This is a genomic window from Pseudomonas sp. NPDC090233 (assembly GCF_044772285.1).
Taxonomy (GTDB): domain Bacteria; phylum Pseudomonadota; class Gammaproteobacteria; order Pseudomonadales; family Pseudomonadaceae; genus Aquipseudomonas.
The window spans coordinates 1-57,671 of record NZ_JBIVYQ010000011.1; the positions used below are offsets into that span (position 1 = coordinate 1).

General features: G+C 63.2%; 39 protein-coding genes and 1 pseudogene (1 of these 40 running past the window's edge). 26 read left to right on the forward strand and 14 right to left on the reverse strand.

The genetic code is table 11. The annotated features are described in order from the left end of the window. Positions 1-6,104 (reverse strand): amino acid adenylation domain-containing protein (locus tag ACIQUF_RS24655; RefSeq protein ID WP_403136288.1); only part of this gene is annotated, 6,104 nt, incomplete at its 3' end. Between the two features lie 154 nt (positions 6,105-6,258). Between ACIQUF_RS24655 and ACIQUF_RS24660 the strand changes: the two genes are divergently transcribed. Together ACIQUF_RS24660 and ACIQUF_RS24665 are read left to right on the forward strand one after the other, a co-directional pair. After that, a complete protein-coding gene (locus tag ACIQUF_RS24660) occupies positions 6,259-7,380 on the forward strand; it encodes a cupin-like domain-containing protein (RefSeq protein ID WP_403136290.1) in 1,122 nt (373 codons plus the stop codon). A 76-nt stretch (positions 7,381-7,456) separates the two neighbouring features. Next, on the forward strand, positions 7,457-8,416 hold the full coding sequence (locus ACIQUF_RS24665; RefSeq protein ID WP_403136291.1) for a siderophore-interacting protein: 960 nt from the start codon (positions 7,457-7,459) through the stop codon (positions 8,414-8,416). Positions 8,417-8,458: 42 nt separating this feature from the next. Here ACIQUF_RS24665 and ACIQUF_RS24670 read toward each other — a convergent pair whose 3' ends face one another. The 3 genes from ACIQUF_RS24670 to ACIQUF_RS24680 all read right to left on the reverse strand — a co-directional run bounded on the left by ACIQUF_RS24670 (position 8,459) and on the right by ACIQUF_RS24680 (position 12,009). Next, the gene (locus ACIQUF_RS24670; protein WP_403136292.1) at positions 8,459-9,850 is read right to left on the reverse strand and encodes an aspartate aminotransferase family protein; all 1,392 of its coding nucleotides are present in this window, start codon (positions 9,848-9,850) and stop codon (positions 8,459-8,461) included. A gap of 156 nt (positions 9,851-10,006) precedes the next feature. Beyond that, complete coding sequence (locus ACIQUF_RS24675) at positions 10,007-11,329, reverse strand: ATP-binding protein (RefSeq protein WP_403136294.1); 1,323 nt, start codon at positions 11,327-11,329, stop codon at positions 10,007-10,009. Next, a complete protein-coding gene (locus ACIQUF_RS24680; protein ID WP_400803529.1) occupies positions 11,326-12,009 on the reverse strand; it encodes a response regulator in 684 nt (227 codons plus the stop codon). The genes ACIQUF_RS24675 and ACIQUF_RS24680 overlap by 4 nt, the downstream gene beginning before the upstream one ends. Before the next feature lie 159 nt (positions 12,010-12,168). Between ACIQUF_RS24680 and ACIQUF_RS24685 the strand changes: the two genes are divergently transcribed. Continuing rightward, the gene (locus ACIQUF_RS24685) at positions 12,169-12,639 is read left to right on the forward strand and encodes an NUDIX hydrolase (protein WP_403136295.1); all 471 of its coding nucleotides are present in this window, start codon (positions 12,169-12,171) and stop codon (positions 12,637-12,639) included. Between the two features lie 14 nt (positions 12,640-12,653). Here ACIQUF_RS24685 and ACIQUF_RS24690 read toward each other — a convergent pair whose 3' ends face one another. The 5 genes from ACIQUF_RS24690 to ACIQUF_RS24710 are packed head-to-tail and all read right to left on the reverse strand — an operon-like array spanning position 12,654 to position 18,766. Next, positions 12,654-13,220, reverse strand: coding sequence for a nucleotidyltransferase family protein (locus ACIQUF_RS24690; protein WP_403136297.1), 567 nt, complete (start codon positions 13,218-13,220; stop codon positions 12,654-12,656). Then, positions 13,217-14,188, reverse strand: a complete 972-nt coding sequence (locus tag ACIQUF_RS24695) for an XdhC family protein (protein WP_403136299.1) — start codon at positions 14,186-14,188, stop codon at positions 13,217-13,219. The genes ACIQUF_RS24690 and ACIQUF_RS24695 overlap by 4 nt, the downstream gene beginning before the upstream one ends. A 3-nt stretch (positions 14,189-14,191) precedes the next feature. Then, positions 14,192-15,403, reverse strand: coding sequence for a cytochrome c (locus ACIQUF_RS24700; RefSeq protein WP_403136301.1), 1,212 nt, complete (start codon positions 15,401-15,403; stop codon positions 14,192-14,194). 2 nt (positions 15,404-15,405) lie between these two features. Beyond that, positions 15,406-15,942 (reverse strand): (2Fe-2S)-binding protein, encoded by a 537-nt coding sequence (locus ACIQUF_RS24705; protein ID WP_403136303.1) that lies wholly within the window; start codon positions 15,940-15,942, stop codon positions 15,406-15,408. Next, the gene (locus tag ACIQUF_RS24710; protein ID WP_403136305.1) at positions 15,935-18,766 is read right to left on the reverse strand and encodes a xanthine dehydrogenase family protein molybdopterin-binding subunit; all 2,832 of its coding nucleotides are present in this window, start codon (positions 18,764-18,766) and stop codon (positions 15,935-15,937) included. The genes ACIQUF_RS24705 and ACIQUF_RS24710 overlap by 8 nt, the downstream gene beginning before the upstream one ends. 270 nt (positions 18,767-19,036) lie before the next feature. Here ACIQUF_RS24710 and dsbD point away from each other — a divergent pair, with 270 nt between their 5' ends. The 3 genes from dsbD to dsbG are packed head-to-tail and all read left to right on the forward strand — an operon-like array spanning position 19,037 to position 22,345. Beyond that, positions 19,037-20,749, forward strand: a complete 1,713-nt coding sequence (gene dsbD / locus ACIQUF_RS24715; RefSeq protein ID WP_403136307.1) for a protein-disulfide reductase DsbD — start codon at positions 19,037-19,039, stop codon at positions 20,747-20,749. Continuing rightward, the gene (locus tag ACIQUF_RS24720; protein ID WP_403136309.1) at positions 20,749-21,585 is read left to right on the forward strand and encodes a prolipoprotein diacylglyceryl transferase family protein; all 837 of its coding nucleotides are present in this window, start codon (positions 20,749-20,751) and stop codon (positions 21,583-21,585) included. Before dsbD ends, ACIQUF_RS24720 begins: the two co-directional genes overlap by 1 nt. A 1-nt stretch (position 21,586) precedes the next feature. Then, complete coding sequence (gene dsbG / locus ACIQUF_RS24725) at positions 21,587-22,345, forward strand: thiol:disulfide interchange protein DsbG (RefSeq protein WP_403136310.1); 759 nt, start codon at positions 21,587-21,589, stop codon at positions 22,343-22,345. A 310-nt stretch (positions 22,346-22,655) separates the two neighbouring features. On the opposite strand, the pseudogene ACIQUF_RS24730 reads toward dsbG, so the two are convergent. Next, positions 22,656-22,847 (reverse strand): annotated as a pseudogene (locus ACIQUF_RS24730) (phosphopantetheine-binding protein); the annotation flags it as partial. Between the two features lie 658 nt (positions 22,848-23,505). On the opposite strand from ACIQUF_RS24730, the gene ACIQUF_RS24735 reads away from it, so the two are divergent. Genes ACIQUF_RS24735 through ACIQUF_RS24755 form a run of 5 tightly spaced genes read left to right on the forward strand, consistent with a single transcriptional unit; the run spans position 23,506 to position 27,808 of the window. Continuing rightward, on the forward strand, positions 23,506-24,372 hold the full coding sequence (locus ACIQUF_RS24735; protein ID WP_403136312.1) for an McbB family protein: 867 nt from the start codon (positions 23,506-23,508) through the stop codon (positions 24,370-24,372). Further along, positions 24,369-25,160 carry a SagB/ThcOx family dehydrogenase gene (locus tag ACIQUF_RS24740; RefSeq protein ID WP_403136313.1) on the forward strand — a complete coding sequence of 264 codons (792 nt, stop codon included), beginning with the start codon at positions 24,369-24,371 and terminating at the stop codon, positions 25,158-25,160. The genes ACIQUF_RS24735 and ACIQUF_RS24740 overlap by 4 nt, the downstream gene beginning before the upstream one ends. Positions 25,161-25,191: 31 nt before the next feature. Further along, entirely contained in the window at positions 25,192-26,364 is a 1,173-nt protein-coding gene (locus ACIQUF_RS24745) for a YcaO-like family protein (protein ID WP_403136314.1), read from the forward strand. Then, complete coding sequence (locus ACIQUF_RS24750; RefSeq protein ID WP_403136316.1) at positions 26,361-27,107, forward strand: hypothetical protein; 747 nt, start codon at positions 26,361-26,363, stop codon at positions 27,105-27,107. Before ACIQUF_RS24745 ends, ACIQUF_RS24750 begins: the two co-directional genes overlap by 4 nt. Continuing rightward, complete coding sequence (locus ACIQUF_RS24755) at positions 27,107-27,808, forward strand: ATP-binding cassette domain-containing protein (protein WP_403136318.1); 702 nt, start codon at positions 27,107-27,109, stop codon at positions 27,806-27,808. The genes ACIQUF_RS24750 and ACIQUF_RS24755 overlap by 1 nt, the downstream gene beginning before the upstream one ends. A gap of 42 nt (positions 27,809-27,850) precedes the next feature. On the opposite strand, the gene ACIQUF_RS24760 is transcribed toward ACIQUF_RS24755, so the two are convergent. After that, positions 27,851-40,798, reverse strand: coding sequence for a non-ribosomal peptide synthetase (locus ACIQUF_RS24760; RefSeq protein ID WP_403136320.1), 12,948 nt, complete (start codon positions 40,796-40,798; stop codon positions 27,851-27,853). 306 nt (positions 40,799-41,104) lie between these two features. Between ACIQUF_RS24760 and ACIQUF_RS24765 the strand changes: the two genes are divergently transcribed. Beyond that, on the forward strand, positions 41,105-41,635 hold the full coding sequence (locus ACIQUF_RS24765; RefSeq protein ID WP_403136321.1) for an RNA polymerase factor sigma-70: 531 nt from the start codon (positions 41,105-41,107) through the stop codon (positions 41,633-41,635). A gap of 118 nt (positions 41,636-41,753) precedes the next feature. Here ACIQUF_RS24765 and ACIQUF_RS24770 read toward each other — a convergent pair whose 3' ends face one another. Both ACIQUF_RS24770 and ACIQUF_RS24775 read right to left on the reverse strand, forming a co-directional pair. Then, the gene (locus ACIQUF_RS24770; RefSeq protein ID WP_403136323.1) at positions 41,754-42,767 is read right to left on the reverse strand and encodes a GNAT family N-acetyltransferase; all 1,014 of its coding nucleotides are present in this window, start codon (positions 42,765-42,767) and stop codon (positions 41,754-41,756) included. Between the two features lie 64 nt (positions 42,768-42,831). Continuing rightward, the gene (locus tag ACIQUF_RS24775; protein ID WP_403136325.1) at positions 42,832-43,629 is read right to left on the reverse strand and encodes a substrate-binding periplasmic protein; all 798 of its coding nucleotides are present in this window, start codon (positions 43,627-43,629) and stop codon (positions 42,832-42,834) included. Positions 43,630-43,793: 164 nt separating this feature from the next. Between ACIQUF_RS24775 and ACIQUF_RS24780 the strand changes: the two genes are divergently transcribed. Together ACIQUF_RS24780 and ACIQUF_RS24785 are read left to right on the forward strand one after the other, a co-directional pair. Then, positions 43,794-44,345, forward strand: a complete 552-nt coding sequence (locus tag ACIQUF_RS24780) for an exonuclease domain-containing protein (protein ID WP_403136327.1) — start codon at positions 43,794-43,796, stop codon at positions 44,343-44,345. Between the two features lie 75 nt (positions 44,346-44,420). Then, positions 44,421-44,705, forward strand: coding sequence for a pyrimidine/purine nucleoside phosphorylase (locus ACIQUF_RS24785; protein WP_403136329.1), 285 nt, complete (start codon positions 44,421-44,423; stop codon positions 44,703-44,705). Positions 44,706-44,793: 88 nt separating this feature from the next. Here ACIQUF_RS24785 and ACIQUF_RS24790 read toward each other — a convergent pair whose 3' ends face one another. Further along, positions 44,794-45,486 (reverse strand): alpha/beta family hydrolase, encoded by a 693-nt coding sequence (locus tag ACIQUF_RS24790; protein WP_403136330.1) that lies wholly within the window; start codon positions 45,484-45,486, stop codon positions 44,794-44,796. A gap of 51 nt (positions 45,487-45,537) precedes the next feature. Here ACIQUF_RS24790 and ccoN (ACIQUF_RS24795) point away from each other — a divergent pair, with 51 nt between their 5' ends. The 12 genes from ccoN (ACIQUF_RS24795) to ACIQUF_RS24850 form a co-directional block, all read left to right on the forward strand. After that, positions 45,538-46,962: a cytochrome-c oxidase, cbb3-type subunit I gene (ccoN, locus tag ACIQUF_RS24795; RefSeq protein WP_403136332.1), complete on the forward strand. Its 1,425-nt coding sequence runs from the start codon at positions 45,538-45,540 to the stop codon at positions 46,960-46,962. Between the two features lie 13 nt (positions 46,963-46,975). Continuing rightward, positions 46,976-47,584, forward strand: a complete 609-nt coding sequence (gene ccoO / locus ACIQUF_RS24800; RefSeq protein ID WP_400803580.1) for a cytochrome-c oxidase, cbb3-type subunit II — start codon at positions 46,976-46,978, stop codon at positions 47,582-47,584. A 5-nt stretch (positions 47,585-47,589) separates the two neighbouring features. After that, positions 47,590-47,784 carry a cbb3-type cytochrome oxidase subunit 3 gene (locus tag ACIQUF_RS24805; protein WP_403136358.1) on the forward strand — a complete coding sequence of 65 codons (195 nt, stop codon included), beginning with the start codon at positions 47,590-47,592 and terminating at the stop codon, positions 47,782-47,784. Next, the gene (ccoP, locus tag ACIQUF_RS24810; RefSeq protein WP_403136333.1) at positions 47,781-48,716 is read left to right on the forward strand and encodes a cytochrome-c oxidase, cbb3-type subunit III; all 936 of its coding nucleotides are present in this window, start codon (positions 47,781-47,783) and stop codon (positions 48,714-48,716) included. Before ACIQUF_RS24805 ends, ccoP (ACIQUF_RS24810) begins: the two co-directional genes overlap by 4 nt. A 447-nt stretch (positions 48,717-49,163) precedes the next feature. Further along, positions 49,164-50,606, forward strand: a complete 1,443-nt coding sequence (gene ccoN / locus ACIQUF_RS24815; RefSeq protein ID WP_194792513.1) for a cytochrome-c oxidase, cbb3-type subunit I — start codon at positions 49,164-49,166, stop codon at positions 50,604-50,606. Further along, positions 50,606-51,214, forward strand: a complete 609-nt coding sequence (gene ccoO / locus ACIQUF_RS24820) for a cytochrome-c oxidase, cbb3-type subunit II (protein WP_046785292.1) — start codon at positions 50,606-50,608, stop codon at positions 51,212-51,214. The genes ccoN (ACIQUF_RS24815) and ccoO (ACIQUF_RS24820) overlap by 1 nt, the downstream gene beginning before the upstream one ends. A 5-nt stretch (positions 51,215-51,219) precedes the next feature. After that, positions 51,220-51,411 (forward strand): cbb3-type cytochrome oxidase subunit 3, encoded by a 192-nt coding sequence (locus ACIQUF_RS24825; RefSeq protein WP_400803686.1) that lies wholly within the window; start codon positions 51,220-51,222, stop codon positions 51,409-51,411. Beyond that, a complete protein-coding gene (gene ccoP / locus ACIQUF_RS24830) occupies positions 51,408-52,388 on the forward strand; it encodes a cytochrome-c oxidase, cbb3-type subunit III (RefSeq protein ID WP_403136336.1) in 981 nt (326 codons plus the stop codon). The genes ACIQUF_RS24825 and ccoP (ACIQUF_RS24830) overlap by 4 nt, the downstream gene beginning before the upstream one ends. A 5-nt stretch (positions 52,389-52,393) precedes the next feature. After that, complete coding sequence (locus ACIQUF_RS24835; RefSeq protein ID WP_403136337.1) at positions 52,394-53,527, forward strand: metallophosphoesterase; 1,134 nt, start codon at positions 52,394-52,396, stop codon at positions 53,525-53,527. 225 nt (positions 53,528-53,752) lie between these two features. Next, on the forward strand, positions 53,753-55,168 hold the full coding sequence (gene ccoG, locus ACIQUF_RS24840) for a cytochrome c oxidase accessory protein CcoG (RefSeq protein ID WP_403136338.1): 1,416 nt from the start codon (positions 53,753-53,755) through the stop codon (positions 55,166-55,168). A 15-nt stretch (positions 55,169-55,183) separates the two neighbouring features. Next, entirely contained in the window at positions 55,184-55,714 is a 531-nt protein-coding gene (locus ACIQUF_RS24845) for a FixH family protein (RefSeq protein WP_403136340.1), read from the forward strand. Continuing rightward, on the forward strand, positions 55,711-57,671 hold the 5' portion of the coding sequence (locus ACIQUF_RS24850; protein WP_403136341.1) for a heavy metal translocating P-type ATPase. Its footprint extends 484 nt past the window's final position; 1,961 of the gene's 2,445 nt are visible here — the first part of the coding sequence; its start codon is at positions 55,711-55,713; its stop codon lies off the right edge, out of view. The genes ACIQUF_RS24845 and ACIQUF_RS24850 overlap by 4 nt, the downstream gene beginning before the upstream one ends.

Genomic DNA, 57,671 nt, shown 5'->3' on the forward strand with positions numbered 1-57,671 from the left:
ACACAGCTGTCGAGGGGGAATGCAGCGCTGGCCGTGGCGTTCCACTGCTCGACGACCTGATGCTGCTCGGCACTGTCGAGCATCGGCAGTTCGCCAACCGGGCGCAGCGGGTCTTGCGCCAGCGCACCTAGCAACTGGGCCATGTGCGAATTGATGCTGCGGATTCGCTCAAGGCTGAAGTGGGCCTGATCGAAGCTGTAGTGCAGCGCCAGGTTGCCACCCAGGGTCACGCCCAGGGTCAGCGGGTAACTGGTCAGGTCGCTGTGGCGCGCGGGGCCGAAACGCAGGCCTTGTGGCGCCTCACGCTCCAGCACCTGCGAGATCGGGAAGTTCTCGAACACCAGGATATTGTCGAACAGGGCCTCGCCGCTGTGGCCAGCCCAACCCTGAATCTCGAACAGCGCGCTGTGTTCGTGCTCGCGCATGGCCAGGCTCAGGTCCTGCAAGTTTTGCAGCCATTGCGCCACGGTCTGTTGCGGTTGCGGGCTGGCGACCAACGGCAGGGTATTGATGAACAGGCCCAGCTGGCTTTCCACGCCAGGCAGATCGGCCGGACGACCAGCGACGGTGGTGCCGACCGTGACACAGGACTGGCCGGTGTAGCGCTGCAACAGCAGCAGCCAGGCCGCCTGCACCAAGGTATTGAGGGTGACTTTCTGCTGCCGGGCGAAAGCGTTGAGCCGCTCGGTCGCAGCGCTGTCGAAAGCATGGTCCAGGAGGGCATAGCCGCTGCCTGCTGCTACCTGTGGGCCGGTACTGGCCAGCAAGGTCGGTGCCTGCAAATCGGCCAGGCGTGCTTTCCAGAAGTTTTCGCTACTTTCTGCCGTGCGTGCCTGCAACCACTGGATATAGTCGCGGTAACGCCCCACCGGGCGCTGCGGCTGTTCGCCGTGGTAACGCTGCATCACTTCGCCGAGCAACTGCGAACTGCTCCAGCCATCCATCAGGATATGGTGGTTGGTGAACATCAAGTGCTGGCGATGTTCGTCCGTACGGACCAAGGTCAGGCGCAACAGGCCGGGGTGTCGCAAATCGAAACCGCGCGCACGGTCCTGCTCGGCCAGCTCCAGCAAGGCCGTCGCCAGATCATCGCGGCCACGCCAGTCATGGCAGGTGACGTCCAGCTGCACCTGGCGATGGATGATCTGCAGCTGTTCGCCGCCGCCTTCCCAGGCAAACGCGCTGCGCAAGATATCGTGGCTGTCCACGGCCGCTTGCCACGCGTTGCATAAACGTTCGACATCCAGGCCCTCGACATCCACGCACAGTTGGTTGATGTACTCGCCGCTACCTTGCTGCAGCAGGCTGTGGAACAGCATGCCCTGCTGCATCGGCGACAGCGGATAGATGTCTTCGATCTGGTTGGCCGGCACCTGCAACCCATCGAGTTGCGCCTGGTCGATGCGCGCCAATGCAAAGTCGGACGGCGTCACGCCCATCGTCCCGGCCTGGCAGCAATGGTCAATGATTGCACGCAGGTGCTCGCTGAACTGTGCGGCGAGGCGGTCGATGCTGCTGTGCTCGAACTGCTCGCCGCTGTAGGTCCAGCGCATTTCCAGTTCGCCATCGTAGACCTGCCCTTCGATCTCCAGGCTGTTGCCCAGCGGCGCCGCTTCGTCCAGCTCGGCGCCGGCACCCTCGGCAGCTGGCAGCAACAAGGCATCGGCGTCGAAGCTGGCGTCGAACTGGCCCAGGTAGTTGAAGGTGACCTGGGGTTGCGGCAGGGCCGCCAGGGACTCACGGACAGCTGGCAGGCCCAGGTAACGCAGCACGCCAAAGCCCAGCCCCTTGGCCGGCACGGCGCGCAGTTGCTCCTTGACGCCCTTGATACTGGCGGCCAATTCGTCGCGGGCCGTCAGGCGCAAGGGGAACAGGCTGGTGAACCAGCCGACACTGCGGCTCAGGTCAATGTCGGCGAACACATCTTCGCGGCCATGGCCTTCCAGCTGGATGGCGTTGTCGGCTCGGCCGGTCCAGCCGTGAAGGGTACGGGCCAGCGCGGTGAGCAGCAGGTCGTTGACCTGGGTGCGGTAGGCGGCCGGCGCCTGCTGCAGCAACTGACGCGTGGTTTCACGGTCGAGACGGCCGCGCACCACCTGGCGGTGACGGCTCTGCAGGCTGCCTTGCGGGCGGTCACAGGGCAGTTGCACCTGAACACCGTGCAACTGGGCAACCCAATGGTCCATTTCGGCCACCACCGCCGACGATTGCGCATAGGCCTGCAGGCGTTCGCCCCAGGCCTTGACCGAGCTGGTCTTGGCCGGCAGTTGCAGGGGAAGCCCTTGGCACCGCTGGCGATAGGCCTGCTGCAGGTCTTCCAGCAGCACGCGCCAGGACACCCCATCCACCACCAGGTGGTGGATCGCCAGCAGCAGGCGCTGGCTGCCGTCTTCCAAGGTCGCCAGCACGGCTCGCAACAACGGCCCCTGGCCCAGGTTCAGGCTCGCTTGCGCCTGGTCGTTGAGTTCGGCCAGTTGCACCGGCGACAGGCCTTCACGCCGCCATAACAAGTCGGCCGGTTGTGGCGCCAGCGCGGCGATCGAGGCTTGCCAACCTTCAGCCTGCTCGACGAATCGCGAGCGGAGCACGTCATGATGGATGACCAGATGAGCCAATGCCTCGCTCAACGCCTGCGCATCCAGTGGCTGCTGCGCGCGCAGCAGCAAGGCCTGATTCCAATGCTGGCGCTGCGGGATGTCCTGGGCGAAGAAATCGCACTGGATCGGCAGCAGCTGCAACGGCCCGCTGACCGGCCCCTGGTCGATCAGCAAAGGCGCATCACCTTGCCGCGCCACACTCGCCAGGCCTTGCACGGTCTGGTGCTGGAACAGGTCCTTGGGGCTGAACAGCAGCCCGGCCTGACGCGCACGGCTGACCACCTGGATCGACATGATCGAGTCGCCGCCCAACTCGAAGAAGTTGTCGGTCACGCCGATCTCTTCGCACTTGAGCACGTCCTGCCAGATGGCGACGATACGCGCTTCCAGCGCATTGCGCGGGGCCACGTGGTCATGCCGCAGCTGATTGAGGTCAGGTTTTGGCAATGCCTTGCGGTCGAGCTTGCCATTGGGGCTGAGGGGGAAAGCCTCAAGCAACAGCAGGTGCGTCGGCACCATGTAGTCGGGCAGGCAGTCCTGCAACCCGCTGCGGATCGCTTCACGCAGTGCGGCCTGTGCGGCCGGCTCGGCATCGACCAACGCGCGGGTGGCCGGCACTACATAGCCGACCAATTGCAGGCCATTGGCGCCAGGCACGGCCAGCACCAGGGCGTCTGCTACCTCATCGCGTTCCAGCAGGCGAGCTTCGATCTCGCCCAACTCGATGCGGAAGCCGCGAATCTTCACTTGATGGTCAATACGGCCGACGTATTCGATCACGCCTTCGGCATTGAAGCGTGCCAGGTCACCGGTGCGGTACAGACGCGCCCCGACACCATTGTAGGGGTCGGGCAGGAAGCGCTCGGCACTCAGCCCGGGGCGCTGGAAGTAACCGCGGGCCAGCAGCTCACCGCCGATCACCAGCTCACCCACCACCCCCACCGGAGCCGGCAGGCCATTGTCATCCAGCACCAGGATGTTGCGCCCCGGCAGCACCTGGCCGATCGGCAACGTCAGCGGAATGGGCCGGCGCCCCTGCACATAGTCGTCGCAATCGAGGGTGGTGGCCGTCACGGTCGCCTCGGTCGGGCCATAGGTGTTGAGCAGGCGCACATGCCCCAGCCCTGCCTGACGCCAGGCCAGCAGGCCTTCGGGTGGCATCGCTTCGCCGCCGCCGTGCACCTGGCGCAGCACGCCATAGTCGCGCGGCCCGACCACCGCAAACTCCTTGGCCAGCATGTGCCAGTAGGCAGTGGTCAGGTCCATCACGCTAATGCGCTGCTCGATCACGTGCCGGTAGAGCGTTTCGCTGTCCCAGATCTCGTTGCCGCGGATGACCACCGAGGCACCGCAGATCAGGGCCGGGTAAAGCTGCTCGACGAAGCCGTCGAAGTTGAAGGTGGCAAACTGCAACACGCGGTCGGCCGCGCCCAGGCCGAAGAAATCCAGCGAAACGTGGGCGTGCCGGGCCAGGGCGCGGTGGCTGATACCCACGCCTTTGGGCCGGCCGGTGGAGCCGGAGGTGAACATCACATAGGCCAGGTTGTCGGCCAGCGAGCAGTTGGGCAGGTCGCTGGCATCGTCAATGCTCCAGGCTTCGTCGTGGTCAAGGCACAGGGGTTGCACATCCACGGGCAACGGCAGGCGCTGCAACAGGCTGGCCTGGGTCAACACCAGGCGGCTGCCACTGTCCTCGATCATGCATTGCAGGCGGTCGGCAGGATACTGCGGGTCCAGCGGCACATAACCGCCACCGGCCTTGAGCACTGCCAGCAGGCCCACCACCATGTCCAGGCCTCGCTCAAGGGCGATGCCCACCAGCACCTCGCGGCCGACGCCGCGCTCGATCAGAACGCGCGCCAGGCGGTTGGCCCTGGCATTGAGCTGGCCGTAGGTCAGCTGCTGGCCTTCGAAGATCAGCGCCACCGCCTGCGGCGCCCGAGCCGCCTGGGCTTGGAACAGTTCATGGACGCACAGTTCGTTGGGGTAGCTGGCCGTGTTGCACCCCCATTCGTGGACCATTTGCTGGTAGTCATCGGCATCCAGCAGCGAGATCTCGCCGATGCGCTGCCCAGGGTCGGCCACCATCGCCTGCAGCACCCGCAGCCAGTGCCGTGCCAGGCGCTCGATGGTGGCCGCCTCGAACAGATCGCAGGCATAGGTGAATGCCGCATTCAGGCGCCCACCCTGCTCGTAGGTATCCAGGCTCAAGTCGAACTGGGTGGTGCGGCTCTCCCATTCGATAACGCCCAGCTCAAGGCCGCTGCCGACTTTCAGGCGGGTGACATCGGCCACTTCCGGCTGGTGGTTGTACATCACTTGGAACAGCGGGTTGTAACTCAGGCTGCGTTCAAGCTTGAGGGCGTCGACCAGGCACTCGAAGGGCAGGTCCTGATGGTCCTGGGCAGCGGCGGACACTTTCTTGATGTCCGCCAGCAGCGCGCTGACAGGGGTCATGCCATCCAGGCAGGTGCGCAGCACCTGGGTGTTGATGAAGCAACCGATCAGGCCCTCGGTCTCGCTACGGTTACGGTTGGCAATTGGCACACCGATGCGCAGGTCGCCCTGGCCGCTGTGGCGGTGCAGCACGATGTTGAATGCGGCCAGCAGCAGCATGAACACCGTCACCCCTTGCTGCCGGGCCAGGCCACGCACCTGCTCGGCCAGTGGCGCGTCCAGGCTGAACGCGTGGCGGCGGCCCTGGTAGCTCGGCTGCACCGGCCGTGGTCGGTCGGCGGGCAGTTCCAGCACCGGGTGCTGGTCGCCCAGTTGCGCCAGCCAATAGTCCAGCTGGCGCTGCTGTTCGCCCGCCTCCAGCCAGCGACGCTGCCACAAGGCGTAGTCGGTGTACTGCACCGGCAACGCGCCGAGCTGCGGCTCGACACCCTGCTCGTGGGCATCGTAGAAACGGCAGAACTCGTCGATCAGCACGCTCATCGACCAGCCATCGGAAACAATATGGTGCAGGGTCAGCAGCAACACATGCTCCCGCGCGTCCAGGCGCAGCAAGCGCACACGCAGCAGCGGCCCCGTGGCCAGGTCGAAGGGTTGCTGGGCCTGGGTTTCGGCTTCGTTCACCACTTCGGCTTCGCGCTGCTCGGCCGAGAATGCGCCAAGGTCGCGGAATTCGATCAACAACGGCTGCTCGCACGGAACCTGGCGCAAGCTGTCGTCGGGCAACTGGCGGAATACCGTACGCAGGGTCTCGTGGCGGGCCACCAGGCTGTCGAAGGCTTGCTCCAGCGCCTGGCGGTCCAATGCACCGCTCAGCCGCACCGCAGCCGGCAGATTGTAGGCAGCACCCTGCGGGTCCAGGTGCCAGAGAAACCACATCCGCTGCTGGGCATAGGACAGGGCATCGCGGTCGTGCGCCGCGACCCCTGCGGCGATCGGAAACTGGGAGAAGTCGATGCGTTCGGCGCGCAAACCCTCCAGGAACAGGCGGCGCTTTTCCACTGGCAATCCAATGAAGCTGCGGGCAAGCTTGAGGGACCTCTCGGCATTCATTTGCGATCTTCCATACGGTTGGGTATCGAGCATCTGCTCGGCTATCCCTACGGGACGTAAGAGCGCGCGGGAAAATTAGCCACACCACTGCGGGCTAAATTGCGCGAGGCATGACTCGTTGATCTTGCACAATGCAGACCAACAGAGGCCTACCGTGGACCTTCAGAGCATCCTCAACAAACTGTTCGCCAATGCCCACGCCGTGGGTATCGAAGGTGTCTTCCAGTTCGTCTTCGGCCAGGGCAGTGCCTTCTGGTCCGAGGTCGGCCAAAGCAGCCGTGTGGGGGCTGGCACGCACGCCAGCCCTGATGTAACCATCGAGGTGGCCGAGCGCGACTTCCTTGGCATCATGGCTGGCACAGCCAATGTCGAAGAACTGTTCGCCAGCGCGCGGTTGAAGATCAGCGGCAACATGGGCTTGGCCACGCTGCTTCCACAGATCATCGACAGTGCCCGACAGGGCGTCGCTGCGAACAAGGTGGCGATGAACCAGCGCTACCCGACACCGGCACGCTTCAGCGAGCGCATTTCCGCCGCCCAGCCGGTGCAGCACGAAGTCCCTCGCGTGCGCCGCGCAGAAATGTCAGTGGAGCGCTTTCGTCGCGACTACCTGCCCCAGGGCCTGCCATTGGTGATCAGCGACGCGCTGCAGGACTGGCCACTGTTCACCATGGGCCGCATGGCATCGCTCGAGCACTTCGCCGAACTGCAAGGCATCACCCGCCATGGCGACTACGTGAAGAAGACGTTCTCCACCGACCGCGACTTCCGCTCCACGTCCATGGCCGAGTTCATCGCCTCGCTGGAACGGCCGCTCAAGCCCGGCGAAACACCCCCGTACATGGGCAACAACATCGTGCCGGAGAAACTCCTCGCCTTGATCCGTTTCCCGGACTACTTCGAGCGATCGCGCTTCATCGCACCGCGCATCTGGATCGGCCCCAAGGGCACGCTGACCCCGCTGCACCGCGACGACACCGACAACCTGTTTGCCCAGGTGTGGGGCGAAAAATCCTTCATTCTAGCCGCCCCCCACCATCGCCCCGCCCTGGGTACCTGGTCGACCAGCCCCGAAGGTGGCCTGGATGGCTGCGACTTCAACCCCAATGCCCCGGACTACCAGCAATTCCCGGCAGCACGCGAGGTGCCATTGCTGCGGGTAGTGCTGCAGGCCGGCGATCTGTTGTTCCTACCCGAGGGCTGGTTCCATCAGGTCGAATCGCTGTCCACGTCACTGTCGGTGAATTTCTGGGTCAATTCCGCCCGCGGCTGGTAAGCGGGCGCGACAACGGGGCTAATTTGCAGCGACCGGGGCTCGTTCACCGAGAAACTCGCTTGCAAGAGGCTCCCGTATGTCCAGCCTGACCCAAACGCTGCACAAAGGCCTGCGCCACCTGGTCGGCAGCCGCCCGGCAGCAGTGCCTGGCTATCGCCTGTTCGACCTTGAACTGCGCCAACGAATTGCCCTGAGCCCCTCGCTGACGCGCTTGGTATTCAGTGGCACCGACCTTGGCCAAATGAACACCCTCGCGCCCGATCAGCGCGTCAAGCTGTTCTTCCCCGCCCCTGATGGCTCGCTGCCCAGCTTGCCCAATGACCAGCACTGGAAGGCGACACTCAACGCCCTACCGCCACCCCAACGCCCAGCGATGCGCACCTATACGATACGCGCCCTGCGCCGCGAATCCCTTGAGGTCGATGTGGACTTTGTCCTGCATGGCGTCAATGGCCCGGCCTCGGCCTGGGCGACGCATGCAAAGATCGGAGATCGGCTGCAGATGCTCGCACCCAACCTGGACTGCGGCGACGACCCCGGCGGCTACGAATGGAAACCGCCGCAAGGATTGTGCAACGTACTGCTGGTAGGCGACGAAACAGCGCTGCCGGCGATTGCCGGCATGCTTGAGCAATTGGCCGACGAACAGCCATCGCTTGCTGTGGAGGCCTTCATCGAGGTGCCGTACGAAGCCGACTGCCTCCCGCTGCGCCACAGCGCCGCCACGCGCTTGCACTGGCTGCCACGCGAAATGCTGCAATGCCAACACGGCGAGGCAATGCTGCATGCGGTACGCGAGCTGGCGAACCTGCCGCAAGCGCAGCCGGCACCTGCGGCACGCCTGGAAGAGGTGAATCTCGACAAGCGCATGCTCTGGGATCGCTCCAGTACCCACCACAGTGCGTTCTACGCCTGGGTGGCCGGCGAGTCGACGGCGGTGATGGATATTCGTCGCTACATGATCAAGGAGCGCGGGCTGCCGCGTGACTGCCTGACGTTGATGGGCTACTGGCGAGCCGGGCGGACGTCCGACTGATCGAAGACAAGCGTGGGGCCGCATGGCGGCCCCAGGCTCATATCAGACTGCCGCCGCCAGCGCGTCGGCAAAGCGCTGCGCGACTTCGTCGATCTGCTGGCCACTGATGATCAACGGCGGCAGGAAGCGCACCACCGCACCATGACGCCCGCCCAGCTCCAGGATCAGCCCGCGCTTGAGGCATTCACGCTGCACCTTGGGCGCCAGTTCACGGTTGGCCGGTGGGTGGCCAAGCGCATCGCGCGCGCCTTGCGGGTCCACCAGCTCGACGCCGAGCATCAGGCCACGGCCACGCACATCACCCAGTTGCGGATAGTCCTTCTGCAGCACCTGCAGGTGCCCACGCAGGCGCTGCCCCATGGCTTCGGCATGCTCGGCCAGGCGGTGCTCGACCAAGTAGTTGATCACCGCAGAGCCTGCGGCCATGGCCATCTGATTGCCGCGGAAGGTACCGGCATGGGCGCCCGGCTTCCAGGTGTCGAGCCAGTCGCGGTAAACCACCACCGCCAACGGCAGGCTGCCGCCGATGGCCTTGGACAGGGTCACCACATCCGGCACGATACCGGCGTGCTCGAAGGCGAACATCCGCCCCGTGCGGGCGAAACCGCTCTGGATTTCATCGACGATCAGCGCCACGCCGGCCTGCTCGGTGATGCGCCGCACCCCTTTGAGCCATTCGATATCGGCAGGCACTACCCCGCCCTCGCCCTGCACCACTTCAAGGATCACTGCAGCGGGCAACGGCACGCCGCTTTCCGGGTCGAGCAGCAGGTTTTCCAGGTAATGCAGGTTGGCCTTGACCCCGGCCTCGCCACCCAGGCCAAACGGGCAACGGTAGTCGTATGGGTATGGCATGAACTGCACGCCATTGCTGAGCAACGCCCCCAGCGGCTGCTTGGGCCCATGGCTGCCCATCAGGCTCAACGCACCCTGGCTCATGCCATGGTAGGCGCCCTGGAAGGCCAGCACCGTGCTACGGCCGGTGGCGCTGCGCACAAGCTTGAGCGCGGCCTCCACGGCGTCGGTACCGGTCGGCCCGCAGAACTGCACCTTGGCCTCGCGGCGCAGTGCTTCGGGCAGGATGCCGAACAGGTCCTGGACGAAGCGGTCCTTGACCGGCGTGGTCAGGTCGAGGGTATGCAGCGGTATTTCATCGGCCAGCACACGCTGGATCGCCTCGATCACCACCGGGTGGTTGTGGCCCAGGGCCAAGGTGCCGGCGCCGGCCAGGCAGTCGATGAACTGACGGCCTTCGACATCCTCGACATGAATGCCACGGGCGCGCTTGAGCGCCAGCGGGATGCGTCGCGGGTAACTGCGGGCGTTGGATTCCTGTTGCTGCTGGCGTTGCAGCAGCGGTGAGTCGGTGAACTCGTACAGCGGCTGTGGCGCGCTGGCCGGCGGAACCTGGGCAAGGCTGGAAGCGGTGGACATGGGTAAATCCTCGCAAGCAAGCGAATGTGCGGGTAGTTGTCGCTTGGAAAACGCTTGGCTGCGGGGCGGATTTAGCCGTTTTTGTGGGATTTTTCTGTCTTCCGATTCGGCCTTTTCGCTAATTTCCCGTGAAAAGACCGAATCAGATCGATAAGGTCAAACGCCTGAACGGGCTGGCACTTGCAACAGCACCCGCAAGCCATCGCTCTGGCTGTCGAAGCGCAGGCTGCCGGCGCACCGTTGCACGATCGCCTGGACGATCGCCAGGCCCAGCCCGCAGCCGCCGCTCTGGCCATGCCGCCAGAAGCGTTCGGTCAGGTGCTGCAGATCATCGGCGGCAATCCCCGGCCCATGGTCGCGCACCATGAAGCCCACTTGCCCATCGGCCATCTGCACCTCCAGCTCCACCTCGGTATCACCGCCATGGCGCAGGGCGTTGTCCAGCAAGTTGCGCAAGGCCGCCACGGCTAGAGGTGCGGGCATGCCCAGGTAGATGCGCGTGGCCTCCTCCGGGAGGCGCAGGACGATACGCCGGTTATCACCCCCACCGGCATCCTGCACCGCTTGGCGGGCAACCTGCTCGGCGCTGCACTGCACACCATCTTCGAACGACAGGCTGCCCTCCACCCGCGCCAGCAACAGCAGTTGCTCCAGGGTGCGGTGCATGCGGTCGGTGCCCTGCTCGGCGTGCTCCAGCGCCTGCTCGCGCACCGCGCCGTCAGTCATGCGGGCGACCTGTAGATGGGTCTTGATCGCGGTCAGCGGGCTGCGCAGTTCGTGGGCGGCGTCGTCGGTCAGGCGACGCTCGCGCTCGATAGTCTGAGCGATGCGCAGGAACAGCTGGTTCTGGGTATCGAGCAACGGTTGCAGCTCGCTGGGCAAGCCTGCCACCTGCAGCGGCTCGACGCTGTCGGCTCGCCGCCGGCGCAGGGCATCGCGCATGCGGTTGAGCGGCTCCAGGCCCTTGCCCAGGCCGATCCACACCAGCCCCAGGCTGCCGAGCAAGGCCATCAGTACCGGTGCCGAGGCGGCCAGCAGGATCGACTGGTTCAGCGCCTCCCGCTCCATGTGGCGGTCGGCGGTGGTGATACGCACATCGCCGTGGTTGTAGGTAAAGGTGCGCCAGGAGGCGCCATCGATGGTCTGGTCACGGAAGCCGCTGCGCTCGTCGTCCATGGCGCCGTCGTGCTTGTGGTTGCTGGCGAGGATTTCGCCACGCAGCGAACTCACCTGGCAGGCCATGCCGTCGGGCACGCTGAACTGGTCGGCGGAAAAGTGCGCATCCTCGCCTTTGGCAGCCAGCGGCTGCGGCAGCTGATCGATCAACCCGGCGACCATGCGCGCCGAGGCCACCAGGCGCTGGTCGAGGGAAAACATCATCTGCTGGCGCAGGTCGCGCAGCATCCAGGCAGCGGCCAACACCCAGATGATGATGAAGGCACTGCCGAGGATCAGGCTCAGGCGAACCCGCAGGCTCATGATGCCGCCTCCTCGGGCGCCTGCGCCGGGCCAAGGCGATAACCCAGGCCGCGCACGGTCTCGACTATGCTGTTGCCGAGCTTGCGGCGCAGGTGGTGGATATGCACGTTGAGGGCATTGCTTTCGACTTCGTCGCTGAAGCCATACACGCAGTCCTTGAGCTGTTCGCTGGAGAGCACCCGGCCGGGGTTCTGCAGCAGCGCCTGGAGCAGTGCCTGTTCGCGCCGCGACAAGTCAACGTGCACGCCAGCCAAGGTCGCATCGCAGCTGCTCGGGTCGTAGCGCAGCGGGCCATGCTCGATCACGTTCACCGCCCGCCCCGCCACTCGGCGCAGCAGGGTGTGTAGGCGCGCCGCCAGTTCGCGCAGGTCGAAGGGTTTGAGCAGGTAGTCGTCGGCGCCGGCCTGCAGGCCATCCACCCGGTCGGTGACCGCATCGCGGGCGGTCAGTACCAGCACGGGCAGATCGACGCCTTGCTGGCGCAAGCGGCGCAGCAGCTTGAGGCCATCTTCGTCGGGCAGGCCGAGGTCGAGGATCATTACGTCGAACTGCGCAGCCTGGAGCATGGCCCGGGCACTTGCGGCGTTGGCCACGCGATCGACGGTCAGGCCCTGGGCGGTGAGGCCGGCGCAGATGCCGCTGGCGATCAGGTCGTCGTCCTCGCAGAGCAGAACGTGCATGGTGGGGGCTCCCGGAGTGGTGTGGCTGGGATTGCACTATGAAGGGATTAAGGGGGGATTATGGGCTCTTTTTCGCTGTGGTGGGCTAACATCGCCAGCGCTTGATCGCCAGTAGCCATCGCGCTGGACGAGAAGACCCGGATTAATTGGAGGCATTGTATGACCCCGTCAAATCGACCCGATGTGACGTTCCATGTGGACGAGTATCGTTTTTCGGTCAGATGCTCGGTCTTTCTCAGGGACGCACAGGGTGAAGTGCTGGTGCAGAAAAAGAAAACAGACAGCGAAAGCAGTTGGGCACTGCCCGGTGGCCGCCTGAAGGTGGGTGAATCCGTGGTTGACGGCGTCATCCGAGAAATCGCCGAAGAGTTCGGTGTGACACTACTAGAGCAACGCTTCCTGGGCGTCATCGAGCAAAATATAGTGATCGGCGAGCAGAGCATGCATGAGCTCAATTTTCTCTACACAGCCGACTACCGCGGTGCCATCACGCTCTGCGATGACACGCTCGATTGGAAATGGATGCCCTTCGATCACTTGCACACGATCAAACCCGCAGGTTGTGAAAGGCTACTCGACCGTGCCTCATCACTGCTCTCAAATGGTTTCAGCCCTGAGGCGGCTCATTGAGGAGGGTGTACCCGCTACCCCAATACATCCTGCGGGGTATCGATATCCCGTAGCACGCCTGCATCATTCAGCTCCAGCACCACACAGCGATCCCGATGAGCCTTTACCACCGACCTCGCCCCTTCATCACCGCTCAACTGGGTCAACTCCGACCAGAAGTCACAGCCGAAAATCACCGGATGCCCCTGTTGGCCGCTTTGCCGTGGCAACACGATGGTCGATGCCGAGGCTACCTCAGCCAGGCGACGTAGCGTCGCCGGTTCGATCCAGGGCATGTCGCCAAGCAGAATGGCCACAGCCTGCGCCTCGCTGTCAGCCAGCGACGCCGCACCGGCTGCCAGGCTGTGGCCCATGCCCAAGGCAGCCTCCGGGCTGGTGATAATCCGGCAGTCAGCAGGCAACCCCAGATCCTCGTCCCGCTCGCCCGCACGCACTACCACGCGCACGTCACTGAACACCGCGCAAGCCCGCTCGACGCTATGCACCAGCAGGCTGCGACCGTCGGCAAGCGTTGCACGGCGCTTGTCGCCACCGAAGCGCACGCTGCTACCCGCCGCCAATACAAGCGCAACGACGTTCACAACGCTGCCCGTTCGATGCCGTTGCGCATCCGCAGGATATCGGCCAGCACCGCCAGGGCGATCTCTGCCGGCGTCTTGCTGCCCAGGTTCAGACCAATTGGCGCGTGGATGCGTGCCAACTCGTCGCTGTTCAAGCCACCGATCCGCTGCAAGCGTTCGCGACGCTTGTCGGAAGTGGCCTTGGAGCCCATCACACCCATGTAGAACGCTTCGGTACGCACCGCTTCAAGCATGGCCAGGTCATCAATTTTCGGGTCGTGGGTCAATGCAACCACTGCCGTGTCGGCATGGCAACCCCCGTTGGCGATGAACTCCGACGGCAGCTCGCGGCGCACCTCGACACCCTCCAGCACCACGCCTTCGAGCACCTCGTCACGCGGATCGCAGAGGATGACTTCAAAGCCCATCCCCTTGCCAAACTCGGCGCAGAAATGCGCAACGCTGGAGTAACCCGCCAACAGCAGGCGCTGGGCGGCGCCGACCCGCAGGCGCACGCGGCTGCTTTCACGCTCCACGCGCGGGCCTTGGGCGGTATCGTTGCTGAGCTGGCGAACCCCTTGCGGCAGGCTCACTTCGCGCAACAGGCGACGCTGCCCCTGCAGGGCGCTTTGCAGTGCCCGCAGGTGCCCCTGCACCTCGCAATCGGCCGGCAGGTTTTCCACCAACACGTCGAGTACACCGCCACAGGGCAGGCGAATGCTCGAGCGCCGGTCGCTGCCATCGCCATAACGCACAATCGCTACCGGCTCGGGAAACTCGCCAAGGGCTACGCGTTCGAGAAAGTCGTCCTCGACGCAGCCGCCCGACAACGACCCCACCCATTGCCCGCCGTCATTGACCGCCAGCAACGAACCCGGCGCGCGAGGCGCCGAGCCGTAGGTGGCGAGCACCGTGCACAACCACACTCGCTGGCCGTTGCACGACCACTGCAACGCCTGGCGCACGACCTGCAGATCAAGATGTTGCACGCATCACTCTGCCTTCAGCTCAGCGAGCTGCTGCACGCTCAGGTCACCGGGCAATCCACCCCAGGCCTGGCGCAGATAGTTGACCATGTCCGTCACCTGGTCGTCCGTGAGCTTGTCGGCGAAGCCCGGCATTGGCTGCATGCGTTCGAAGCCGGTGAACTGCTGCTCACGGATACCGTCGACGATGGCCTTGACCAGGTTGCGCGAGTCTTCCTGGCGCAGCACCGTATTGCCCTGCATGGCCACGGCGATATGCGGCTTGCCCTCGCCGTCGACGCCGTGACAGCCGGCGCAGACGTTGAGGTACTGCTGGCGGCCGCGCTTGGCGCTGTCGGTGAGCTGGTCCAGCGGCACCGCCTTGATGACCTTGGCCGCTGGTGGCTGGTCGCCCAGCAGGTAGGTGGCCATCGCCGACAGGTCGGCGTCTTCCAGGTGCTGGGTGCTGTGGTGCACCACCGGGAACATCTCGTTGAACATGCTGCCCTGGGCACTGATACCGTGCTTGAGGAAGGTGGTCAGGTCGGGCTGGGTCCAGCCGCGCTCGGCCAGATCCTGGGCCAACAGGCTCGGCGCCAGGTAGCCGTTGAGCAGGCCGCCGGTCAGGCGCTGGTCCTGCTGCAACGCGCCGATCGGGTTACGTGGGGTGTGGCATTCGCCGCAGTGGCCCATGACCTCGACCATGTACTGGCCGCGCTGCCACGCCGGGCTCTTGCCCTCGGTGGGCTGCAGCTGCACGCTCTTGCCGTACAGCATGTTCCAGCCGGTCAGGCCCAGGCGCACGTTGAACGGGAAGCTCAGCTTGGTTTCCGGTGCCGGGCGGTTGATCGGCGGCACGGTCATCAGGTAGGCCAGGATCGCGTCCGAATCTTCCCGGCTGATCAGGTGGTACGAGGTGTAGGGCATGGCCGGGTAGAGGTTGGCGCCATCCTTGCGCTTGCCTTCGGTGACAGCAGCGAAGAACTCGTCGGCCGTATAGTTGCCGATGCCGTACTGCTTGTCCGGGGTGATGTTGCTGCCATAAATGGTGCCGAACGGCGAATGGATCGGCAGGCCGCCGGCATACGGTGCGCCACCTTCAGCGGTGTGGCAGGCCATGCAGTCGGCGGCACGGGCGAGGTACTCGCCGCGCTTGATTTGCGCCGGATCATCCGCCTGGGCAGCCATCGAAACCGCAAGGCCCAGCGCCAGCGCCAGGCCGGTACGTACGAACGCCATGCTCAACCCTCCTTGACCAGGCCGAGGTCGTTGAGGACCGTGCGGGTGGCGTCGTAGTAACGCACATAGCCGGTGCAGCGGCAGATGTGGTGCCCCAGGCTCGCTTCGATACGGTCTTCCAGTTCGCTTTTCTTCACCGGCTGACGCTGGGCGTTTTCCACCAGCACGGTCGCCGCGTTGACGAAGCCCGGTGCGCAGTAGCTGCACTGGAAGGCGAACAGGTCGACGAACTTCTGCTGGATCGGGTTCAGCGTGACGTTGCCGGCCTCGTCCTGCTTGGCATGGCTTTCGACGGTGCGAACCTGCTTGCCTTCGAAGTAATGGGCGCCGGTGATGCAGGTGCGCACTTCCTCGCAGGTGCCGTCCGGGTTGTCGACGATCACCACGCAGGCGTGGCAGATGCCCTGGCCGCAGCCCAGGCGCGAGCCTGTGAGGTTCTGGTGTTCGTGCAGGTAGTCGATCATCGCCAGGTCATCGGGGACCTCGACCGGACCGACAGGTTGACCATTGAGGGTCAGTTGAAGCGGACGGTTAGCCATTGAGGGCCTCCTTGATGCGGGCTGGAGTAATCGGAAGGTCACGCACACGCTTGCCGATGGCATGGGCCACGGCGTTGCCGATGGCACCGACCACCGGGATCATCACCACCTCGGCGATGCCCTTGGACGGGTCGGTCGGCGACAGCGGCGGGAGGATCTCGGAAGTCTGCTTCCACACCGCCACGTCCTTGGCGTACGGCAGGCGATAGCGGTTGAAATTCCAGTCGCCCTCCCCCGGGCCGCCTTCGTGCAGTGGCATCTCTTCGGTCAGCGCATGGCCGATGCCCATGGCGATCCCGCCTTCGAGCTGGCCCTTGACCAGTTCCGGAACCAGCACGCGGCCGCATTCCACCCAACTGTGGTGGTTGAGAACCTGCACTTCGCGGGTGCCCTTGTTGACCTTCACTTCGACGATGGTCGCCACCGGGCTGTAGTAGGTGACCATTGCGTTGTTCAGCTGGGTGGCCGGATAGGCCGCGTTCTGCCGGTCGAGCAGGTGGAAGCCGTTGCTGGTCATCTGCGCTTTCTTGGCGTTTGGCGCACCGTCGCCGTATTTCACGGCCACAGCATCGAGCGGGAAGCGCTCGCGCACGCCATCGATGACGAAATCGGCCTCGGCCCAGCTCCAGCGGTTGAAACCGTGCACGCTGACGCCGGTGACCAGGCCCATTTCATGGGCTTTTTTCGCAAGCTCGGCGAACGGGATCGGCGCCAGGCCGTTGCCGGTCAGCTCACCGTTGACCCACACCGCGTTCTCGCGGCGCACCACCAGCGGGTTGGCCTGGCCGCCGAACGGACCTTGGCGCCACAGCGACAGGGCGGCGGGCCACAAGCCGTGGTTGAACAGCACGCGCGCCGCTTCGCGGGTGGCATGGCTGAAATAGAAGGCCGAGTTGGTCGCCGACGATGGCGACGCCAGCTTGCCGACCCAGCGTGGGTCGCGCAATGCGGCGTCCTGCTCGGCCTGGCTGATCAGGTAGGGGTTGCCGCTGGTGGTCAGTTGCAGCTCCGGCCATTCGGTGGCGGCAGTCTTCACCTCATCGGCCGAGCGGCCGAGGAAGTCGCTGACCACCAGGGCCTGGGAGGTGGACATGCCGGTGCCCAGCTCGGTGCCGATATGGCGCAAGCTGATACGGCCATCGGCGGTGAACTCGATGCTGGCCATCGGCGCTTCGGAACCGGTGCCGAAGTCCTTCTGGCAGATGGCGAAACCGACGCCGTACCAGTGGTCCTTGTCCTTGGCGTCCATCTCGCGCTTGCGTGCGTCACGGTTGCGCCACCAGTCGTGGGCGGCGGCCTTGTCGAGGATCTCGTGCAAACGCAGGGCACCGGCCGGGACCGCGCCCTGGGTGTTCTTCATGCCCGATTTGAGCGCGTTGGCACGGCGCAGGTCGATGGCATCGACGCCCAGTCGCCCGGCCACTTCGTCGACCATCATTTCGGTGGCGGCCATGGTCTGCAGGGTGCCGTAGCCACGCATGGAGCCCGCCTCGACGCCACGCGAGTGGTAGGCAGTAACGGACAGGTCGTTCTGTGGCATGTAGTAGATCGACTGCGCTGCCGTGGCGCCAACCGCAGCCACGGAGGGGCTGTAGTTGATCCGGCCACCGCCGTCGCAGCTCATGTCGGCGCGGAAGATCTTGAAGCTGTTGTCCTTCTTGTCCACGGCCAGTTGGTAGCGGATGTCAAAGGCATGGCGCTTGATGCCGCTCTGGAACTGCTCGTAGCGGTCGTTGGCCAGGCGGATCGGCACACCGGCGCCATACAACGCAGCGACCGCAGCGTAGAAGACGAAGATGTTGTTGTCCTTGGAACCATAGCCCACGGTGTAGCCCGGGTGCATGTTGAGGTTCTTCAGGGCGAAGCGCGACGGCTTGATCATGTGCACGCATTCCTGCGCCACTTCGAACGGGCACTGGGTGGCCACGACGAAATGCAGCGTGCCGGTGGCGGCGTCGTACCAGCCGTTGCCGTTGTCCGGCTCCAGCGCGGCCGGCTCGATGGACGGGGTTTTGTAGCGTTCGTCGAACACCAGCCAGTCTTCGGGCGGGTTGTCCAGTTGCTCGCCAATGCGCTTGGCGTAGAACAGGCCCTGCTCGGTCAGGTCGCCGTGCTGGTTCGGCTGCTTGGACCACACCGGTTTGCGGTTGAGGATGGTCGGGAACAGCATGGTGTTCTTCAGGCTGGAGAACTCATCCTCGTCGAACGGCGTGGCACCGCCCACGCGCACGAAACGGAAGCTGCCGTACGGGTCGCGCTGATACAGCGGAGCCTGGGCGCCGTAGCGGATCGCCTTGTCGTTGAACTGCAGCTTGCGCTTGGCCTGGCGGAAACGCTCGAAATCGTTCCAGATCAGGATCGCCACCGGGTGGCCGATGAACATCGGCACCTTGCCAGGGGGCAGCAGCGGGTCTGGCGAATGGGCCTCGGGCCAGGCGATGCCGTCCTTTTCCAGGTCGGCGGCGGTGACGATGCGGTCCGGCTGCAGCTCGGCGCCGAGCAAGCCGAGGTCGAAGCCCGCATAGATGCGGTCGGCCTTGGTGGTCTTGAGCAGCATGGCGTGGCCTTGCTGGGTGGGCCAGCCGGGCATGTCTTTGGCGCGGATGTCGCGGGCGAAGACTTTGTTGCCGCACACCTTGGACAGCGCATCGTTACGGAAACGCGCCTTGCCGTCGTGGTTCATCCACTTCTGCGGCGAGGCGGTGACGCGGTCCTCCATCAGCGCGGCGAACGCCTGGCTGCCGAGCGGCGCCATCGTCACGCCGACACCGGCGATCAGGCCACCTTGCAGGAAGGAGCGCCGGGAAATATCACGGTTGGACATGCTTGATCCTCTGGGCAGAGCGGTGTCTGCCCATCTTTTGATTCTTGTGTCGGAGTACTCGGAAGGGGCCAGCCCGCGGGGAACAGCATGAAGCTGACCATAAAGTCAGTTTTATACAGGAAAATTTACCTGTCCGCAAAGTCAAGCTGACAGTATGTCGCGGTGTTTCATCCCCTGCCCCAGGCAAACGCTTGCAACGATCCGGGTTAACCTTGGGTTAATCGTTAAAGGCCAGCATGGCCCCACTTCTCGTACTGCCAAGGCGAAGACATGCGCGTTTTCCTGCTCTTCCTGACATTCCTGCTGGCCGGCCCCTTGCAAGCCAACCCGTTCGAAGCCAAGCCCGATTTCCTGCCGGTGAACCAGGCGTTCATCCTGACCCACGACCGCCAGGCAGATGGGCAGATGCGCCTGTTCTTCCAGATCAAGCAGGGCTACTACCTGTATCAAAAGCGCCTTAAGTTCGACGGCCTGCCCGCCGAGCAGCACCCGCAACTGCCCCCTGCCCTGAACCACCACGACGAGTTCTTCGGCGACAGTGCGGTGTATCGCGACCAGCTTGAACTGCTGCTGCCGGCCAACGCCCAAGGTCAGTTGCGCCTGGGCTGGCAGGGCTGCGCCGATGCCGGTCTGTGCTACCCGCCGCAAACCACCGTGATCGACCTGGGCGGCAGCGCCGCACCGGTTGCCGACCAGGCCAGCGATCAGGCCCTGGCCAGTGGCCTGCAAAGCGCCAGCCTGGGTTGGAGCCTGCTGGCGTTCTTCGGCCTTGGCTTGCTGCTGGCCTTCACCCCCTGCTCGCTGCCGATGCTGCCGATCCTTGCCGGACTGGTGCTTGGCAATGGCGCCAGTGCGCGACGTGGCTGGCTATTGGCCGGGGTCTACGTGCTGAGCATGGCGCTGGTGTACGCCGCGCTGGGTGTGGTTGCCGCGCTGCTCGGCGCCAGCCTGCAGGCCTGGCTGCAACAACCCTGGTTGCTGGGTAGCTTGGCGGCGCTGTTCGTGCTGCTGGCGTTGCCCATGTTCGGTGCCTTCGAACTGCAACTGCCGGCAGCCCTGCGTGATCGCCTGGACCGCGCCGGGCAAGGCACTCGCGGCGGCAATCTCTATGGGGCGGCTTTGCTGGGCGCACTGTCCGGCCTTCTGCTTGGCCCGTGCATGACCGCGCCGCTGGCCGGCGCCTTGCTGTTCATCGCGCAGAGCGGCGATGTGCTGCAAGGGGCACTGGTGCTGTTCAGTCTGGGCCTGGGTATGGGTGTACCACTGCTGTTGCTGGTGACATTGGGCAACCGTTACCTGCCACGCCCCGGCGCCTGGATGAATCGGGTCAAAGGCGTGTTCGGCTTCGTATTCCTGGCCATGGCCCTGTACACCGTGCGCAGCCTGCTGCCCGCACCATTGCTGCTGGCCTTGAGCGGCGCCTGGCTGGTTGCCCTGGGCTGGGCCATGTGGCCGGCCCTGCAGCGTTTGCCGGCATTGCGCGCCGTGCCGCTGCTCGGTGCGCTGTGGGGTGGCCTGCTGCTGGTCGGTGCTGCTGCCGGGGGCGATGACCTGTGGCAACCGCTGCGACCGTTCGCCGGCGGCAACGCACCGGCAGCCACGCAGCACGCAGAAGATGCCTTCGTAACCGTCAGCAACCAGCAGGACCTGCAACGTGAACTGGATGCCGCCAAGGCGCGCGGGCAGTGGGTGATGGTCGACTACTACGCGGACTGGTGCGTGTCGTGCAAAGTCATGGAAAAGCAGGTCTTCGCCCGCCCTGACGTGCAAGCCAGCCTGGCCGGCGTGCACCTGTTGCGCCTGGACGTGACCGCCGATACACCGGCCAGCCACGCCCTGTTGCAGCGCTATCAAGTCCCCGGCCCGCCGAGCATCCTCTGGCTCGGCCCGGAAGGCGAGGAACGCCGCGCGCGGCGCATCACCGGCGAGGTGGATGCGGCCGCATTCCTGCAACACTGGACGCAGACCAGGAGCCAAGGTTGATGCTGACGGTAACCCTGGGGCCGCTGACCATGGCCCTCAACCATTTGCTGATGCTGGCTGCCCTGGGCATCGCCACGCTGGTCGGCTGGTGGGTCGCCAGGCGTGGCGGCGAGAGCCCGGAATCGGCGCTGTTCAACCTGTTCCTGATCGGCCTGCTCTGTGCCCGCGTGGGTTTCGTGCTGGTCTATTGGCCGATGTATCGCGACGACCTGCTGCAGGTCATCGACATCCGCGATGGCGGCTTCCTGCTCTGGTCGGGGCTGATCGGCATCGTCCTTGCCACCCTCTGGCAGGGCTGGCGCCACCCCGGGCTGCGCCGCCCATTGGGCTGGGCCTTGTTCAGCGGCGCGCTGTTCTGGAGCTTGGCTAGCCTGGGTAGCCACCTGTACAGCAAAGGCACCGAGTTGCCCGAACTGAGCCTGCGCAATGCCGGCGGGCAATCGATCCCGCTGCACAGTTATCGTGGCAAGCCGCTGGTGATCAACATCTGGGCCACCTGGTGCCCGCCGTGCCGACGGGAAATGCCAGTGCTGCAACAGGCCCAGGGCGAATACCCCCACGTGACCTTCCTGTTCGTCAATCAGGGCGAGACCCCGGAAAATGTCAGCACCTTCCTCGCCACCACCGGCCTGAGCCTGACCCACGTGCTGTTCGACGGCACGGGCCTGCTGGCCCAGCGGGTCGGCTCGATGGCCCTGCCCACCACCCTGTTCTACGACGCCAGCGGGCGACTGGTTGGCAGCCACCTGGGCGAGCTGTCCCGGGCCAGCCTGCGCCACGCCCTGGAACCTTTCGACCGGGCCACCGCGCCCGCCCCTGCCGCACAAGGAAACTGACATGCGACTGACTGCCCTGCTCCCCCTGTCCCTGGCCCTGCTGGCCGCCCCACTGGTGCAGGCCGAAGAACTGCCCAAGGCGATCCAGCAACTGCAAGCCAAGGGCGCCGTGATCAAGGGCAGTTTCGATGCGCCCAACGGCCTGCGCGGCTATGCCGCCGAGTACCAGAACAACGGCATCGCCTTTTACCTCACGCCCGACGGCAAGCACGTGCTGGTCGGCAGCCTGTTCGATGAGCAAGGCAAGGACCTGAGCGCCGAGCCACTGGAAAAGCTGGTGTACGGCCCGATGTCCAAGGCCATCTGGGCCAAGCTGGAAAAGACCAGCTGGATCGCCGACGGCAAGGCCGATGCCCCGCGCAAGGTCTACCTGTTCAGCGACCCGAATTGCCCGTACTGCAACATGTTCTGGCAACAGGCGAGGCCTTGGGTGGAGTCGGGCAAGGTGCAGTTGCGGCATATCATGGTCGGCATCATCCGCGAGGACAGCCCGGGTAAGTCGGCAGCGCTGCTGGCGGCCAAGGATCCTGCCAAGGCGCTGGAGCAGCATGAGAAGGCCGGCAAGGCGAGCAGCTTGAAGGCGTTGGACAAGGTGCCCGAGGCGGTGCAGCAGAAGCTGGACGAGAACCTGGCGTTGATGGAAGAAATGGGGTTACAGGCTACCCCGGCGATTTTCTATCAGGATGAGCAGGGGAATCTGCAGAGCCAGCAAGGGGCTCCGCGGCCGGAGATGCTGGGGAAGATTCTCGGTAAGCGTTAAGGTGCATGCCTTGGTTTCTTTAGCGCCTGTGAGATCGAGCGCCGCCCGCGCGGCGCATCGCGGATGAATCCGCTCCTACATTTGTTTCGGGCCAGTTATGCCTGTGACCGGGGCGCGCGACCGCTCTGGTGCATGGCACGATATTGAGCCGAGCAAACAAGGTAGTCGCGCGCCTGCCACTGACGTTACTGGCCGGAAACAAATGTAGGAGCGGATTCATCCGCGATGCGCCGCGCGGGCGGCGCTCGATCTCACAGGCTCTGCAACAACATCGACATGCGAAAAGGGGCGCAAAGCGCCCCCATCCGCATTAAAGCCCCTCCAACTCCGCCATCAGATCACTCAACCGATCCACCTTGCCCTCATCCAGCGCACTGTCCTGCAACCCGCGCACATACTCAGCCAACTCCTCGACCGTACTGCACTCGAACATCGCCCGCAGCGGCACGTTGAGCTGCAACTGCCTCTGCACCCTCGAGGCAACCTGCGTGGCCTGCAACGTAGCGCATCTGCTCCTGCCAAATTCAATCCGGTAAAAGTTACGAATCGACATTCAAGCGCAGTCGAACGCGCGAGCATAACTGCGCGACACAATTAGCAACACTTGACCCAGGCCAAACATCAACTGCAGAAAAATAACTTATCGCACGCGCCACTCAGAATCCCCCTACAACAACTCAAGAAACAAAAAAGCAAAGAGCGAAAAAATCAGTCCCATGTAGGAAAAAAACTTAAGAGCATTCTCACATTTACCCCTCATTACAAACAATCCAAAGCACAGCAATCACTTGCTCAACACATCGAATCATTGACATAAGTCCTCCGCACTTCTACACCTCTACATGCCCGCACCCCTTCGGGCAAAAACAAAAATAAGGAGACATTATGGAAACGCAATTTGGCACCAACCTTATGAAACTAACATCCGACCACAATTGCGAAATGGAGGCTGAGTTCTTTGGAGGCTCCGGTGGCGCAGGTGGCTGTGGCGGGAGTGGCGGTTGTGGAGGCGGCGGTGGCTGTAGTGGCGGCAGCGGTGGCTCTGGCGGAAGCGGTGGAAATGCTATCGACACTCACGACAAAAAAATCCTCTAACTAGAACGCGCGGGCGCGGCAGGCGATCTTATCGTTCGCGCCCGCAGCTTTGTGGCGGGTGCACTATGAAAACACTGAGAATCTACAACTACGAAATACTAAATTTTGAAGATGAGCCCATAATATTTTCAGCAAGTGGTTTTACAAAAATTACCGAACCCAAACTAACCAGGGCCCTTAAGCGTATTGAGAAAACGCGCTCGAAGTATATTACCCATGATGCATTGGACACCATCTTGACTGAAGAAAACCTTCAACCAGAACGTTCTATCGAATTTCTACAAGCCCTATCAATAATCGGAGAAGAAGCAGCACCACCCTATCTTGAACATACGATCATTTACCATGACTTTGACATCTCCAAAGAGCTAGAAAAATATATTAATGCAAAAACCAATGGAAGTATAGAGCTCCAAAAAATTACAGCGTACGTAGCACAGCAAGCCATCACTCCAACCCTGTTCATACTGGCCTTCACCAAACTTCGCCCAGCAGCGCTCAGATCGATGTATTTCGACTTGGCAAACGTTAACCCCGAAGGCGCGATTAGCATTGGACACGTCAGCAATAATTATTTTCACTTGACGGAAGCTTACTTACCATCGATTGGAAATCCATGCGCTTTCTGCACACTTGATCGCATAGCACACTACGAAACCTTGAGGACCAGCCAGCATCACTGGAGTAAAATTTGGACCTTTTGCCGCAAAAACCATTTGGATCTCCCCTGCGCACAAATCGATGAACTGCAAAAAAGCCTAATACTCGGCCTAATCATATCATTCTCAAAAAAACTTACCCAAGCACCGACCCGCAAACTCACACAAGACCAGGTATTGCTATCAAAAACAATAAACCTCGACACAGGATATATTTCTGAAGACATCAGCGTCCACTGGCCCCTTTGCCAATGCCGAGGACCCAAGCCATGATTACAAGTCACGACCAGTATTTAAAATTCAGCGCTACCGACGTCATCGATGAAACCTTGGCATTTCATGCCAAGGGCAACTACATCATCCACAAAGCTACGCAGCACGTGAGCGCTTTGCACCAAATACCATCGAATGAACTCAACGCACTGGCCGGAAAAGAACTTCAACTCAACACGCTTCTCAACAAAAATTGTCACTCACTACTCAAACTCGCCCCCCTTGCGCCAGACCACTTCCTGAACAGAAATAATTCTTGCGAGCGGTTTACCGAGCGCCCTTTGCATTTCAATACTGTTCAGTCGCTTCTCGCTCCGCTACTGGTCAAAACAGGATCGACGTATAAGCGAGGCTATCCGAGCGGCGGCGCACTCTATCCGATTGAAGTCTTCTGTATAAACCTGAGCAATAAAATTGAAGGATGGCCAACCAATAGCAACGTTTTACATTTACTGGCATCGTCCAAAACCTTCGAATGTCACAGCCCTGACATCAACCATCAACTTCTATCTCAAACCATCACCCCGCTAAACGATTGTATTGGCTCACCCTCCCTAGCATTAATTTTCTGCATCTATCTACCCAAGGCACTTTTTAAGTACCGACACAGAGGTTACCGACTCAGCTTAATGGAGGCAGGCTCAATGTACATGCTTATAGACCTTCGATGCAAAGAGCTTAACCTTGATAGTAGACCCTGGTCTGGATTCACCGACCACCAGATAACCAAACACCTCAATCTCAATCCAACACTTTTCCTTCCCGCGTGCATTCAATTGATCGGGTAGAACAATGAACCATTATAATGAAATACATCAGATGAGCGCTGCCGATTTTCTATTGCTCCGACCTCACGCAGTCAATCATATGCCCCACAGCGTGGAGTGCGGTAGCCGCTGGCGCACCTACGGCTCAAGCAGTGGCTGGTCCGCAGATGTAATGCAACCTGCATTAGGGGAGCATTTTGAACGAAAACATTTTTACCTTGACGTTCCTGTGCATGACAACAACAAACTTGGCAATGGTTTAACGCTTAAAGAATACGAGGAATTTGCAAAAGCGTTCTCGCAGACCTCCGCAACAGATATTGGCATCCCCTTACACTTGCATTCCTTTGACCGCACAAGTGCTTATAGAGTCACCGACTTCACACGATGCAATATACCGACCGCTTGTATTTCTATTGCGGAATGCAGAAACCCAATCGATAATCGTTTTTATCCAATGAGAGACACCTGCGGGTGCAGTGCGCACTTCAGTGTTGAACGTGCAGTACAGGGCGCACTGAAAGAAAACCTGGAAAGACAATTCCTTCTTCGATTCTGGCTTACCAAAACTTGCACCGGTAAAATTGGATACCCTGAAGCATGCACATTATTACTCGGAAGCGCATGTTTGAGACTATTAACAGAGCTCATGAACGCCGGAGATCTATGTGCACTAGACCTGACTGATAATCGCTTTCCCGGCAGCTGCATACTTCTTTGCTATGGAAATCAAAATCTCGAAGCGGAAGTGAAATACTGCGCTGGAATGGCCTATGCCGATACGCGACGTTTAGCTTTGGAAAAGGCATTGATCGAGTTATGGCAGACGTTTCGCTTCATGCAAGCAGTTGACCAAACAAAAGATATGAGCCGCAACTCCCAGGATCCTTATCTAACCCATTTCTTGGCCTGCAATGATTACCGAACTTATCAGAGCATTCTATCCTGCACGGCATCACCACCTATTCAAGCCAAGCACAGTGAAGCGCACCTGACTTTACGAAATCTCCTGCACGCCATCAGGGACCTCGATCTCAATGGTTATCTCTACCTTGCACCCGCGCACCCCAGACACGCCCGCCTTTATCTATGCAAGTACATATCCCCCAACCTTTTTCTTCACATGAACAATTCCAACAATTTGAATATCGATAACACTTACTCAGCACCTTTTCTCCACGACATAATTGCAAGCCAATTATCCCATATGGTTCCCTTCCCATGAAATCAGCTCTCACACCGCTTACCCTCGACGCCCGCAAAACTCTTATCATCACCCGAATATTGATAATGGAGCACTCAAGAGAACCCACGGCGCTATTATGGTCCGCCATTGCCCCCTGCATACTATTCCTCATGACCACTCAGTCGAGCCACACCCCTCAGCCCTATATCAACTCGGCCGCCTGGTTCTATTCATACATCTCAGCGAGCATCGCCTTTTTTGGATTCAGTTTTTACTTGATAGGCAGAAGAGAAAGCGGCTTTATCCGCTCATTCATTTATGAACGCACAGCAATAAGACGCTTCTTAGTCGCGCACACCCTCAGCTACTCAGCCATCAGCCTTCTTTATGCCTTATTATTTTACCTGGCAACAAAACCCTTTTTTGGGAATTATTCACTGGGAGAACTGCTGCACTTACTAGTCTGCTTCTACACCAGCTACCTCCTCTTTACATGCATCGGCCTTGGCATCGCTTCACTGCCGATCAAATTCACCACTGCCAGCACACTGTTTTCCCTCATGTCATTCCTCATGCTGATTTCAGGATATGCAGGCACTCTTCAAAGCCAAGACGTTTCGCATACGTTAGCGCAATACAACCCATTGCACTTCAGCACTCAGCTCTATCTTGAAAAGTCTGTTCCAACCCAGAGCCTCATCGTTGCATTGACGACTTCATTCGCCGCACTTTACCTCACAGCGCGCTATTTCAGAATTCAACCCATCTGGAGCCGATACTGATGCGCTTACTGAACATAGAAGGCCTAAGCTTTAGCTACCCCCACACAGATATAATCGACCACATAACGCTCCACGCAAACCAAGGTGAAATGATAGGTCTACTGGGTTGCAATGGCGCTGGCAAAACAACCCTCTTCGACCTGATATGCGGCATAAAAACATCCTCGCATGGTAAAATTACAAACGTCGCAAAGCGGCCGACTTATCTGACTCAGATCATTACTCCCCCACCTTTATTACGAATGAAGGAGGTAGGTAATCTAATCAGCAGCCTCAATGCGAATAACACTCCCTGTCACACTACACGACTCTCGAAGTTAATCCAATGGTCGCCGTCCTTAGCTAATCGATACGAGGCTATATCCCAAAAAAAATCCTCCACCTGCAGTTATGGAGAAATCCGCAGTTTTTTCACACTCACACTACTACTTTTGAATAGTGACTTGATTATTCTGGACGAACCCACAGCGGGTGTGGACCCAGAATTCCGTCATTACATATGGCTCGGCATCAAAAACGCGTGTAAAGAAGGCGCGAGCGTGTTGATTTCCTCACATTACACCGAGGAAATCACCAACAACTGTGACCGTTTTTACATGCTTGCCAAATGTCGTTTGGAAGCATTCAACAATGGAGAGGAGTTCATGGCACGTCACCGTGCGGCTTCGCTTGACGAGGCATTCATCAATGCCTCGATGTGATCCTTCATTGACGAAAAGGGGCGCATAGCGCCCCTTCGTACCTCAAAGCCCCTCCAACTCCGCCATCAGATCACTCAACCGATCCACCTTGCCCTCATCCAGCGCACTGTCCTGCAACCCGCGCACATACTCAGCCAACTCCTCGACCGTACTGCACTCGAACATCGCCCGTAGCGGCACATTGAGCTGCAACTGTTTCTGCACCCGCGAGGCAATCTGCGTGGCCAGCAACGAATGCCCGCCCAGCTCGAAGAAGTTGTCGTGCACCCCTACCCGCTCGGCCTTGAGCACGTCGGCCCAGATGCCGGCGAGTACCTCTTCCAGCTCGTCACGCGGAGCAAGGTAAACCTGGCTGTGCTGGCCGCCGATGTCTATGGCTGGCAGGGCCTTGCGGTCGAGCTTGCCGTTGGCGTTGTGCGGCAGCTTGTCGAACCAGCCCCAGTGCAGCGGCACCATGTACTCCGGTAGCTCGGCGCGCAGGCGTTGCTTGACCTGCTCCAACAGCACAGCGTCGGCGGTGATGCCCTGGTGGGCCACCAGATAGCCGACAAGGTGCTTGCCGTTGACACCGTCCTGCACGCCAACAGCGGCATCGCGGATCTCGGCCTGCTCGTGCAGGCGGGCTTCGATTTCGCCCAGCTCGATGCGGTAGCCGCGGATCTTCACCTGGTGGTCGATGCGCCCGACATATTCGAGCACGCCATCCGGCCGTTGCCGCGCCAGGTCGCCGGTGCGGTACAGGCGTTCGCCCGGTGCGCCGTGGGGGTGCGGAATGAATGCCAAGGCGGTGCGTACGGGGTCGCCGACATAGCCACGGCCCACGCCGGTACCGGCAACGCACAACTCGCCCACCGCGCCCAATGGCACCAAGGTTTGATCCTCGCCGTACAGGTACAGGCGGTTGTTGTCGGTGGGTGTACCGATGGGCAGATAGCTGCCTTGGGTCGAGGCCAGGTCGACGCGGAAGAACGCCACGTCATCGGAGCATTCCGCCGGGCCATAAGCGTTGACCAGACCGATGTCCGGGTAGCGCTGCAGCCATTGCGCGGCCAGCTCTGGCGGCATGGCTTCGCCGGTCGGCAGCATCCAGCGCAGGCCGTCCAGGGCCTGGTGATCGTTGGCCAGCATGCCCTGGATCAGCGAAGGTACGCTTTCCAGCACGGTGATGCCGGTGGCCTGCACATGGGCCAGCAGGCCCTGCGGATCGTGGGCGATGGCGTTCGGCACGATCTCGACCTTGGCGCCGAACAGCGGCGCGGCAAGGAACTGCCAGACCGAGATGTCGAAGCTCTGCGAGGCGGTCTGGGCGATTACGTCGTGTTCGCTCAGCGCCAGGTACGGCACCTTGCTCAACTGATTGTTGAGCATGCCGCGCTGCTCGACCATCACGCCCTTCGGCAAGCCGGTGGAGCCTGAGGTGTAGATCACATAGGCGAGGTGGTCCGGCCCGCTGTGGATGTCTGGGTTGTGGCTGGCAATGCTGCTCGCCTGCACCTCTTCCCAGACCAGCAACTGCGGACGGGCCACGCCGGACAGTTCATCCAGCAGCAGTCGCGCCTGCTCGGCACAGGCCGCGCTGCACACCAGCACCGGCGTGCGGCTGAGTTCGACGATGCGCTGCAGACGCGCCGACGGCAGGCCTGGGTCCAGCGGCAGGTAACCGGCACCGGCCTTGAAGCTGCCGACGATCATGCCCAGCAGCGGCAGACCGCGCTCGGCCAGCAACGCCACCGGTTGATCGACGGTCACGCCCGCAGCGGCCAGGGCATTGCCCAGGCGGTTGGCCGCGAGATTCAGCCCGGCATAGTCGTAGCTTGCTTCCAGGCAACGGGCCACGGTGCGCTCAGGGTGGGCGGCGACCTGCGCCTCGAACTGCGCCACATAGCTTTGCTCCAGGGCATAGGCGTGTTCGGTGCGGTTGCAGTCGTCGAGCAGGAAGCGCTGTTCGTCCTCACCCAGCAGCGGCAGTTCGCTGACCTCGCCTTCGAAACCTTGCACCAGCGCCAGCAGCAGGCGCTTGAACTCGGCCAGCAGGCGTTCGACGGTTGGGTAGTCGAAGTAGCGCTGGTCGAACGACAGGTGCAGGCCCAGGTCATCGCCCGGGTAGCACACGGCGGTCAACGGGAAGTTGGTGTGGGTACGGCCCGAATCGGAGCTGGCGTTGAGGTGCTGGGCGTGGTCGAGCACGGCGGTTTCCACCGGGGCGTTCTCGAACACGAACAGGCTGTTGAACAGCGGCTGGCCCTTGGGCAACTCGCTGCATTCCTGGATGGTCACCAACGGCAGGTATTCGTACTCGCGCAGCTCCATGTTGCGTTCCAGCAGGCCTTGCAGCCACTGGCGCACGCTGCGGCGCTGGCCAGGCTCCGGCAGTTGCACGCGCAGGGCGATGCTGTTGATGAACAAACCAACGGTACGCTGCATCTGCGGCATGCTCACCGGGCGCCCGGCCACGGTCACGCCGAAGGCCACGTCGCGTTCGCCGCTGTAGCGGGCCAGCACCAGCGCCCAGGCCGCCTGGGCGAAGGTGTTGATGGTCAGCTGGTGGGCCTGGGCCAGTTCGCGCAGGCGCACGCCGTCGCTTACGTCTAGGCGGGTGTAGCAGTCGCCGACGACCATGCCGTCACCGGCGTGGTCATTGCGCAGCGGGCGGTCGCTGGGGATCGCCGTGGCGTGTTCGAAGCCGGCCAGGTTGGCCTGCCACCAGCCACGTGCTTCGTCGAGGTCCTGGCGTTGCAGCCAGCCGATGTAGTCGCGGTAGCGCGGCGGCACCGGCAGCTGGGCCTGGCGGCCTTCGCCGAGGGCCTGGTAGAGCTCGAAGAAGTCGTTCATCAGCAGCGAACGGCACCAGGCATCGATGAGGATGTGGTGGTTGCTCATCATGAACCAGTAGCGCTCGTCATCCACGCGCACCAGGCGCAGGTGGAACGGCGCCTCGCGCAGCAGTTCGAAGCCCGCTTCGCGCTCCTGCTTGTGCAGGGCTTGCAGGCGCTGCTCCTGGGTAGCCTCATCGAGGCCGCGCCAGTCCTGGTAGTCCACCGGCGTGTTGCCCGGTTTGTGGATGATCTGCAGCATCGCCTCGCCGGAGCTCCAGCTGAACGATGCGCGCAGCGCCTCGTGGCGCGCCACCACGGCCTGCCAGGCCTGGGCGAAGCGCTGGGGGTCGAGGGCGCTGTTGATGCGGTAGCGGTCCTGCATGTAATAGATGCCAGTGCCCGGTTCCAGCAGGGTATGCAGCAGCAGGCCCTCCTGCATCGGGGTCAGCGGGTAGACGTCCTCGATCTGCGCGGCCGGGATCGGTAGCGCGTCGATCTGCTCCTGGGTCAGGTGCGCCAGCGGGAAGTCCGAAGGCGTGAAGCTGCCGTTGCCCTCGGCCAGGCAGTGGCCGACCAGGGCCAGCAGTTCCTGACGATAGGTCTCGGCCAGGTTGGCGATGGTCTGTTCGTCGAAACGCTCGCGGCTGTAGGTCCAGCGTAGTTGCAGGGCACCGCCGTAAACCTGGCCGTCGACGCTGAGCCAGTTGGGCAGCGGCGCATCCAGGTCGTGGGCCAGGCCCGCCGGGGCGTCCAGCGGCTGGAACAGCGCTGCGGCATCGAACTGCTGGTCGAACTGGCCCAGGTAGTTGAAGGTGATGCGAGCCTGGGGCAGCGCGGCCATGCATTCACGCCCGGCGTCGTCGGCCAGGTAGCGCAGCACGCCGTAGCCCTGACCTTTGTGCGGCACCTGGCGCAGCTGTTCCTTGATGCGCTTGATCGAGGTGGCGCGGGCGCTGTCGCCCTCACCGGCCTGCGGGTTCAGGCGCAGGGGGTAGGCGTTGGTGAACCAGCCGACACTGCGGGTCAGGTCCATGTCTTCGAACAGGCCGTCGCGGCCGTGGCCTTCGAGCTGCACCAGCACCTCGTCGTCACCGGTCCAGCGGCACAAGGTGCGCGCCAGGGCGGTCAACAGCAGGTCGTTGACCTGGGTGTGGTAGGCCGCCGGGGCCTGTTGCAGCAACTGGCGGGTCTGCTCGACATCCAGGCCGATGGCCAAGGTGTCGGCATGCCGGTGCAGGTTGCCGCCCTGCGGGTGATCGCACGGCAGTTCGTGGCGCACGTCGCCCAGCTGACCTTGCCACCAGTCCAGCTCATCGCGCAGCGAGTCGCTGCCGGCGTAGCTGGCCAGGCGCGCAGCCCAATCGGCCATGGCGTGGGTTTTGGCCGCCAGCGGCTGGCCACGGTAGAGGGCTTGCAAGTCTTCGAGCAGCACGCGCCAGGACACGCCGTCGACCACCAGGTGGTGGATCGCCAGCAGCAGGCGCTGGGCGCCCTGCCCATCGCTGACCAGCAAGGCGCGCAGCAGCGGGCCTTGCGCCAGGTCCAGGCTGCGCTGCACGTCGGTGTACAGCGCCTGGCAGTCGTCGAGGTCGGCCACCGTGGCGGTCCACAGCAGTTGCTCGCCGGTCGATGCGGCGAAGTCGCCCTGCCAGCGGCCATTGGCCTGGGTGAAGCGCAGGCGCAGGCTGTCGTGGTGTTCCACCAGTGCATCCAGGGCGCGCTCCAGGAGGGCGCTGTCCAGCGGTTGGCGCGCTTCGAGCAAGACCGCCTGGTTCCAGTGCTGTGGCTGGGCCACCTCACTGTCGAAGAACCAGTGCTGAATCGGCGTCAGGGCGCTGCGTCCCTGGCGCTGCGCCTGCTCGATGCTGCTTGGCGCTTCGCTGTGAGTAACCACAGCGGCGAGGGTCTGGATGGTCTGGTGCTGGAACAGGTCACGCGGGGTGAACTGCAGGCCCAGCTGGCGGGCGCGGCTGACCACCTGGATGGACAGGATCGAATCGCCGCCCAGTTCGAAGAAGTTGTCCTGCACGCCCACGCGGGAGACGTTGAGCACCTCACGCCAGATCTGCGCCAGTTGTTCCTCCAGCGCGTTGGCCGGAGCCTGATAGTGCTGGCGCGCCTGTTCCAGGTCGGGCATCGGCAAGGCGCGGCGGTCGAGCTTGCCGTTGCCCATCAACGGCAGGCTGTCGAGCAGCACCAGGTGCGCCGGCACCATGTAGTCCGGCAGGTGCTGGCGGGCATCGGCCTTGACCGCTTCGCGCAGTTGGGCCTGAGCCTCGCTGTCGGCACCGGCCTGCTTGCACACCAGGTAACCCACCAGTTGCTTGCCACCGGGCAGGTCGAGGGCCAGGACCACCGCCTCGTCGACATCGGCATGCTCCTGCAGGCGGCTTTCGATTTCGCCGAGCTCGATGCGGAAGCCGCGGATCTTCACTTGCTGGTCGGCACGGCCGATGTACTCCACCAGGCCATCAGCGCGCAGGCGCACCAGGTCGCCGGTGCGGTACAGGCGCCCGCCGTCATGGCTGAACGGGTCGGCGACGAAGCGCTCGGCGCTGAGGCCGGGGCGGTCGTGGTAGCCCTGGGCCAGGCCGGCACCGCCGACGTACAGCTCACCGATGCCACCTTGCGGCAACAGCGCCAGGTCCTCGTCGAGGATGTAAGCGCTGCGGGCGCCGATCACCCGGCCGATCGGCACGCTGCCGGCGTCGGCGGGCAGTGTGTCTGGCGCGACGCAGGCCAGCGGCATGACCACGGTTTCGGTCGGGCCGTAGGCGTTGATGAACTGCTGCGGGACGAAGGCCTGGCGGATGCGCGTCAGGTGCTCGCCGGTCAGCGCTTCGCCGCCGGTGATCACTAGGCGCACCGGCAGTTGCTCGCCCTGCCCGGCCAGGTACTGGGCCAGCTGGCTGCCGTAGCTTGGGGTGAAGCCAAGGACGCTGACTTTCTGCTCGCGCACCAGCTGGCAGATCTCTTCGGCGCCCCATTGGCCCTGGGCACGCAGCACCACGCGGGCGCCGCACAGCAGTGGCACCAGCAGGCGCTCACTGGCGGCGTCGAAGTTGATCGAATAGAAGTGCAGTTCGCAGTCGTCGCTGCGCATGCCGAAGGCGTCGATCACCGCCTGGCAATGCATGGCGATTTCACCGTGGCTGACCACCACGCCCTTGGGCTTGCCGGTGGAGCCGGAGGTGTAGATCAGGTAGGCCGGGTGTTGCGGCAGGTTGAGGTTGTCCAGCGGCGCATCGCTGTAGGCCGACAGGCATGCGGCATCGTCCTCCAGGCTCCAGCTGGCCACACCGTCTGGCAACTTGCCGAGGGTTTCGAGCAGCGCGCGCTGACTCAGCAGCAGGCCAATGCGGCTGTCCTCGATCATGTAGCGCAGGCGGTCGAGCGGGTATTCCGGATCGAGCGGCACGTAGGCGCCGCCGGCCTTGAGGATGGCCAGCAGGCCGACGACCATCTCCAGCGAACGCTCCAGGGCCAGGCCCACCCGCACCTGCGGGCCGACACCACGCTCGCGCAGGGCACGGGCCAGGCGGTTGGCCTGCTGGTCGAGTTCGGCATAGCTCAGGTGCTGGCCGGCGAAGGTCAGTGCGCCGGCCTGCGGCGTGCGCGCGGCCTGGGCGGCGAACAGGCCGTGCAGGGTCTGGTCGAGGGCGTAGTGATGTTCGCCTTGCAGCTGGCCGATCATCACCTGCTGTTCGGCGTCGGCCAGCATCGGCAGTTCGCACAGGCGCTGCTCGGGGTTATCGAGCAGGCCAATCAGCAGCTGCTGCCAGTGTTCGGCCATGCGTGCGATGCGTGGCTCGTCGAACAGGTCGCGGCTGTAGGTCAGGCAGCAACCCAGGCGGCCATCAAGGTCGGTGACCTCCAGGTACAGGTCGAACTTGGTGGCGCTGGCGTCGTTGACCAGGTAATCCACCTGCATGCCGGCCAGGTCGCGGCTTTGCTGGAAGGCCCAGCGCTGCACGTTGCACATCACCTGGAACAGCGGGTTGTAGGCACTGCTGCGCGGTGGCTGCAGGGCTTCGACCAGCTGGTCGAACGGCAGGTCCTGGTGTGACTGGCCTTCGATGGCGGCCTGGCGCACCTGGTCGAGCAAGGCGCCGGCAGTCATCTGCCCGTCCAGCTCGCAACGCAGCACCTGGGTGTTGAGGAACGCGCCGATCAGCCCTTCGCTTTCCGGGCGGATACGGTTGGCCACCGGCGCGCCGATGCGCAGGTCGCGCTGGCCGCTGTAGCGGTGCAGCAAGGCGGCCAGGGTGGCGGTCATGGTCATGAACAGGGTCAGGCCGCGCTGGCTGTTGAACGCATGCACGCGGGCGACCAGCGCCGGGTCGAGGTCGAAGCGGTACAGCTCGCCACGGTGGCTTTGCACCGCCGGGCGTGGGCGGTCGGCGGGCAGTGCCAGCACCGGATGCTCATCGCCCAGGCGGGCTTTCCAGTAGGCCAGTTGGCGCGCGCCCTCGCCGCTTTCCAGCCATTGGCGCTGCCACACGCTGTAGTCCAGGTACTGCACCGGCAACGGTTCCAGTGGCGATTCGCGCTCGTCGACGAAGGCTTCGTACAGCTCGCCCAGTTCGCGGGCGAAGATGTCCATGGCCCAGCCTTCGGTAACGATGTGGTGCAGGGTCAGCACGAAGTAGTGCTCGCGCTCTTCGGCCTTGACCAGGCAGGCGCGCAGCAGCGGGCCGCGCTCCAGGTCGAAGGGCTGGTGCGCCTGTTCATCGGCCAGCTGCTGCAGGCGCTGCTGGCGAGTGGCGGCTGGCAGGCTGCTGAAGTCTTGCCAGTCGAGCTTCACGGCGCTGTGCTCGGCCACGCACTGGTAGGCCACGCCATCGATGGCGGGGAACGTGGTGCGCAGGGTTTCGTGGCGCACGATCAGCGCCTGCAGCGCGCGTTCGAAGGCATCCACATGCAGCGTGCCGCGCAGGCGCGCCATGCCGCCGACGTTGTAGGCCGGGCTGTCCGGCTCCATCTGCCAGAGGAACCACATGCGCTGCTGCGAGTACGACAGCGGCACGGCCTGGCGGCGGTCGACGCGGGCGATCTCGCCTTGCTGATTGCGCTGGCCGGCATCGCGGATGCGAGCGATCTCGGCGCAGAAGGCGCCCAGTTCGCTGGCCTCGAACAGGGCTTTCAGCGGCAGTTCGACGTCGCACGCCTGGCGGGTGCGCGAGACGATCTGGGTGGCCAGCAGCGAATGGCCGCCGAGGGCGAAGAAGTCGTCGTGCAGGCCGATGCGCGGCAGGTTGAGCACTTCGCGCCAGATCGCCGCGACCTGCTGTTCAAGCGCCGATTGCGGTGCGACATGTTCACGTTGCTGCCAGACTGGTGCCGGCAGGGCCTTGCGATCGACCTTGCCGCTTGGGCCCAGCGGCATGTGCTCCAGCGCGATCAACTGCGCCGGCACCATGTAGGCCGGCAGGCGCTCGGCCAGGTTGGCCAGCAGCGCTTCGGCCTGAGCCGGGCCGCTGTAGTAGCCGACCAGCTGCGCGCCGACGGCGTCCTGGTGGATCAGCACCAGCGCCTGTTCGACACCCGGCTGACTGAGCAGGCAGGCCTGGACTTCCTCAGGCTCGACGCGGAAGCCCCGCACTTTCACCTGCTGGTCGAGACGGCCGAGGTATTCCAGGGCTTCAGCATGCCAGCGGGCACGGTCGCCGCTGCGGTACAGGCGCTCGCCGTTGCCATCGGCCTGGGGCACGAAGCGCTCGGCGGTCAGGCCTGGGCGGCCCAGGTAGCCACGGGCCAGGCCCGCGCCACCCAGGTACAACTCACCCGGCACACCTGGCGCTGCCAGTTGCAGGTCGGCATCCAGCACGCGGCAGATCACGTTGCCCAGCGGGCGACCGATGGGCGAGCGCTGGCCGTCCTCGGCCTGGCAGTGCCAGTGGGTGACGTTGATGGCGGTTTCGGTCGGGCCGTAGCGGTTGTGCAACTGCACCTGCGGCAGCAGTTGCAACACGCGGTCACGCAGGTTCGCCGACAGCGCTTCGCCGCCGGAGAACAACCGGCGCAGGCTGCTGCAACCGGCGGCCAGCGGCTCTTGCACGAACACCTGCAACAGCGGCGGCACGAAGTGCAGCGTGGTGACCTGATGCTGTTGCACCAGCGCGGCGATGCGCTGCGGGTCGCGGTGCTCACCGGGGCCTGCGAGCACCAGTTTGCAGCCGGTGATCAGCGGCCAGAAGCACTCCCACACCGACACGTCGAAACTGATCGGCGCCTTCTGCATCAGCACGTCGCTGTCATCCAGCGCGTAGGTGGCCTGCATCCACTGCAGGCGCTCGGCCAAGGCCGCGTGGGTGTTGCCCACGCCTTTGGGCTGGCCGGTGGAGCCGGAGGTGTAGATCACGTAGGCGAGGTTGTCGCCGTGCAGGTGCAGGCCGGGCGCTTGGCTTGGCCAGCTGTCCAGGTGCAGCTGATCGAGGGCGATGGCGCTGACCCCGTCGACCTGCGGCAAGCTGGCGAGCATGCCGCTGTTGCTCAGCAACAGGCTGGCGTGGCAATCGCGCAGCATGTAGGCCAGGCGCTCGGCCGGGTAATCGACGTCCAGCGGCACGTAGGCGCCACCGGCCTTGAGGATGGCCAGCAGGCCGACCAGCAGTTGCGGCGAGCGCTCGACGGCGATGGCCACGCAGGTGTCGGGGCCAACACCCTTGTCGCGCAGGTAATGCGCCAGGCGGTTGGCCTGCTGGTGCAGTTCGGCGTAGTCAAGGCTGCCACCTTCCCAGGCCAGCGCAGTGCGCTCGGGGGTCAGTCGCGCTTGTTCGTTGAGCTGTTCGACCACCAGACGCTGAGGTACAGGCGCCGGTGCCTGGCCCCAGGCCAACAGCTGCTGACGGCCTTGCTCGTTGAGCAAGTCAACATCGCCCAGGACCAGTTGCGGTTGCGCGCTCACCTGTTCGAGCAGCGCCAGCAGGTGCTGGGACAGGCGCTTGACGGTGCCCTCGGCAAACAATTCGGCGGCATAGTCGAAGGCCAGGCTGAGGCGGCCCTGGTGGTCTTCTTCACTGTGCAGTTGCAGGTCGAACTTGGCTTCGCGACTGTGCCACGGCAGCTCTTCGGCCAGCAGGCCTGGCAGGCGGCGCAGCGCCGAGAGGTCACGCTGCTGGTGGTTGAACATGACCTGGAACAGGCCTTGCTCACGCGCCTCGGGCAGCGCTTCGAGCAGTTGCTCGAACGGCAGGTCCTGGTGGGCCTGGGCGTCGAGGGTGGCCTGGCGTACCTGGGCCAGCAGTGTGGTGAATGGCAGGCGGCCATCCAGTTGCGCACGCAGCACCTGGGTGTTGATGAAGAAGCCGACCATGCCCTGGGTTTCCTGGCGCGGGCGGTTGGCATTAGGCACGCCGACGCGGATGTCGCCCTGGCCGGTGTAGCGGTGCAGCAGGCCTTGCCAGGCGGCCAGCAGGACCATGAACAGGCTGGCTTGCTGGTCGCGGGCCAGGCCTTTGAGGGCTTCGCTGAGCGTAGCCGGCACTTTCACGTTCAGCCGTGCGGCGCGGTTCGACTGCTGGCTGGAACGTGGATGGTCCGGGTGCAGGTCGAGCACCGGCAGGCTATCGCCCAGCTGGGCCTTCCAGTAGTCCAGCTGCCGAGCGCTTTCTCCCTCGGCCAGCCACTGGCGCTGCCAGATGCCGTAGTCGGCATAACCCAGCGGCAGCACCGCCAGCGAGGCTTCCAGGCCTTGGCAGCGAGCCGCATAAAGCTTGGCGAATTCGTCGAGCAGGATATTCAGCGACCAGCCATCGGCGACGATGTGATGCAAGGTCACCCACAGCTGATGGTCTTCATCATCCAGCTGCGCCAGGGTCACACGCAGCAGCGGCCCTTGGGTCAGATCGAACGGTTGCTGGGCTTCGGCTTCGCGGCGCTCGGCCACTTCGCTGGCCGTCAGCCCTTGCAGGTCGAGGCGGTGCAGGTTCAAAGGCTGCTCGGGAAGGACTCGCTGCAAGGCCTGGCCGTCTGCTTCGCTGAACACGGTGCGCAGTGCCTCATGGCGCGCTACCAGGGCCTGGAACGCGGCTTCCAGCGCGGCCTGATCCAATTCGCCGCGCAGGTGCAGGCCGGCGGGAATGTTGTAGGCCGCCGATTGCGGCTCCAGTTGCCACAGCAGCCACAGGCGGTTTTGTGCCAGTGACTGCGGCAGGGCCTGGCCACGGTCGAGGGTGGCGATGGCTGCCGTTTCGCCACCGCCCTGGGCGATAATTGCCGCCACGGCGGCGCTGTAGTCGGCCAGAGTCGGCGCTTCGAACAAGGTGCGCAGGTTCAGCGCGATACCCAGCTCATCGGCCAGGCGCGCGGTGACCTGGGTGGCGGCGATGGAGTTGCCGCCCAACAGCAGGAAATGGTCGTCGGCGGCGACCGACTCGACCTTGAGGATTTCGCGCCAGATGCCGGCGATGCGGGCCTGCAGGCCATCAGCGGCTGCAGCAGTCTCGGTCGGCTCGGTAGCGCTCGGGAAGCGCGCATAGCAATCCAGGCTGCCATCCTTCATGCGCAGGCGGCACGCCGAACGCTGCAATTTGCCGCTGGAGGTCTTGGGCAGCGCGCCCGGGTTGAGCAGCAGGACCACGGCCGGCGCCTGGCGGCAGGCGTCGGCGATGACCTGGCGCAGGGTCTTGATCAGCGCCTCGGGCTGCACCGCCTTCTGCACGTTGCGGCTGACTTCAACCGCCACGCCGATGCCCTCCTCGCCCTGGTCGTCGACGGCGAACACCGCGACACGGCCCTTGCGCAGCACGTCGACTTCACGCTCCAGGGTTTTTTCCAGGTCCTGTGGGTACAGGTTCTGTCCGCGCACGATGAGCATGTCCTTCAGGCGCCCGGTAACGAACACTTCACCATCGCGCATGAAGCCCAGGTCGCCGGTACGCAGCCAGGTCTGGTCGTCCATTTCGACGAAGGTGCGGGCGCTGGCTTCGGGATTGCGCCAGTAACCCAGAGCGATGCTCGGGCCACCGGCCCAGATCTCACCGACCAGGTTGTCATTCAGCACTTCCAGTCGCTGCGGCTCGACGATGCGCACCGCATGGCCAGGTTGCGGGTAGCCGCAGCTCATCAACACGCTGCCCTTGCCGGTTTCGGCACGGTTGGCGGCAAACGCCTCGGCGTCGATCTCCAGCGCGCCGATGCCCTGGCCACGACGGCTGCCGCTGACGAACAGGGTGGCTTCGGCCAGGCCATAGCTGGCGAAGAAGCTGCTCGGCGTGAAGCCGCAGGCTGCAAATTTTTCGGCGAAGGTGTCCAGGCTGTCCTGACGGATCGGCTCGGAGCCCGAATACGCCACACGCCAACGGCTAAGGTCGAGGCCGGCCAGGGCCGCTTCGCTGACCCGCTCGCTGCACAGGCGGTAGGCGAAATCCGGCCCGCCGCTGATGGTGCCACCGTACTCACTGATCGCCTGCAGCCAGCGCTGCGGCCGGGCGAGGAAGTAGCCAGGCGACATCAGCACGCACGGCACGCCGCTGAAGATCGGCTGCAGCAGCCCGCCGATCAGGCCCATGTCGTGGTACAGCGGCAACCAGCTGACAATCACATCGTCAGGGTTGAGGTCGATGCCAAAACCCTGGCGAATCAATTGCTCGTTGGCCACTAGGTTGCCGTGGCTGACCTGCACGCCCTTGGGCAGCGCAGTGGAACCGGAGGTGTACTGGAGGAAGGCGATGTCGTCGCCGGCCAGCGCAGGTTCGCGCCAGGCACTCGCCAACGCCGGGTCCAGGCCATCCACCGCCAGCAGTTCGGGGGCGTTGTCGGCGGCCAGCGCCGGCAGGCCCTGCAAACCGTCATGTAGCGCTGCCACAGTCAGCAGCAGGCGTGGCTCGGCATCGTCGATGATCGACAGCAGACGCTCCTGGTGATGCTGGCGCGAGGACTCCGGCGGATAAGCCGGCACGGCGATCACGCCCGCATACAGGCAACCAAAGAACGCCGCCACGTAATCCGGACCACTGGGGAACAGCAGCACGGCACGGTCACCGAACGCGGCGCGGCTCTGCAAGGCGGCGGCGATGGTACGCGCGCGCAGGTCCAGGTCGCGATAGCTGAGCACGGCCTGCTCGCCTGGGGCATCGGCCAAGAAGCGCAAGGCGATGCGGTCCGGGGTGTGCGCGGCGCGTTGCGCCAGGGCCTGGACCAGCGAGAGCGGGAGTTCGAAGGCGTCCGTCATGGGGTGTTCCTGCCAGTGTCTGGGTAAGTCGGGCCGGTTGCCCCGCGCAAGGTCGGCGGGCAGCGTTCGGCGGCCGGATGTACAGAGGGGAACGGACGGGCGAGGGAAGAAATTACCGGGATGAGACGGCTTTGTAGGCTGCGAAAGGTGAACCACGTCACGCTCACCTGCTTAGAACCGAAACTAACGGATACTCATTAACTTTCGTATTTGACAATCATTATCATTCTGAATAGTTTGTCGCACGTCGTAGGAAGCTTCCCCAAGAGGGGTGCTCCTATTCCCCTCTGAGACAAGGTGATTTCCATGGCGGAACAACTATCCACAAGTAAGTGCGATTCACCATTACTCCAGGCGTTCGTCGACAACCGCAGCATCCTGGTCAAGATCGCGGCGCGCATCACCGGCTGCCGCTCGCGTGCCGAGGATGTGGTGCAGGACGCCTTCTTCCGGCTCAGCGCCGCCCCGCAGATAACCTCCTCGTTCAAGGCCCAGCTCAGCTACCTGTTCCAGATCGTGCGCAACCTGGCCATTGACCATTACCGCAAGCAGGCGATGGAACTGAAGTATTCGGGCAGCGAAGAAGAGGGCCTGAACGTAGTGGTCCCGAACGCCTCGCCGGAAGCCACGCACATCAACCTGGCGGCGCTCGAGCACATTGCCGAGGCCCTCAACGAACTGCCCCAGCGCACCCGTTACGCCTTCGAGATGTACCGCCTGCACGGTGTGCCGCAGAAAGACATCGCCAAGGAGCTGGGGGTGTCGCCGACGCTGGTCAACTTCATGATTCGCGATGCGCTGGTGCACTGCCGCAAGACTGCCAGCCGGCAGGCCTGAATAGCCCGCTCCCATTGTGTCGTGGGAGCGGCTTCAGCCGCGAACACCGGCAAAGCCGGTGCCATCCACCGCGTCGCTTGCTTCGCGGCTAAAGCCGCTCCCAATGGGCGAGCTTTAGTCAGACTAATTTGCAGCGATCGAAAAACCGCTCCCGTCCCAGAATCATCAGCGCCGCGCGTTTGTGCGGGAAGTCGAATTCCTTGTCGCAGTGGAAGCACTGGTCGTGCATGTAGCCGATCATCTTGCCGTTGTCGGCACGCGGTTCGGCGACCACCCGCTGGGTGCGCGGGTCATCCAGGAACAGGTAGTGCACCAGCGCCGACAGCCAGCTCGCCACCTTGTGCGGGCCGCGGTGCGCCTCCTCCCCCACCAGCATGTGGATGCCACGGTCGTAGTCGTCGGCCGGGTAAAACGGCGCGATGCGGTCTTCCTTGGCCCAGTACGCTTCGAAGTAGGCGAACGGCTGATCGTCGAAACAGCCAATCAAGGTCACGGTATGCGGGTCGGCGTCCAGCTTGGCCAGGTACTCACGGTGCTGCTCCAGTGACCCGCCTTCCTGCCAGAACTGCTCCACACGCGGGTTGTTCTGCCAGCGGTTGAAGCGCTCCAGGTCCTGGTCGATTTCCAGGGTGCGCAGCGATACCCAGCTACCCAGGCGCGCGTCGAAGCGTCGGTACACCTCGCCACGAGGTTTGGGCGCGCGGCGCGGGTGGCGTTTGCCGTTGCTGATCTGCATCTGTTGCGGATAGCCGCCACTGATCGCCTGGCCAAGCCATGGCTGGGGCAACTGCCAGAACAGGGTGCGTTCGCACAGGTACACACCAGGCTGTTCGGTCACCAGCAACAGGCCACTGGCAAGCGCCTCCGGTACCGCCTTCGGCAGGTGCCAGGCCAGGCGCTGGCGGGATGGGTCGCGCGACAGCAGCCAATAACAGGCAGCCCACAAGGCCTGCTGCGGGCGCTCGGGGCAGAGGCTTTCAATATGTACCGCAAGGGTCTCACCAGGCTCCAGGCGCACCTGGATCAAAGGCCGGCCCTCAAGGGTCAGGCTCAACCAGCAATCACCCTCGTCGGCACCGAGGCTGCGCCAGCGTGGCGCGGAAAGGGGCTGTGAAGCGGCATCGAACGGCATGGGCAGGGCTCACAGAAAATGAAAAGGAGGCTCACTGCTGAAAACGTGGCGGCACAGCAGGAATTTAGTCCTGTGGCGCGGCGACGGTGATGCGATAGGGCTGGAAGATACGGGCCAGCTCTCCGTTGTCGCGTAGCTGGCGCAACAGGTCGGCGAATTGCGTACCCGTGATGGCAGCTTCCGGGCGCAACAACGCGTAGTGGTGGTAGACCTGATCGATACGCGTGGAAGGAACCAGCTGGCTGAAGCTGGTCGGGTTGCGCTTGAGGAAATCGCTGAGGTAGGACCGGGTCACCAAGGCGATGTCGGCACGGCCGGCCTGGACCATCAGCAGATTGCTGTCATGGGAATAGGTCAGCGTGGCGTTGTAGGTTTTGCGCAAGTAGGCAGGGTCGGAATTGAAACCGGCAAACGCGTAGTGGTAGCCATTGAACAGCGCCAGGCGCTTGCCGGCCAGGTCGTCGAAGTAGTGCTGGTCACGGCCGTCGAGTTTCTTGGCGACGAACACTTCGGCGTCTTCAAGGCCCATGTCCACCGTCTGATGGGGGATCTGCTGCCAGCCCCATTCAGGGTTCTCGAAGATGGCCATGTCGGTGCGGCCCTGTTGGAAATCACCGAAACGACGCTGGATCGAGGTGGGCACCAGCACGAAGCGGTAATCCTGCTGCAGGCGATTCAATGCCTCGACCAGTTGCGGCAACAGGCCGGTGTCGGCGCCCTGCTCGGGGCGCACGGTGTACGGCGGAAAATGCGCGGCGCCAATCTTCACATCGGTGGCAGCTGCCCAGGCCGGTACCGCCAGCCATACCGCAGCCAGCATCAACAGGGTGGACATAGCCTTCAGGCCGGGCGCTGGAGTCAAGACGGACACTCATCACGGTTCATACCTGGATGCGCCTTAAGCTAGGCGTTTTCCCAGCCTGGCACAACTGCTGGTTATGCCAAAGTGAGGGCATTTTGCCAGGGGATGCCGTGTGGCCCGACATTGGCTACGCTGCTCTAGCATGAATGGCGAGGGAGCCTGGTATGGGCCACTGGTTGGTGATCGACCTGGAAGCCACCACCGATGATGGTGGCTGGCCGGTGACGGAGATGGAAATCATAGAAATCGGCGCCAGCCTGGTGACCCGAGATGGCCGCGAAGTGGACCACTTCCAACGCTTCGTGCGGCCCCGGCGGCGGCCGCAGTTGACGCCGTTCTGCCGCGAGCTGACCCACATCAGCCAGGCCAATGTCGACAGTGCCGCGGCGTTCCCGGAGGTGTGGGCGCGCTTCGAACGTTGGCTGGGCCACCACCGCGGGCAGTTGCAAGCGTGGGTCAGCTGGGGCGATTACGACCGCCAGCAATTGCTACAGGAATGGCAGCAACATGAGCTCGACAGCCTGCTGCGCAACCTGCCGCACATCAACCTCAAGCAGCGCTTCGCCAAGGCCCGCCACCTACAGCGCCCGGCGGGTCTCAACGGCGCGCTGCAGCTGGCCGGCATGCACTTTTGCGGGCAGCAGCACCGAGCCCTGGAGGATGCGCGCAATACTGCGCGGCTGCTGCCGTTGAGCCTGCCCGCCAATGCCCCCTGAAAGCAGATGACGGCGGGAATGGGCTTGGGCATACTGGCCAGCCCTTTTTTCATCCCCCTTTTTCAGGAGTCGCCCATGTTCAAGGTCAACGAATACTTCGATGGTACCGTCAAGTCGATCGCCTTCGAAGGCACTGAAGGCCCGGCCACCGTCGGCGTCATGGCACCGGGCGAATACGAGTTCGGCACTGCCAAGCGCGAAATCATGCACGTGGTGTCGGGCGCGCTGACCGTCAAGCTGCCGGGCAGCGACAACTGGGAAACCTTCAATGCCGGCGACAAATTCAATGTGGCGGCGGACAGCAAGTTCCAGCTGCAGGTGAAGGTAGCTACTGCTTATCTGTGTGAGTATCGCGACTAAGCGGCAGCCTGCACTGGCCTTTTCGCGGGGCAAGCCCGCTCCCACAATGATAGTTGTGGGAGCGGCTTTAGCCGCGAAAAGGCCGACACTAGTTCAACAAAAACCCCGCAACTGTATCAGCCGCCGCCTGCAAATGCTGCTCATGGCTGAACCCCGAAGCCTTAAGCGGTTTCAGGTCATGATCCCCCGCCACCAGCCAGCTCACCTCGATCGACGGTGACAGCGCATACCCTGCAACCGCCTCACGATTCCCCAGCGCATCGCGCTCACCCTGAACGATCAGCGTTGGTGTAGACAACCCCGCCAAGTGCTCGACCCGTGGCTTCTCCGGCTTGCCCACCGCGTAGAACGGATACCCCAGGCACACCAGCGCATCCGCGCCCAGTTCATCCGCCAACAAGCTGGCCATGCGCCCGCCCATCGACTTGCCGCCAATCGCCAACCTGCCCGTGACCAAAGGTCGCACCTGCCGGTACACCTCGCGCCAGCACTCCAGCAGCACCTTCTGCGGATTGGGCGGGCGCTTGCTCCCCCCCGCCCTGCGCTCGGCCATGTAGGGAAACTCGAAGCGGACCACGCCAACCCCAAGCGCCGCCAGCCTTTGCGCTATTTCATCCATGAACTCGCTGTCCATCGGCGCACCCGCGCCATGGGCCAGGATCAGGCACGCCGCAGGGCAGCTATCTACCTGATTCCCCGGAGGATCGCAGCGCAAGCCTGGGACATTTGCGATCTTCGCCCATTGATCCCCGTCAATACCGGCACTTTGCCCATCTCTCATTCTTGCCTCGTTTCATAGCCTGCCAAAATAACCGTGGATGGGAACCCATACATGAACACAACCAGCAGTACCGCCTATAACTATAAGGTGGTCCGCCAATTCGCCATCATGACGGTGGTGTGGGGAATCGTCGGGATGGGGCTCGGCGTCTTCATCGCCGCCCAGCTCGCCTGGCCGTCCCTCAACTTCGACCTCCCCTGGACCAGCTTCGGCCGCCTGCGCCCACTGCACACCAATGCGGTGATCTTCGCCTTCGGCGGCTGCGCGCTGTTCGCCACCTCCTATTATTCGGTGCAACGCACCTGCCAGACCACCCTGTTTTCGCCCAAGCTTGCGGCGTTCACCTTCTGGGGCTGGCAACTGGTGATCCTGCTGGCGGCCATCAGCCTGCCGCTGGGCTACACCAGCTCCAAGGAATACGCTGAACTGGAATGGCCGATCGACATCCTGATCACCATCGTCTGGGTCGCCTATGCCATCGTGTTCTTCGGCACGCTGATGAAACGCACCACCAAGCACATCTACGTGGGCAACTGGTTCTTCGGCGCGTTCATCCTGACCGTGGCGTTGCTGCACATCGTCAACAACCTGGAGCTGCCGGTCAGTCTGACCAAGTCGTACTCGGTGTATGCCGGGGCCACCGATGCCATGGTGCAGTGGTGGTACGGCCACAACGCCGTGGGCTTCTTCCTCACCGCAGGCTTCCTCGGGATGATGTACTACTACGTGCCCAAGCAGGCCGAACGCCCGGTGTATTCCTATCGCCTGTCGATCGTCCACTTCTGGGCGCTGATCACCCTGTACATCTGGGCCGGCCCGCACCACCTGCACTACACCGCCCTGCCCGACTGGGCGCAGTCGCTGGGCATGGTGATGTCGCTGATCCTGCTGGCACCGAGCTGGGGCGGCATGATCAACGGCATGATGACCCTGTCGGGGGCCTGGCACAAACTGCGCAGCGACCCGATCCTGCGCTTCCTGGTCGTCTCGCTGGCGTTCTACGGCATGTCCACCTTCGAAGGCCCGATGATGGCCATCAAGACCGTCAACGCCCTGTCCCACTACACCGACTGGACCATCGGCCACGTGCATGCCGGCGCCCTCGGCTGGGTGGCGATGATCTCGATCGGCGCGCTGTACCACACCATCCCGGTGGTGTTCGGCAAACAGCGCATGTATAGCCTGGGCCTGATCAACGCGCACTTCTGGCTGGCGACCATCGGCACCGTGCTGTACATCGCCTCGATGTGGGTCAACGGCATCGCCCAGGGCCTGATGTGGCGCGCGGTCAACAGCGACGGCACGCTCACCTACTCGTTCGTGGAAACCCTGGTGGCCAGCCACCCGGGCTTCGTGGTGCGTTTCGTGGGTGGCGCGATCTTCCTCAGTGGCATGTTCCTGATGGCCTGGAACACCTGGCGCACCGTGCGTGCACCGGCCACCGAAGCCGCCCCTGCCAACGCCCAGCTGGCCTGAGGAGAACTGCCTGATGAAACATGAAGTGATCGAGAAAAACGTAGGCCTGTTGGCCCTGCTGATGGTGTTCGCCGTCAGCATCGGCGGCTTGACCCAGATCGTCCCGCTGTTCTTCCAGGACGTCACCAACAAGCCGGTCGAAGGCATGAAGCCCTACACCGCGCTGCAACTGGAAGGCCGCGACATCTACATCCGTGAAGGCTGCGTGGGCTGCCACTCGCAGATGATCCGCCCGTTCCGCGCCGAAACCGAGCGCTACGGCCACTACTCGGTGGCCGGTGAGAGCGTGTGGGACCACCCGTTCCTGTGGGGCTCCAAGCGTACCGGCCCGGACCTGGCCCGCGTCGGCGGCCGTTACTCGGACGACTGGCACCGCGCGCACCTGTACAACCCGCGCAACGTGGTGCCGGAGTCGAAAATGCCGGCCTACCCGTGGCTGGTCGCCGCACAGGTCGACAACAGCCACACCGACACCAAGATGCGCACCCTGCGCACCCTTGGCGTGCCGTACAGCGACGCGGACATTGCCGGCGCCCGCGACGCGGTCAAGGGCAAGACCGAGATGGACGCGCTGGTCGCCTACCTGCAGGTGCTCGGCACCGCGATCAAGAACAAGAGGTGAGTGCGATGGACATGGACATCGGCATGATCCGCGGCCTGGGCACCCTGGTGGTGATGATCGCCTTCATCGGCCTCACGCTGTGGGTGTTCAACCGTCGCCGCGACCGTGATTTCGCCGAAGCGCGCCTGCTGCCCTTCGTCGACGACCGCCAGCCCGCTGCCGGGCAGGCACCTGCTGCAAAAAGGAGTAACGGGCAATGACCACCTTCTGGAGTACGTACATCAGCGTACTGACCATTGGCAGCCTGATCGGCCTGACCTGGTTGCTGCTGTCGACCCGCAAGGGCCAGAGCAACAGCACCACCGACCAGACCATGGGCCACAGCTTCGATGGCATCGAGGAATACGACAACCCGCTGCCCAAGTGGTGGTTCTACCTGTTCGTCGGCACCCTGGTGTTCGGCGCCGGGTACCTGGTGCTGTACCCGGGCCTGGGCAATTGGAAAGGCATCTTGCCCGGCTACGAGAACGGCTGGACCGGCGTCAACGAATGGCAGAAGGAAATGGACAAGGCCGACGCCAAGTTCGGGCCGATCTTCGCCAAGTACGCGGCCATGCCCGTCGAGGAAGTGGCCAAGGACCCGCAGGCATTGAAGATGGGCGGCCGCCTGTTCGCCTCCAACTGCTCGGTGTGCCACGGCTCGGACGCCAAGGGCGCCTACGGCTTCCCCAACCTGACCGACACCGACTGGCGCTGGGGCGGCGAACCCGAGACCATCAAGGCCTCGATCATGAACGGCCGTCATGGTGTGATGCCAGCCTGGGCAGAGGTGATCGGCGAACAGGGCGTGGCGGACGTTGCTGCCTACGTGCTGACCAACCTCGACGGCCGCAGCCTGCCGGAAGGTGCCAAGGCCGATGTGGCCAAGGGCAAGGAAATCTTCGCCGGTAACTGCGTGGCCTGTCATGGGCCTGAGGGTGATGGCACGCCGGCTATGGGTGCGCCGAACCTGAATCATCCGCAGGCGTTTATCTATGGGTCGAGTTTTGCTCAGTTGCAGCAGACCATTCGCTATGGGCGCCAGGGGCAGATGCCGGCGCAGGTGGAGATTCAGGGGAATGACAAGGTGCATTTGTTGGCGGCTTATGTGTTTAGCCTGTCGCAGGGCGCTGAATCTGTGACTGCCCAATGAGTATGACGGAAGAGTTTCGTCGCCTGTGAGATCGAGCGCCGCGCGGGCGGCGCTCGATCTACGCCCCACTACAAAAATCAAGACATGCACCTGTGCGCCCAAACGCAACCCAAAGCCCTTCCCCCTCCCCTTGCACCCCCCCCTAACCGAACTAAGCTTGTTGCCTCAGTGGGCTTCGCTATCAATCCAGCGAAGCAGACGCGGCGCATCGCCTGACGCCGCCCGCAAAAAAAGCTTGACCGTTCGATCAGAAAAAGGTGAAAAACGGTACACATTACAAATATTTATTTGTGTACAATCGCCCAGACCCAATTGCCGCGGGACATCGGCAAACGGGCCCGGACACGGGTCGGCGCAAGTCTTCTTGCGTTGCCATAACCCTGGTGGTTATCGATACTGGCGCCGATTTTTCAACCAACAAGAACACCAAAACCGTGGAACCTTAGAATGAGCACAGCAATCAGTCCGACTGCTTATAACTATAAGGTCGTCCGCCAGTTCGCCATCATGACGGTGGTCTGGGGGATCCTTGGCATGGGCCTCGGCGTCTTCATCGCCTCGCAGCTGGTGTGGCCGCAACTGAACCTGGACCTGCCCTGGACCAGCTTCGGCCGCCTGCGCCCGCTGCACACCAACCTGGTCATCTTCGCCTTCGGCGGCTGTGCGTTGTTCGGCACCAGCTACTACGTGGTGCAGCGAACCTGCCAGACCCGGCTGATCTCCGACAGCATGGCCGCCTTCACCTTCTGGGGTTGGCAGGCGGTGATCGTCGGCGCGCTGATCACCTTGCCGATGGGCTACACCACCACCAAGGAATACGCCGAGCTGGAATGGCCACTGGCGATCCTGCTGGCCATCGTCTGGGTCACCTACGGGCTGGTGTTCTTCGGCACCATCGTCAAGCGCAAGACCAAGCACATCTATGTCGGCAACTGGTTCTACGGTGCCTTCATCGTGGTCACCGCGATGCTGCACATCGTCAACCACATCTCGCTGCCGGTGAGCCTGTTCAAGTCGTACTCGGCCTACGCCGGCGCGACCGACGCGATGATCCAGTGGTGGTACGGCCACAACGCCGTGGGCTTCTTCCTCACCACGGGCTTTCTGGGGATGATGTACTACTTCGTGCCCAAGCAGGCCGAGCGGCCGATCTACTCGTATCGCCTGTCGATCGTGCACTTCTGGGCGCTGATCACCCTGTACATCTGGGCCGGCCCGCACCACCTGCACTACACCGCCCTGCCCGACTGGGCGCAGTCGCTGGGCATGGTGATGTCGATCATCCTCCTGGCACCGAGCTGGGGCGGCATGATCAACGGCATGATGACCCTGTCCGGTGCCTGGCACAAATTGCGCACCGACCCGATCCTGCGCTTTCTCGTGGTATCGCTGGCGTTCTACGGCATGTCCACCTTCGAAGGCCCGATGATGGCCATCAAGACCGTGAACTCGCTGTCGCACTACACCGACTGGACCATCGGCCATGTCCACGCCGGCGCCCTCGGCTGGGTGGCGATGATCTCGATCGGCGCGGTGTACCACATGATTCCCAAGCTCTATGGGCGCGTGCAGATGCACAGCGTCGGGCTGATCAACGCGCACTTCTGGCTGGCGACCATCGGCACCGTGCTGTACATCGCCTCGATGTGGGTCAACGGCATCACCCAGGGCCTGATGTGGCGCGCCATCAACGATGACGGCACGCTCACCTACTCGTTCGTCGAAGCCCTGCAGGCCAGCCACCCGGGTTACATCGTGCGGGCCCTGGGCGGTGCGTTCTTTGCCTCCGGCATGCTGCTGATGGCCTACAACGTGTTCCGTACCGTCCGCGCTGCCAACCCGGTAGAAGCCGATGAAGCCGCCAAGATCGTCGTCGTGGGAGCGCACTGATGAAGCATGAAGCTGTCGAGAAGAACATCGGCCTGCTGGCGTTCTTCATGGTCATCGCCGTGAGCGTCGGTGGCCTCACCCAGATCGTCCCGCTGTTTTTCCAGGACGTTACCAATAAACCTGTCGAAGGCATGAAGCCGCGCACTGCGCTGGAAGTGGAAGGCCGCGACATCTACATCCGCGAAGGCTGCGTGGGTTGCCACTCGCAGATGATCCGCCCGTTCCGCGCCGAAACCGAGCGCTACGGCCACTACTCGGTGGCCGGTGAAAGCGTGTGGGACCACCCGTTCCTGTGGGGCTCCAAGCGCACCGGCCCGGACCTGGCCCGCGTCGGCGGCCGTTACTCCGATGACTGGCACCGCGCGCACCTGTACAACCCGCGCAACGTGGTGCCGGAATCGAAGATGCCGTCCTACCCGTGGCTGGTCGAGAACACGCTCGACGGCAAGGACACTGCGAAGAAGCTGGAAGTGCTGCGTACCCTGGGCACGCCGTACACCGACGCCGACATCGCTGGCGCCCGCGACGCGGTCAAGGGCAAGACCGAAATGGACGCGTTGGTCGCGTACCTGCAGGGTCTTGGCACCATCATCAAGAGCAAACGGTGACGCTGATGGATATCGGGATGATTCGCGGCCTGGGCACCGTCGTGGTGATGGTGGCCTTCGTGGGCCTGGCGCTGTGGGTGTTCAACCCACGGCGTAAAAAGGACTTCGACGAAGCGACCCAATTGCCCTTCGCGGATGACCCCTCCGCCAGCAAGCACGTCGAGCAAGCAAAAGCGTCTGGGAGCAAACAACAATGACAACCTTCTGGAGTCTGTACGTCACCGTCCTGACCCTGGGCACCATCTTCTCGCTGACCTGGTTGCTGCTGTCGACCCGCAAGGGCCAGCGCGAAGAGGTCACCGACGAAACCGTGGGGCATGCCTTCGATGGCATCGAGGAATACGACAACCCGCTGCCGAAATGGTGGTTCTGGCTGTTCGTCGGCACCATCATCTTCGCCCTTGGCTACCTGGTGCTGTACCCGGGCCTGGGTAATTGGAAAGGCGTGCTGCCGGGTTACTCGTACCTGGATAACGACAAGAAGACCGAGTTCACCAATGGCCAGCCTGGCTGGACCGGCGTGCACGAGTGGGAAAAGGAAATGGCCAAGGCCGACGCCCGTTTCGGGCCGATCTTCGCCAAGTACGCGGCCATGCCCATCGAAGAAGTAGCCAAACAGCCGCAGGCGCTGAAAATGGGTGCACGGCTGTTCGCTTCCAACTGCTCGGTGTGCCACGGCTCCGACGCCAAGGGCGCTTACGGCTTCCCCAACCTGACCGACAACGACTGGCGCTGGGGCGGCGAGCCGGAAACCATCAAGACCACCATCATGGGCGGCCGTCATGGCGTGATGCCGGCCTGGTCGGAAGTGATCGGCGAACAAGGCGTGGCCGATGTCGCGGCCTTCGTGGTCAGCAAGCTCGATGGCCGCACGTTGCCAGAAGGCGTGAAGGCCGACGCCGAGAACGGGCAGAAGATCTTCGCCGCCAACTGCGTGGCCTGCCACGGCCCTGAAGGTAAAGGCACCCCCGCCATGGGTGCGCCGAACCTGACCCACCCGCAGGCGTTCATCTACGGTTCGAGTTTTGCCCAGTTGCAGCAGACCATCCGCTATGGCCGCCAGGGGCAGATGCCGGCGCAGGAGCAGTTGCAGGGCAATGACAAGGTGCATTTGCTGGCGGCTTACGTATATAGCCTGTCGCATCAGGATGCAGCGCCAGAGCAGGCCGAATGACCTGCATGCAGCGCCCCCTGGACCACGTGCGGGGGACGCTGCACCCTGTGATCACTGCTGGCGATTGGCGGGAAGCTTTACCTGATTCGGCGCCCATGCATTTTGCGAAACCCTTTGGGAGCAGGCACTCGGCCTGCCTTCTCAAGGGGATTCAACTGATGACCGATTCTCTGTACCCAGAAGTCCTGCCACCCAAAAAACCCGGCCGCTTCGGCAATCGTGCGACCCCCCGGGCATTCGTAATCGCTTCCGACCCTCAGTACCCCTGGACACCTGCCAGCGACGACGGCGAGGAGCAACCCTCCAACATCCGTGATCGACTATCTCGAGAATTGATAGCTGAACAGTACGCCAGTATCGCCAGCTATCGAGCCAGCCTTGGTGGCACTGGTATTCCCGTCATGATCAACGGCGACATGACCGCCTATGGTCATGCCTGGCAACGTGGGGTTGTTTATCCGTTGATCCAAGAACACCTGAAGGAAAACTACTACTTCGGCCTCGGCAATCACGATTACAAGAACAATATCGACGACACGTTGAATAATGCTGGCGCTCGGGACAGCGTGCTCGACCTGATCAATCATCACCAGCAGCTCGTCGACACCATGCACCTGAGCATCTCTGAAAACGATCTGCAGACCGGCTACGATGGCAGTCTGGCCTACAGTATGAGTTTCGGCAGGGTGCGCCTGATCCAGCTGAACAATGAACCCACTTATAAAGTCAGGTTCTCCAGTGGCTTGCCCTGGCCGTTGCAGCGCAACCATGATTTCAATATTACAAGTTCGCTGGATTGGCTCGAAGTGCAGCTCAAAGAAAGCTACAGGCACGGCCAAGTCACACTGGTTAACCTGCATCAACCCGATGAATGGGACGGTGATAGACAGGAGCGCCAGCGCTTCAGAAGCATGTTGCAGCATTACCGGGTTAATGCGGTGTTTGCGGGCCATTACCACAAGGAGGCTGGCCATTTTTCCTCCGCTGGCTCGTATTCAACCTACCTCAGTGGATCGGCCTCGCAAGAAACCTACCTGCTGGCGGAGTTGAGCGACGATGCTGACTTCCTGACCATCAAATGCGTACGGAACAACAACTGGTCCAGCGCGGAGGTACTTGATCGTATCAAGCTGTACTGAATGCCAACTCAACAGGCCATGCGAGATGAATGCGCGGTGTCAATTGACCTGGGTCAAGGCTGCGCCCATTACACGATAACCAACCACAACCCAATGCGACTGAATGTCGCATGACCACCCCAGACAGCGTGACGGGCGTATCATGCCCAAAGGCGCCTAGCTAGATATGACCGCGGCCGGCACGCACTGGCCGCGGCGTTTTTTCCACTGCCGTGGGACTTGATGATGAGCAAGCAAATTCCGGTACATGATGTCACCCCGCCTGCCAGCAAAGGGAAGGATTCCGTCGACCTCTACGCCTCTCGCGAAAAAATCTACACCCGCGCCTTCACCGGCATCTTCCGGCGCCTGCGAATGGTCGGCGGCGCGGTACTGTTCCTCCTTTACTTCGGCACTGTGTGGCTGAACTGGGGCGGCCACCAGGCCGTGTGGTGGAACCTGCCAGAGCGCAAGTTCTACATCTTCGGCGCCACCATCTGGCCCCAAGATTTCATCCTGCTCTCGGGCATCCTCATCGTCGCCGCCTTCGGTCTGTTCTTCGTCACCGTGTACGCTGGCCGCGTCTGGTGTGGCTACACCTGTCCGCAAAGTGTATGGACGTGGATTTTCATGTGGTGCGAGAAAGTCACCGAAGGTGACCGCAACCAGCGCATGAAGCTCGACAAGGCGCCCATGAGCGGCAACAAGTTCCTGCGCAAGTTCGCCAAGCACAGCCTTTGGCTGCTGATCGGCTTCGTCACCGGCATGACCTTCGTCGGCTACTTCTCGCCGATCCGTGAATTGGTCATTGAATTCTTCACCGGCCAGGCCGATGGCTGGGCGTACTTCTGGGTCGGTTTCTTCACCCTCGCCACCTACGGCAACGCCGGCTGGCTGCGCGAACAGGTGTGCGTGTACATGTGCCCCTATGCGCGCTTCCAGAGCGTGATGTTCGACAAAGACACGCTGATCGTCTCTTACGACCCGCGCCGCGGCGAAACCCGTGGCCCGCGCAAAAAGGATGCGGACTACAAGGCCCAGGGCCTGGGCGACTGCATCGACTGCACCATGTGCGTACAGGTCTGTCCCACCGGCATCGACATCCGCGACGGCCTGCAGATCGAATGCATCGGCTGCGCCGCCTGCATCGACGCCTGTGACAGCATCATGGAGAAGATGAACTACCCCAAAGGCCTGATCAGCTACACCACCGAGCACAACCTGTCGGGGCAGAAAACCCACATGCTGCGGCCACGGCTGATCGGCTATGCGCTGGTGCTGCTGGTGATGATCGGCGCCCTGGCCACCGCCTTCGCCACCCGCTCGCTGGTCGGTTTCGACGTCAGCAAGGACCGCGTGTTGTACCGCGAGAACGCCCAGGGCCGGATCGAAAACGTGTACAGCCTCAAGGTCATGAACAAGGACCAGCGCGACCACGTCTACGTGCTCGACGCCGCCGGCCTGCCCGACCTGCGCCTGGAAGGCCAGCGCGAAATCCGTGTGGCTGCCGGCGATATCGTCAGCCTGCCGGTGCAATTGTCGGTCGCCCCGGAAAAACTGCCCTCGACCACCAACGAAATCACCTTCATCCTCAAAAGCGCCGACGACAGCGCCGCCGAGGTCGAAGCCAAGAGCCGTTTCATCGGCCCACAGATCCGCTGAGAGAGAATTCGCACAATGCCTGCCGCCACCGCCACCAGCCCTTGGTACAAGCACCTCTGGCCCTGGATCATCATCGGCATCCTCACCACCTCGGTGTGCCTGAGCCTGACCATGGTCAGCATCGCCGTGCACAACCCGGACAACCTGGTCAACGACAATTATTACGAGGCCGGCAAGGGCATCAACCGCTCGCTGGACCGCGAGCTGCTGGCCCAGACCCTGAACCTCAAGGCCAGCGTACACCTCGACGAACTGACCGGCGAAGTGGACGTGCGCCTGACCGGCAACAGCGACCCGCAGAACCTGGAACTGAACCTGATCTCGCCAACCCAGCCGGACAAGGACCGCAAGGTGGTGCTCAGCCGTGCCGAGCCAGGGCGCTATGTCGGCCAGCTGGATGACAAGGTCGATGGCCGGCGCTTCGTCGAGCTGCTGGGCAGCCAGGATGAGCATGTGTGGCGGTTGTTCGAGGAAGAGAAAGTCGAGCACGGCGTGACCTTGCAGCTGGGCGATGAAGCGCTGCAGGGTGCCGAGCATCAGCAATGAGCCACCCAACACCCTGCTACCACTGCGCCCTGCCCGTTCCTGCCGGCAGCCGCTTCACCGCCGTGGTGCTCGGTGACCAGCGGCAATTCTGCTGCCCGGGTTGCCAGGCGGTGGCCGAATCGATCGTCGCCGGTGGCCTGGAGCATTACTACCAGCACCGCAGTGACAGCAGCGCCAATCCCGAAGCGCTGCCCAAACAGGTGCCGGACGAGCTGGCCCTCTTTGATCGCAGCGACGTGCAGCAGACCTTCGTCCACCACGACGGCGAGCTGGCCGAAGCCACCTTGCTGGTCGAGGGCATCAGCTGCGCCGCCTGCGGCTGGCTGATCGAGAAGCACCTGCGCAACGTCCCAGGCGTGGCCGAGGCACGCCTCAACCTGTCCAATCACCGCCTGCAGCTCAGCTGGCAAGACCATCAACTGCCGCTCTCCCGAGTGCTGGCCGAGCTGCGCCAGATCGGCTACGCCGCGCACCCTTACCAACCCGACCAGGCCGCCGAACGACTGGCCCAGGAAAACCGCAGCGCCCTGCGCCGGCTGGGCGTGGCCGGGCTGCTGTGGTTTCAGGCGATGATGGCGACCATGGCCACCTGGCCGGAATTCAACATCGACCTGTCGCCCGAGCTGCACACCATCCTGCGCTGGGTGGCGCTTTTTCTGACCATTCCCATCGTGTTCTACAGCTGCGCGCCGTTCTTCAAAGGCGCCGCACGCGACCTGCGCACCCGCCACCTGACCATGGACGTGTCCGTCTCGCTGGCCATCGCCCTGGCCTTCGGCGCTGGCATCTGGACCGCCATCACCGGCAGCGGCGAACTGTATTTCGACACCGTGGGCATGTTCGCGCTGTTCCTGCTGACCGGCCGCTACCTCGAACGCCGCGCCCGTGAACGCACGGCGGCGGCCACCGCGCAGCTGGTCAACCTGCTGCCAACCTCGTGCCTGCGCCTGGACGCCATCGGCCGCACCGAGCGCATCCTGCTCAGCGAACTGCAACGCGGTGACACGGTGCAGGTGCTGCCCGGTGCGGTGGTCCCCGCCGATGGGCGTATCGTCGAGGGCCGCTCCAGCGTCGACGAGTCCCTGCTGACCGGGGAATACCTGCCGCAGCCACGGCGCGTCGGCGAACGGGTCACCGGCGGTACCCTGAACGTCGAAAGCACCCTGAACATCGAAGTCGAAGCCCTCGGCCACGACTCACGGCTGTCGGCCATCGTTCGCCTGCTGGAACGCGCGCAGACGGAAAAACCCCGCCTGGCCGAGATCGCCGACCGCGCCTCGCAGTGGTTCCTGCTGTTCACCCTGGTGGCCGCCGTGCTCATCGGCCTGTGGTGGTGGCACCAGGACCCGACGCGGGCCTTCTGGATCGTCCTCGCCATGCTGGTGGCGACCTGCCCGTGCGCGCTGTCGCTGGCCACGCCGACCGCGCTGACGGCGGCCACCGGCACCCTGCACAAGCTTGGCCTGCTGGTCACTCGCGGCCATGTGCTGGAAGGCCTGAACCAGATCGACACGGTGATTTTCGACAAGACCGGCACCCTCACCGAAGGCCGCCTGACCTTGCGCAACATCCGCCCGCTCGGCCCATTGCCCGCCGACCGCTGCCTGGCTCTGGCCGCCGCCCTGGAAAACCGCTCCGAACACCCCATCGCCCGCGCCTTCGGCCGCAACGCCGCGCCTGCGGACGATGTGCAGACGGTGCCGGGCCTGGGACTGGAAGGCCTGGTAGAAGGCGAGCGCCTACGCATTGGTCAAGCTACGTTCGTCTGCGCCCTGAGCGGCGCCGAAATCCCCGGCGTTCCGGAACCTCGCGGCCAGTGGCTGCTGCTGGGTGACCGCCAAGGCCCACTGGCCTGGTTCGGCCTGGACGACCGCCTGCGCGAAGACGCCCCTGCCCTGCTCGCGGCCTGCAAGGCTCGTGGCTGGCGCACCCTGCTACTGTCGGGCGACAGCTCGCC

What these genes read in the sequence shown, in the direction of transcription:
- ACIQUF_RS24680 (WP_400803529.1), bottom strand. Translation starts at nt 12,009, where the DNA reads ATGCACGTTCTGCTCTGCGAGGACGACGACCTGATCGCCAGCGGCATC.
- ccoG (WP_403136338.1), top strand. Translation starts at nt 53,753, where the DNA reads ATGAGCAAGCAAATTCCGGTACATGATGTCACCCCGCCTGCCAGCAAA.
- ACIQUF_RS24700 (WP_403136301.1), bottom strand. Translation starts at nt 15,403, where the DNA reads ATGGCGTTCGTACGTACCGGCCTGGCGCTGGCGCTGGGCCTTGCGGTT.
- ACIQUF_RS24705 (WP_403136303.1), bottom strand. Translation starts at nt 15,942, where the DNA reads ATGGCTAACCGTCCGCTTCAACTGACCCTCAATGGTCAACCTGTCGGT.
- dsbD (WP_403136307.1), top strand. Translation starts at nt 19,037, where the DNA reads ATGCGCGTTTTCCTGCTCTTCCTGACATTCCTGCTGGCCGGCCCCTTG.
- ACIQUF_RS24745 (WP_403136314.1), top strand. Translation starts at nt 25,192, where the DNA reads ATGAGCGCTGCCGATTTTCTATTGCTCCGACCTCACGCAGTCAATCAT.
- ccoO (WP_046785292.1), top strand. Translation starts at nt 50,606, where the DNA reads ATGAAGCATGAAGCTGTCGAGAAGAACATCGGCCTGCTGGCGTTCTTC.
- ACIQUF_RS24780 (WP_403136327.1), top strand. Translation starts at nt 43,794, where the DNA reads ATGGGCCACTGGTTGGTGATCGACCTGGAAGCCACCACCGATGATGGT.
- ccoP (WP_403136336.1), top strand. Translation starts at nt 51,408, where the DNA reads ATGACAACCTTCTGGAGTCTGTACGTCACCGTCCTGACCCTGGGCACC.
- ccoN (WP_194792513.1), top strand. Translation starts at nt 49,164, where the DNA reads ATGAGCACAGCAATCAGTCCGACTGCTTATAACTATAAGGTCGTCCGC.
- ACIQUF_RS24825 (WP_400803686.1), top strand. Translation starts at nt 51,220, where the DNA reads ATGGATATCGGGATGATTCGCGGCCTGGGCACCGTCGTGGTGATGGTG.
- ACIQUF_RS24670 (WP_403136292.1), bottom strand. Translation starts at nt 9,850, where the DNA reads ATGTCCACCGCTTCCAGCCTTGCCCAGGTTCCGCCGGCCAGCGCGCCA.
- ACIQUF_RS24790 (WP_403136330.1), bottom strand. Translation starts at nt 45,486, where the DNA reads ATGAGAGATGGGCAAAGTGCCGGTATTGACGGGGATCAATGGGCGAAG.
- dsbG (WP_403136310.1), top strand. Translation starts at nt 21,587, where the DNA reads ATGCGACTGACTGCCCTGCTCCCCCTGTCCCTGGCCCTGCTGGCCGCC.
- ACIQUF_RS24765 (WP_403136321.1), top strand. Translation starts at nt 41,105, where the DNA reads ATGGCGGAACAACTATCCACAAGTAAGTGCGATTCACCATTACTCCAG.
- ACIQUF_RS24805 (WP_403136358.1), top strand. Translation starts at nt 47,590, where the DNA reads ATGGACATGGACATCGGCATGATCCGCGGCCTGGGCACCCTGGTGGTG.
- ACIQUF_RS24675 (WP_403136294.1), bottom strand. Translation starts at nt 11,329, where the DNA reads ATGAGCCTGCGGGTTCGCCTGAGCCTGATCCTCGGCAGTGCCTTCATC.
- ccoN (WP_403136332.1), top strand. Translation starts at nt 45,538, where the DNA reads ATGAACACAACCAGCAGTACCGCCTATAACTATAAGGTGGTCCGCCAA.
- ACIQUF_RS24720 (WP_403136309.1), top strand. Translation starts at nt 20,749, where the DNA reads ATGCTGACGGTAACCCTGGGGCCGCTGACCATGGCCCTCAACCATTTG.
- ccoP (WP_403136333.1), top strand. Translation starts at nt 47,781, where the DNA reads ATGACCACCTTCTGGAGTACGTACATCAGCGTACTGACCATTGGCAGC.
- ACIQUF_RS24750 (WP_403136316.1), top strand. Translation starts at nt 26,361, where the DNA reads ATGAAATCAGCTCTCACACCGCTTACCCTCGACGCCCGCAAAACTCTT.
- ACIQUF_RS24735 (WP_403136312.1), top strand. Translation starts at nt 23,506, where the DNA reads ATGAAAACACTGAGAATCTACAACTACGAAATACTAAATTTTGAAGAT.
- ACIQUF_RS24740 (WP_403136313.1), top strand. Translation starts at nt 24,369, where the DNA reads ATGATTACAAGTCACGACCAGTATTTAAAATTCAGCGCTACCGACGTC.
- ACIQUF_RS24685 (WP_403136295.1), top strand. Translation starts at nt 12,169, where the DNA reads ATGACCCCGTCAAATCGACCCGATGTGACGTTCCATGTGGACGAGTAT.
- ACIQUF_RS24835 (WP_403136337.1), top strand. Translation starts at nt 52,394, where the DNA reads ATGCAGCGCCCCCTGGACCACGTGCGGGGGACGCTGCACCCTGTGATC.
- ccoO (WP_400803580.1), top strand. Translation starts at nt 46,976, where the DNA reads ATGAAACATGAAGTGATCGAGAAAAACGTAGGCCTGTTGGCCCTGCTG.
- ACIQUF_RS24755 (WP_403136318.1), top strand. Translation starts at nt 27,107, where the DNA reads ATGCGCTTACTGAACATAGAAGGCCTAAGCTTTAGCTACCCCCACACA.
- ACIQUF_RS24770 (WP_403136323.1), bottom strand. Translation starts at nt 42,767, where the DNA reads ATGCCGTTCGATGCCGCTTCACAGCCCCTTTCCGCGCCACGCTGGCGC.
- ACIQUF_RS24785 (WP_403136329.1), top strand. Translation starts at nt 44,421, where the DNA reads ATGTTCAAGGTCAACGAATACTTCGATGGTACCGTCAAGTCGATCGCC.
- ACIQUF_RS24760 (WP_403136320.1), bottom strand. Translation starts at nt 40,798, where the DNA reads ATGACGGACGCCTTCGAACTCCCGCTCTCGCTGGTCCAGGCCCTGGCG.
- ACIQUF_RS24665 (WP_403136291.1), top strand. Translation starts at nt 7,457, where the DNA reads ATGTCCAGCCTGACCCAAACGCTGCACAAAGGCCTGCGCCACCTGGTC.
- ACIQUF_RS24845 (WP_403136340.1), top strand. Translation starts at nt 55,184, where the DNA reads ATGCCTGCCGCCACCGCCACCAGCCCTTGGTACAAGCACCTCTGGCCC.
- ACIQUF_RS24710 (WP_403136305.1), bottom strand. Translation starts at nt 18,766, where the DNA reads ATGTCCAACCGTGATATTTCCCGGCGCTCCTTCCTGCAAGGTGGCCTG.